At 60.0% G+C, this 57,671-nt stretch carries 51 protein-coding genes and 2 pseudogenes (1 of these 53 running past the window's edge); 34 read left to right on the forward strand and 19 right to left on the reverse strand.

The window, feature by feature from the left end:
* Window positions 1-581: 581 nt before the first annotated feature.
* The 8 genes from D3D01_RS14475 to D3D01_RS14510 all read left to right on the forward strand — a co-directional run bounded on the left by D3D01_RS14475 (window position 582) and on the right by D3D01_RS14510 (window position 11,022).
* Window positions 582-1,076 (forward strand): ubiD operon protein, encoded by a 495-nt coding sequence (locus D3D01_RS14475; protein WP_121512666.1) that lies wholly within the window; start codon window positions 582-584, stop codon window positions 1,074-1,076.
* A gap of 3 nt (window positions 1,077-1,079) precedes the next feature.
* Window positions 1,080-2,585 carry a UbiD family decarboxylase gene (locus D3D01_RS14480; protein WP_121512667.1) on the forward strand — a complete coding sequence of 502 codons (1,506 nt, stop codon included), beginning with the start codon at window positions 1,080-1,082 and terminating at the stop codon, window positions 2,583-2,585.
* The gene (locus D3D01_RS14485) at window positions 2,582-3,985 is read left to right on the forward strand and encodes a UbiD family decarboxylase domain-containing protein (RefSeq protein WP_121512668.1); all 1,404 of its coding nucleotides are present in this window, start codon (window positions 2,582-2,584) and stop codon (window positions 3,983-3,985) included. The genes D3D01_RS14480 and D3D01_RS14485 overlap by 4 nt, the downstream gene beginning before the upstream one ends.
* A gap of 169 nt (window positions 3,986-4,154) precedes the next feature.
* On the forward strand, window positions 4,155-5,837 hold the full coding sequence (locus tag D3D01_RS14490; RefSeq protein WP_121512669.1) for an acyl-CoA synthetase: 1,683 nt from the start codon (window positions 4,155-4,157) through the stop codon (window positions 5,835-5,837).
* 45 nt (window positions 5,838-5,882) lie between these two features.
* Window positions 5,883-7,049 carry an acyl-CoA dehydrogenase family protein gene (locus D3D01_RS14495; protein WP_121512670.1) on the forward strand — a complete coding sequence of 389 codons (1,167 nt, stop codon included), beginning with the start codon at window positions 5,883-5,885 and terminating at the stop codon, window positions 7,047-7,049.
* Window positions 7,049-8,833: an acetyl-CoA carboxylase biotin carboxylase subunit gene (locus tag D3D01_RS14500; protein ID WP_121512671.1), complete on the forward strand. Its 1,785-nt coding sequence runs from the start codon at window positions 7,049-7,051 to the stop codon at window positions 8,831-8,833. Before D3D01_RS14495 ends, D3D01_RS14500 begins: the two co-directional genes overlap by 1 nt.
* 2 nt (window positions 8,834-8,835) lie before the next feature.
* Complete coding sequence (locus D3D01_RS14505) at window positions 8,836-10,554, forward strand: acyl-CoA carboxylase subunit beta (RefSeq protein ID WP_121512672.1); 1,719 nt, start codon at window positions 8,836-8,838, stop codon at window positions 10,552-10,554.
* A gap of 3 nt (window positions 10,555-10,557) precedes the next feature.
* Window positions 10,558-11,022, forward strand: coding sequence for a MaoC family dehydratase (locus D3D01_RS14510; protein ID WP_101351526.1), 465 nt, complete (start codon window positions 10,558-10,560; stop codon window positions 11,020-11,022).
* A 41-nt stretch (window positions 11,023-11,063) separates the two neighbouring features.
* Here the strand turns inward: D3D01_RS14510 and D3D01_RS14515 are convergent, their stop codons facing one another.
* Together D3D01_RS14515 and D3D01_RS14520 are read right to left on the reverse strand one after the other, a co-directional pair.
* Window positions 11,064-11,786, reverse strand: coding sequence for a class I SAM-dependent methyltransferase (locus D3D01_RS14515; RefSeq protein ID WP_101351525.1), 723 nt, complete (start codon window positions 11,784-11,786; stop codon window positions 11,064-11,066).
* Window positions 11,787-11,828: 42 nt separating this feature from the next.
* On the reverse strand, window positions 11,829-12,662 hold the full coding sequence (locus D3D01_RS14520) for a CoA ester lyase (RefSeq protein WP_101351524.1): 834 nt from the start codon (window positions 12,660-12,662) through the stop codon (window positions 11,829-11,831).
* A 214-nt stretch (window positions 12,663-12,876) separates the two neighbouring features.
* Here D3D01_RS14520 and D3D01_RS14525 point away from each other — a divergent pair, with 214 nt between their 5' ends.
* Window positions 12,877-13,752, forward strand: a complete 876-nt coding sequence (locus D3D01_RS14525; protein WP_101351523.1) for an amidohydrolase family protein — start codon at window positions 12,877-12,879, stop codon at window positions 13,750-13,752.
* Here the strand turns inward: D3D01_RS14525 and D3D01_RS14530 are convergent.
* Window positions 13,749-14,510 carry an enoyl-CoA hydratase/isomerase family protein gene (locus D3D01_RS14530; protein ID WP_101351919.1) on the reverse strand — a complete coding sequence of 254 codons (762 nt, stop codon included), beginning with the start codon at window positions 14,508-14,510 and terminating at the stop codon, window positions 13,749-13,751. The genes D3D01_RS14525 and D3D01_RS14530 overlap by 4 nt on opposite strands.
* Before the next feature lie 25 nt (window positions 14,511-14,535).
* Window positions 14,536-15,192 (reverse strand): helix-turn-helix domain-containing protein, encoded by a 657-nt coding sequence (locus D3D01_RS14535; RefSeq protein ID WP_101351918.1) that lies wholly within the window; start codon window positions 15,190-15,192, stop codon window positions 14,536-14,538.
* A 106-nt stretch (window positions 15,193-15,298) separates the two neighbouring features.
* Here D3D01_RS14535 and paaA point away from each other — a divergent pair, with 106 nt between their 5' ends.
* The 6 genes and pseudogenes from paaA to paaE all read left to right on the forward strand — a co-directional run bounded on the left by paaA (window position 15,299) and on the right by paaE (window position 18,197).
* Window positions 15,299-16,240 carry a 1,2-phenylacetyl-CoA epoxidase subunit PaaA gene (gene paaA, locus D3D01_RS14540; protein WP_101351522.1) on the forward strand — a complete coding sequence of 314 codons (942 nt, stop codon included), beginning with the start codon at window positions 15,299-15,301 and terminating at the stop codon, window positions 16,238-16,240.
* A 5-nt stretch (window positions 16,241-16,245) separates the two neighbouring features.
* A pseudogene (locus D3D01_RS25005) lies at window positions 16,246-16,419 on the forward strand (PacF protein); the annotation flags it as partial.
* A gap of 6 nt (window positions 16,420-16,425) precedes the next feature.
* The gene (locus D3D01_RS14545; RefSeq protein WP_394337673.1) at window positions 16,426-16,773 is read left to right on the forward strand and encodes a phenylacetic acid degradation protein PaaB; all 348 of its coding nucleotides are present in this window, start codon (window positions 16,426-16,428) and stop codon (window positions 16,771-16,773) included.
* On the forward strand, window positions 16,773-17,606 hold the full coding sequence (paaC, locus tag D3D01_RS14550) for a 1,2-phenylacetyl-CoA epoxidase subunit PaaC (protein WP_101351520.1): 834 nt from the start codon (window positions 16,773-16,775) through the stop codon (window positions 17,604-17,606). The genes D3D01_RS14545 and paaC overlap by 1 nt, the downstream gene beginning before the upstream one ends.
* The gene (gene paaD, locus D3D01_RS14555; RefSeq protein ID WP_014030898.1) at window positions 17,599-18,033 is read left to right on the forward strand and encodes a 1,2-phenylacetyl-CoA epoxidase subunit PaaD; all 435 of its coding nucleotides are present in this window, start codon (window positions 17,599-17,601) and stop codon (window positions 18,031-18,033) included. The genes paaC and paaD overlap by 8 nt, the downstream gene beginning before the upstream one ends.
* Window positions 18,030-18,197, forward strand: a complete 168-nt coding sequence (paaE, locus tag D3D01_RS24910) for a 1,2-phenylacetyl-CoA epoxidase subunit PaaE (RefSeq protein WP_304999832.1) — start codon at window positions 18,030-18,032, stop codon at window positions 18,195-18,197. The genes paaD and paaE overlap by 4 nt, the downstream gene beginning before the upstream one ends.
* Window positions 18,198-18,298: 101 nt before the next feature.
* Here the strand turns inward: paaE and D3D01_RS14560 are convergent, their stop codons facing one another.
* Both D3D01_RS14560 and D3D01_RS14565 read right to left on the reverse strand, forming a co-directional pair.
* A complete protein-coding gene (locus tag D3D01_RS14560; protein ID WP_101351519.1) occupies window positions 18,299-19,750 on the reverse strand; it encodes an aldehyde dehydrogenase in 1,452 nt (483 codons plus the stop codon).
* A 145-nt stretch (window positions 19,751-19,895) separates the two neighbouring features.
* Window positions 19,896-20,354, reverse strand: a complete 459-nt coding sequence (locus tag D3D01_RS14565) for a MaoC/PaaZ C-terminal domain-containing protein (RefSeq protein WP_053967752.1) — start codon at window positions 20,352-20,354, stop codon at window positions 19,896-19,898.
* A 101-nt stretch (window positions 20,355-20,455) separates the two neighbouring features.
* Between D3D01_RS14565 and paaI the strand changes: the two genes are divergently transcribed.
* On the forward strand, window positions 20,456-20,851 hold the full coding sequence (paaI, locus tag D3D01_RS14570) for a hydroxyphenylacetyl-CoA thioesterase PaaI (RefSeq protein WP_101351518.1): 396 nt from the start codon (window positions 20,456-20,458) through the stop codon (window positions 20,849-20,851).
* A gap of 3 nt (window positions 20,852-20,854) precedes the next feature.
* On the opposite strand, the gene paaK is transcribed toward paaI, so the two are convergent.
* A complete protein-coding gene (gene paaK / locus D3D01_RS14575) occupies window positions 20,855-22,144 on the reverse strand; it encodes a phenylacetate--CoA ligase PaaK (protein ID WP_121512674.1) in 1,290 nt (429 codons plus the stop codon).
* 132 nt (window positions 22,145-22,276) lie between these two features.
* Between paaK and D3D01_RS14580 the strand changes: the two genes are divergently transcribed.
* A complete protein-coding gene (locus D3D01_RS14580; protein WP_101351516.1) occupies window positions 22,277-23,449 on the forward strand; it encodes a thiolase domain-containing protein in 1,173 nt (390 codons plus the stop codon).
* Window positions 23,446-24,882 carry a zinc ribbon domain-containing protein gene (locus D3D01_RS14585; protein ID WP_121512675.1) on the forward strand — a complete coding sequence of 479 codons (1,437 nt, stop codon included), beginning with the start codon at window positions 23,446-23,448 and terminating at the stop codon, window positions 24,880-24,882. Before D3D01_RS14580 ends, D3D01_RS14585 begins: the two co-directional genes overlap by 4 nt.
* A gap of 9 nt (window positions 24,883-24,891) precedes the next feature.
* Here the strand turns inward: D3D01_RS14585 and D3D01_RS14590 are convergent, their stop codons facing one another.
* A complete protein-coding gene (locus D3D01_RS14590; protein ID WP_121512676.1) occupies window positions 24,892-26,034 on the reverse strand; it encodes a thiolase family protein in 1,143 nt (380 codons plus the stop codon).
* A gap of 98 nt (window positions 26,035-26,132) precedes the next feature.
* Here D3D01_RS14590 and D3D01_RS14595 point away from each other — a divergent pair, with 98 nt between their 5' ends.
* On the forward strand, window positions 26,133-27,017 hold the full coding sequence (locus D3D01_RS14595) for a 3-hydroxyacyl-CoA dehydrogenase family protein (RefSeq protein WP_101351917.1): 885 nt from the start codon (window positions 26,133-26,135) through the stop codon (window positions 27,015-27,017).
* Window positions 27,014-27,826 carry an enoyl-CoA hydratase/isomerase family protein gene (locus D3D01_RS14600; protein ID WP_121512677.1) on the forward strand — a complete coding sequence of 271 codons (813 nt, stop codon included), beginning with the start codon at window positions 27,014-27,016 and terminating at the stop codon, window positions 27,824-27,826. The genes D3D01_RS14595 and D3D01_RS14600 overlap by 4 nt, the downstream gene beginning before the upstream one ends.
* Window positions 27,827-27,931: 105 nt before the next feature.
* On the opposite strand, the gene D3D01_RS14605 is transcribed toward D3D01_RS14600, so the two are convergent.
* On the reverse strand, window positions 27,932-28,702 hold the full coding sequence (locus D3D01_RS14605; RefSeq protein WP_121512678.1) for an IclR family transcriptional regulator: 771 nt from the start codon (window positions 28,700-28,702) through the stop codon (window positions 27,932-27,934).
* Window positions 28,703-28,878: 176 nt separating this feature from the next.
* On the opposite strand from D3D01_RS14605, the gene D3D01_RS14610 reads away from it, so the two are divergent.
* The gene (locus D3D01_RS14610; RefSeq protein ID WP_233563381.1) at window positions 28,879-29,127 is read left to right on the forward strand and encodes an EthD family reductase; all 249 of its coding nucleotides are present in this window, start codon (window positions 28,879-28,881) and stop codon (window positions 29,125-29,127) included.
* 60 nt (window positions 29,128-29,187) lie between these two features.
* Here the strand turns inward: D3D01_RS14610 and D3D01_RS14615 are convergent, their stop codons facing one another.
* Window positions 29,188-29,658 carry a VOC family protein gene (locus D3D01_RS14615; RefSeq protein ID WP_121512679.1) on the reverse strand — a complete coding sequence of 157 codons (471 nt, stop codon included), beginning with the start codon at window positions 29,656-29,658 and terminating at the stop codon, window positions 29,188-29,190.
* A gap of 191 nt (window positions 29,659-29,849) precedes the next feature.
* Here D3D01_RS14615 and D3D01_RS14620 point away from each other — a divergent pair, with 191 nt between their 5' ends.
* From D3D01_RS14620 to D3D01_RS14640, 5 genes are all read left to right on the forward strand, one after another.
* Entirely contained in the window at window positions 29,850-32,699 is a 2,850-nt protein-coding gene (locus D3D01_RS14620) for a penicillin acylase family protein (protein ID WP_121512680.1), read from the forward strand.
* 129 nt (window positions 32,700-32,828) lie between these two features.
* Window positions 32,829-34,076 (forward strand): ABC transporter substrate-binding protein, encoded by a 1,248-nt coding sequence (locus tag D3D01_RS14625; protein WP_101351508.1) that lies wholly within the window; start codon window positions 32,829-32,831, stop codon window positions 34,074-34,076.
* Between the two features lie 8 nt (window positions 34,077-34,084).
* Window positions 34,085-36,109 carry an ABC transporter permease gene (locus D3D01_RS14630; RefSeq protein ID WP_121512681.1) on the forward strand — a complete coding sequence of 675 codons (2,025 nt, stop codon included), beginning with the start codon at window positions 34,085-34,087 and terminating at the stop codon, window positions 36,107-36,109.
* The gene (locus tag D3D01_RS14635; protein WP_101351506.1) at window positions 36,102-36,866 is read left to right on the forward strand and encodes an ABC transporter ATP-binding protein; all 765 of its coding nucleotides are present in this window, start codon (window positions 36,102-36,104) and stop codon (window positions 36,864-36,866) included. The genes D3D01_RS14630 and D3D01_RS14635 overlap by 8 nt, the downstream gene beginning before the upstream one ends.
* Window positions 36,863-37,585 (forward strand): ABC transporter ATP-binding protein, encoded by a 723-nt coding sequence (locus tag D3D01_RS14640; RefSeq protein ID WP_014030882.1) that lies wholly within the window; start codon window positions 36,863-36,865, stop codon window positions 37,583-37,585. The genes D3D01_RS14635 and D3D01_RS14640 overlap by 4 nt, the downstream gene beginning before the upstream one ends.
* 257 nt (window positions 37,586-37,842) lie before the next feature.
* Here the strand turns inward: D3D01_RS14640 and D3D01_RS14645 are convergent, their stop codons facing one another.
* Together D3D01_RS14645 and D3D01_RS14650 are read right to left on the reverse strand one after the other, a co-directional pair.
* Complete coding sequence (locus D3D01_RS14645) at window positions 37,843-38,595, reverse strand: IclR family transcriptional regulator (protein ID WP_121512682.1); 753 nt, start codon at window positions 38,593-38,595, stop codon at window positions 37,843-37,845.
* 1,096 nt (window positions 38,596-39,691) lie between these two features.
* The gene (locus D3D01_RS14650) at window positions 39,692-40,216 is read right to left on the reverse strand and encodes a TOBE domain-containing protein (protein ID WP_342764841.1); all 525 of its coding nucleotides are present in this window, start codon (window positions 40,214-40,216) and stop codon (window positions 39,692-39,694) included.
* Between the two features lie 37 nt (window positions 40,217-40,253).
* Between D3D01_RS14650 and D3D01_RS14655 the strand changes: the two are divergent.
* Window positions 40,254-41,036, forward strand: a pseudogene (locus D3D01_RS14655) (glucose dehydrogenase); the annotation flags it as partial.
* A gap of 290 nt (window positions 41,037-41,326) precedes the next feature.
* Here D3D01_RS14655 and D3D01_RS14660 read toward each other — a convergent pair.
* Together D3D01_RS14660 and D3D01_RS14665 are read right to left on the reverse strand one after the other, a co-directional pair.
* The gene (locus D3D01_RS14660; protein WP_121512683.1) at window positions 41,327-41,911 is read right to left on the reverse strand and encodes an HD domain-containing protein; all 585 of its coding nucleotides are present in this window, start codon (window positions 41,909-41,911) and stop codon (window positions 41,327-41,329) included.
* A 1-nt stretch (window position 41,912) separates the two neighbouring features.
* Window positions 41,913-42,632: an EthD family reductase gene (locus tag D3D01_RS14665; protein ID WP_198560261.1), complete on the reverse strand. Its 720-nt coding sequence runs from the start codon at window positions 42,630-42,632 to the stop codon at window positions 41,913-41,915.
* A gap of 104 nt (window positions 42,633-42,736) precedes the next feature.
* Here D3D01_RS14665 and D3D01_RS14670 point away from each other — a divergent pair, with 104 nt between their 5' ends.
* Window positions 42,737-44,098: an NAD-dependent succinate-semialdehyde dehydrogenase gene (locus D3D01_RS14670; protein WP_121512684.1), complete on the forward strand. Its 1,362-nt coding sequence runs from the start codon at window positions 42,737-42,739 to the stop codon at window positions 44,096-44,098.
* Window positions 44,099-44,310: 212 nt separating this feature from the next.
* The gene (npdG, locus tag D3D01_RS14675) at window positions 44,311-44,982 is read left to right on the forward strand and encodes an NADPH-dependent F420 reductase (protein ID WP_101351502.1); all 672 of its coding nucleotides are present in this window, start codon (window positions 44,311-44,313) and stop codon (window positions 44,980-44,982) included.
* Window positions 44,983-45,112: 130 nt separating this feature from the next.
* On the opposite strand, the gene D3D01_RS14680 is transcribed toward npdG, so the two are convergent.
* The 5 genes from D3D01_RS14680 to D3D01_RS14700 all read right to left on the reverse strand — a co-directional run bounded on the left by D3D01_RS14680 (window position 45,113) and on the right by D3D01_RS14700 (window position 50,856).
* On the reverse strand, window positions 45,113-45,496 hold the full coding sequence (locus D3D01_RS14680; RefSeq protein ID WP_121512685.1) for a PaaI family thioesterase: 384 nt from the start codon (window positions 45,494-45,496) through the stop codon (window positions 45,113-45,115).
* Between the two features lie 161 nt (window positions 45,497-45,657).
* Window positions 45,658-46,662, reverse strand: a complete 1,005-nt coding sequence (locus tag D3D01_RS14685; RefSeq protein ID WP_121512686.1) for an LLM class flavin-dependent oxidoreductase — start codon at window positions 46,660-46,662, stop codon at window positions 45,658-45,660.
* 84 nt (window positions 46,663-46,746) lie between these two features.
* On the reverse strand, window positions 46,747-48,015 hold the full coding sequence (locus tag D3D01_RS14690) for a M24 family peptidase (protein ID WP_121512687.1): 1,269 nt from the start codon (window positions 48,013-48,015) through the stop codon (window positions 46,747-46,749).
* A gap of 113 nt (window positions 48,016-48,128) precedes the next feature.
* Complete coding sequence (locus D3D01_RS14695) at window positions 48,129-49,091, reverse strand: NAD(P)-dependent oxidoreductase (RefSeq protein WP_101351498.1); 963 nt, start codon at window positions 49,089-49,091, stop codon at window positions 48,129-48,131.
* A gap of 61 nt (window positions 49,092-49,152) precedes the next feature.
* A complete protein-coding gene (locus D3D01_RS14700) occupies window positions 49,153-50,856 on the reverse strand; it encodes a thiamine pyrophosphate-binding protein (RefSeq protein ID WP_121512688.1) in 1,704 nt (567 codons plus the stop codon).
* A 1,165-nt stretch (window positions 50,857-52,021) separates the two neighbouring features.
* Here D3D01_RS14700 and D3D01_RS14705 point away from each other — a divergent pair.
* The 5 genes from D3D01_RS14705 to D3D01_RS14725 form a co-directional block, all read left to right on the forward strand.
* A complete protein-coding gene (locus tag D3D01_RS14705; protein WP_121512790.1) occupies window positions 52,022-53,221 on the forward strand; it encodes an ABC transporter substrate-binding protein in 1,200 nt (399 codons plus the stop codon).
* A gap of 185 nt (window positions 53,222-53,406) precedes the next feature.
* Window positions 53,407-54,525, forward strand: a complete 1,119-nt coding sequence (locus D3D01_RS14710; RefSeq protein WP_121512689.1) for a pyridoxal phosphate-dependent aminotransferase — start codon at window positions 53,407-53,409, stop codon at window positions 54,523-54,525.
* 261 nt (window positions 54,526-54,786) lie between these two features.
* Window positions 54,787-55,884: a branched-chain amino acid ABC transporter permease gene (locus D3D01_RS14715; protein ID WP_121512690.1), complete on the forward strand. Its 1,098-nt coding sequence runs from the start codon at window positions 54,787-54,789 to the stop codon at window positions 55,882-55,884.
* Complete coding sequence (locus D3D01_RS14720; protein WP_121512691.1) at window positions 55,881-57,188, forward strand: branched-chain amino acid ABC transporter permease; 1,308 nt, start codon at window positions 55,881-55,883, stop codon at window positions 57,186-57,188. Before D3D01_RS14715 ends, D3D01_RS14720 begins: the two co-directional genes overlap by 4 nt.
* Window positions 57,181-57,671, forward strand: partial view of an ABC transporter ATP-binding protein gene (locus D3D01_RS14725; RefSeq protein WP_121512791.1) — the 5' portion only. Its footprint extends 337 nt past the window's final position; 491 of the gene's 828 nt are visible here — the first part of the coding sequence; the start codon lies at window positions 57,181-57,183; the stop codon falls past the right edge of the window. Before D3D01_RS14720 ends, D3D01_RS14725 begins: the two co-directional genes overlap by 8 nt.

Here is a 57,671-nt window from a genome sequence, read left to right on the forward strand (position 1 = left end):
GAACTGCCGGATTTGGACGAGCTGTTGCTGTGGGCATCACGAAATCCAAATCCACACAGAGATCGGTTACGTGAGCAGGTTGAACGAGGTGAGTTCGGCTTTGACCGCCACTAAACTAGAACGAATGGTTTTGCGGTGAATCAGCTGAACATTACAGGAGACGGGATAGCTTGAAATGGAACATACAGGCACCCCCACCCCACTACTTCCGCTGTTAGGACTGACAGCAGGAGGTGACCCGCCCTGATTACGTCTTCTAATATTTCTAGATCTAGTAGATAACTTCAAGTATATCGACAGAAAACTATAACTGTAGGACGTTATCACAAAATAGCAAAGCACCCCCTCCCATGGGGGTGGTGCCGTCTATTTTTCTCCTAACAGCGGAACCAGTGGGGTGGGGGTGTGGAGGTGTGGAGCACTTCCACCTGCAGATGTTGGGACCACGTCTCACTGTCTCACTGTCCTCCTATCGTGACCGGGGCGCATGAACTGGTCTACCAATGGTTCCACGACGGTAGATATTTGCCACTGGGACAAGAGATTGCTAAGAACATCAACAATCCAACTGAGGGCAGGTAATGTCGAGCCACTACATCACGTCAGCGGACCATCTTCCTGAGGAAGCACAGACCGAAACCACACTGCAGATTACGGATGCCCAGACGAAACGCATTTTCGAAGCGCGCGTTCGGATTGCCAGGGACCCTGCTGAACTCACTGACCCGGAACCTCTAACAATCGTCGCCGGACCACACGAGAGTGTCAGTGAGACCAGATACGTCGAATTGCTCGACGAGACTGACGAGACCGGTATTGACCACGAGCTAGTCGCTCATCTGGCGGCTGAACAGGAGACGGCGTCGAATATCCTCAATACTCGCTCTGATGACCTGAAAATACTCTTGCAGTATCTCGTTGAGACCGGCGAGTACAAGTCAACGTCCGATGCGCTTCGGGAAATGGTGTTCGACCACCTCGCCACGGAACGACCGGCACTCCTTGACGCTTACGCGGAGGTCCGTCGCGAATTTGATGACGACCCACTCAGGCGGGTCCTCGAAGACCAGGAGTGATAGATGGCCGTCAATTCCCTCCGTGAGTACCTCGATTTGCTCGACACGACCGGCTGGCTCTGTCCGTTCGACCAGCCAGTGTCGTGGGACCTTGAAGCGAGTGCAGCCACGATGCTTGCCAATATCCGTGACGGACCGATTCCTGTTTTCGAGTCCGTCACAGGGATTGAGACGGAGTCGAAACTGGTTGGGGACCCGTACCGCGGCCCGCAGACTCGCCCCTGGAATCACTTCGCACAAGCGCTGGGGCTCCCAGACGGTCTTTCGGGCCGTACGTACTACGACCGAGTGATTGAGCGCCTCAACGCGCCGAAAGCGCCTCGAACTGTCGCAAATCACCAAGCCCCTTGTAAAGAAACAGTGCGGACAGGGAACGAGGTTGACCTCCTGTCGTTCCCGTGGCCGTACATCCACGAGGGTGACGGGGGACGGTACTCGAATCACCACACCATCGTCGCACCGGACCCCGACACGGAGTGGGGGACTTGGTCGAGCCATCGCATGATGATCCACGACAGCTCCCGGGCCAGTCTGCTGTTACTGGCCGGCGAGCAGGTTCCTAACCGCTACTACTACGACTACGAGCCGCGTGGCGAACCGATGCCAGTCGCGGTCGTCATCGGTTCGGAACCCACCGTCGAGAGTACTGCAGATATGTGGATCCCGACTGGACGGAGTGAAGCGGCCTTCGCGGGCGGCCTAAAAGATGCGCCTGTCGATCTCGTCCAGTGCGAAACTAATGACCTGTACGTCCCGGCGACGGCCGAGCTAGTTCTCGAAGGGCACGTTCGACCCGACGACCGACTCGACGAGGGCCCGTTCGGAGACTATTTCGGCTACATGAACGGTCCGCGTCGCTCTATGCCGGTGTTCGAGGTCGATGCAATCACCCACCGGGACGAACCGCACATCCCGTTTTGCGTCGAGGGGAGCGGCGTCGGATACGGGCAGAACTCGACCAGCACGCTGCGACTCGTCGCAGCCGGACCCGACGCGACTGTCGGGCTCCGAGCCGCCGGATTCGATGTTTCGATGGCGGTCCCGTGGCGATTCACGTCCCGCACCGTCTGGGTCATCGCGACGGACCGACCGTATCCGGGGTATCTCCACGAACTGGCGAACTTTATTTTCACGACGTGGGGGATGCTTCACATCGACTTTTTCGTCTTTGTCGACGCTGCTGTCGACCCGCTTGACCCACGGGCAGTCTTGACAGCTATCGCACTTGAGGCAGACCCCGATGCCGACTTCCACCAGTTCGGCGTCGAGCGGATGCCGAAAGTCCCGCTCAACATCTACCAGACGCCCGACGAGAAGGGCAGTGCGGATGTGGGGACTTCGAAGGCGAAGACGGCCAAAGCCTACATCGACGCGACGACCGACGGTGACGCGACGGACACGACGGCGACCACAGAAACTCGTAAGCGAGCCCAGGAACGGCTGGCCGAAGCGGGACTGGACGCTGCGCGGTTCGACCGACTTGATGAACGGGAGGGGCAATCACAGTGATACCGTTCACACAGTACGTTCGTGGACTGGCTGGCGACGACGACCTCGTCCGACTCGACGGCCCATTCGAAATCCCGGTTGACGCGCTTGCGGCGGAGGCGCTCCGAGCGAGTGGGCCGGCACTTCGGTTCCAGCGGTCTACGGGTATCGACTTGGTTAGCGGTGTGTTCAGCGGTCCGGACCAGACACAGCACCGCGAGGCGCGGCCGTGGTCGCGGCTGTCGCTCGGCCTCGGACTTGACCCGGAGGCCGCGCTCGTTGACCTGCTAGAGACTATCGGCGATCTCGGCCCGGCCGGGGAAAATCCGGAGCCGACATACACAGGTCAGGCGGCCTCGGGGACAGATATCGACGGACAGGACCTGCAATTCCCGCAGGGAGAAACTGAGACGTGGCCAACAGTGACGCTCGGTGTCGCATCGATCTCGACCGCTGACGGCACACACTGGGCACCGGTTCACGGCTCGGTTGTGGGCGGCGATACGCTCAGAGTGCGCGTTCCGGACGCGCTGTCGTCGCTTGTTGCTGACGGGGCGACGATGACGATAGCGCTTGGCGTGCCGCCAGCGGCGATCGCGATGGCGTACCTGCTCGCAGTCACCGAGCAAACTGCCACGCCGATTCAGTCCTGTGGGGTGACCGGAACTGTCCCGCTCGTCCCGACCAACGGCGGCCTCGTCCCGAGTGCGACGGAGGTCGTCATCGAGACGACGGTTGCGGACCGCCAGCCTGACTTCCGCTCTGACCGTCGAGAAGGCTGGGAGTACGTCGTTGCGAGCGGGCCGCTCTCGTTGTCGGTCGAGAGCGTCCGCGCTACTGAAAGCCCTGTCATTCCTATCTCTCCGGTCGGTTGCCCGCTCGCGGATGATAGCCAGCTCACAGGGCTTGTGACCGCCGCAACGCTCTATCACCGGGTCAACAACTACTGGGGTATCTCGCCAGTGGAATGGGTTATGTTACCGGCAGAGGCCGAACTCGGCATCTGCTTCGTGGCCAGTGACATACTGTACGGCGGGTTCGAGTGGCAACTCGCGAACATCCTCTTTTCGTTCTCGTCGCTTTTCGACACGGTGGTTATCGTCGACGAAGACGTTCCGCCACAGGACTTCGGCCGCGTTCTGGCCGATGTCTGGCTGAAATCTCATCCGGCTCGCGACTGGACGTTCAGCGAGTCGGATGCGCCGGCGGCGACACGGCCGCATTATCGACAGAACAACGAAACCGGTTCGCGTCTGTATGTGAATGCGGCGTGGGACCCACGCTGGAAAGAAACGTACATCGCGCCGCGAGTCACGTTCGAGAACTCGTTCCCAAGCAGCGTCCGCGACGTGGCTCGTGTCCTGTGGGACGACTCAGATATCGCTTCCGGAGTGAGGACTGAAAACGAATCGTCCCACTGAACGTGTTTCCCGAGTGTGTATACATTTAAATATGTAGTAATCAGTTCTGTTTACGCAATACAGCAAGCGTATAATTCCTTTGCGGGAGCGAAAGTAAAATATATTCAATATATTATAAGTAAAAACTAACCGGTACAGTTATACCGAATACCGGTATCCCGAGCGGTGTATGGCGACCAGCCACAACCTCCCCGACTACGACACAGCACGGCAAGAGTTCACGTGGGACGATATCTACGCAGAAGCGGACTGGGACGCACCGGATAGCTTGAACATCGGGCACGAAGTCGCTGACCGACACGCGACAGACCGGGGCCAGGTCGCACTCTATCAGGTCGGGACCGACGGAGAGCTGTCGACAATGACGTTCTGGGAGCTTGCTGACCGCTCAAGCCAGTTTGCCAACGTCCTCGACGACCTCGGGGTTGCGCAGGGTGACCGGGTCTTCTCGTACATGCCCCGGATCCCGGAGCACTACGTGGCGCTGGTCGGCACGCTCAAACACGGCGCTGTCTGGGGAAGCGTCAACGAGCGGTTCGGTCCCGAGGGCATCTCGTACCGTCTTGACGACTGTGACGCGACGGTCGTCGTCACCACGACTGACAACCGGGACACGGTTGAAGACGCACTGGACGATGCGCCCGCAGTCGAACACGTCATTACCGTTGACCGCGGGAGTGGGGCACCTGCTGATGACGTGGTTTTCAATACTGCGCTGGACGGCGCGAGTACGGCCTACGAGGTCGCAGAGACCAGCGGGGAGGACGACGCACTGCTGTACTACACCTCAGGGACGACCGGGCTGGCCAAGGGTGTCCTCCACAAACAGCGCTGGATCGCCGGTGTCGCGGCGACACAGAAGTACGCCGTAGACCTCCAGGACGGTGACCTGTACTGGTCGACCGGCGACCTCGGCTGGCTAACGGGCGCGATCAACACGCTCGGTGCCTGGTTCTGGGGTGCGTCGCTGTTCACGTACGAGGGCGAGTTCGACACCGACGAGTGGGCAGACCTACTCGACGAATATCCGATCAGCGTTCTGTTCTCGGTCCCGACGGCGTACCGAATGCTCCGGGAGAACGAGGAAGTCCTCGCTGACGCCGACCTCGATTTACGTCACGCGCTCTCTATCGGCGAACCACTCAGTGCCGGCGTCGTCGAGTGGGGGGAAGACGAACTCGGCGTCACGATTCTGGATACGTACGGCCAGACCGAGACCGGGAACATGATTATCAACAACTACCCGACGATGGAACTCCGGCCCGGGTCGATGGGAAAACCACTCCCCGGAATCGAAGCCGATATCGTCGACCCGCAGAGCGGTGAAGTTCTGGCCCCCGGCGAGACGGGTGAGATAGCACAGCGGGGCGATTACCCGTGTTTCTTCGCCGAGTTCTGGAACAAGCCCGAGAAGACCCAGCGGGCGTTCATCGACGGTCCAGACGGGACGTGGTATCTCTCGGGCGATCTGGCGCACAAAGACGAGGACGGCTACTTCTGGTTCGAGGGGCGTGCAGACGACGTGATCCTTTCCTCCGGTTACCGGATCGGGCCATTCGAAGTCGAAAGTTCGCTGGGCGAACACGAAGCGGTCGCTGAGGCGGCTGTCGTCCCCAAACCACACGAAGCGCGGGGGAACATCGTCAAGGCCTACGTCGTGTCAAGCGAGGACGCTGAGCCGTCCGACCCCCTCAAAGAAGACATTCAGAGCTACGTGAAAGAAGAGCTCTCAGCACACGAATACCCGCGCGAAATCGAGTTTCGTGAGGAACTGCCCAAGACCGTGACCGGGAAGATCCGCCGAACCGAACTTCACGACGAGGCCGAAGCAGAAGCTGAAGTCGAACCCTGACACAGGGTATCAAGCAGTACGAGTGCCAACGCAGACACAACCACAATGAATTTCGAAGAAACAGAGGAACGCTCGATGATTCGGTCGACCGCAGCGGACGTGGCGGCCGAGTACGGACCGGAGTACTGGCGCGAAAAAGAAGAAGCAGGCGAGTTCGGACAGGAATTCTGGGACGAACTGGCCGCGGCCGGCTTCCACGGCCTACTGGTCCCACAGGAGTATGAAGGGGCCGGGATGGGGATACAAGAGATGGGACTGGTCATGGAGACGCTCTGTGCCGAAGGCTGTGGCATGGCGGGTACGTGGTATCTCGTACTTACCGCCGGCATGGCCGCTGTCGGTATCAGTGAGAACGGGACAGAAGCGCAGAAACAGACCTATCTACCCGACATCGCCAACGGGAAGCGAAACTTCTCTATCGGGATTACAGAGCCCGAAGCCGGAACGAACACGCTGAACGTCGCGACCCGCGCCGAGAAAGACGGCGACGAGTACGTGCTGAACGGGAACAAGGCGTGGATTACCTTCGCGGACCGGGCCGACAATATGATTCTCGTCACGCGAACGACTCCGCGTGACGAGGTCGACCACGGGACTGACGGCATAAGCCTCTTCATCGTCGATATGGACGACCCCGGCATCGACGTGTCGCCGATCCCCAAACACGGTATCAACTACTCGAAGTCCTGTGAGGTCTTCATCGAGGATGTTCGGGTCCCCGAGGAGAACTTGCTGGGCGAGGAAGACGACGGCTGGTGGACTCTCGTCGATATGCTGAACCCGGAACGAATCGGCTTCGCGGCCGCCGGGACCGGCATCGGCAAGCTAGCCGCCGACACTGCTGTTGAGTACGCGAGCGACCGGGAGGTGTTCGATGCGCCTATCGGGACCCATCAGGCGGTCTCGTTCCCCATCACCAAGGCGTATGCCCGCATGGAAACGGCCGCGCTCATGCGTGAGAAGGCGTCCTGGTTGTACGACCAGGGCGAGGAGTGTGGGTACGAGACAAACGTCGCGAAGGCGACGGCCGTCAGTGCTGGCATCGAAGCGGTCAAACAATCGATGCAGGCGTTCGGCGGCTGGGGCTACGCGAAGGAGTACGACATCGAGCGGTGGTGGCGCGAAATCAACCTGACGCGGCTGGCCCCGGTCTCTCAGCAGATGGCGTACAACCACATCGGGCAACACCTCGGCTTCCCACGATCCTACTAATGTTCGAGAAAGTCCTTGTCGCAAACCGTGGCGAAATCGCGGTTCGTGTGATGGCTGCGTGTGAAGAGCTGGGTATCGAGACGGTCGCCGTCTACAGCGACGCCGACCGCAACGCCGGCCACGTCGAGTACGCTGACGACGCATACAACGTCGGCCCGGCACCTGCAAGCGAGTCGTATCTCGACCAGACAGCGATACTCGATGTCGCTGAGCGGGCTGGAGCCGATGCAATCCATCCCGGCTACGGTTTCCTCGCGGAAAACGCCGAGTTCGCTAGCCGCGTCGAGGCTACCGACGGTCTCACGTGGGTCGGCCCGCCAAGTGACGCGATGGAGACACTGGGCGAAAAGACGAAAGCCCGAACAGTGATGCAGGAGGCTGGCGTCCCAGTCGTTCCCGGCACGACGGATCTGGTCGACGACCCAGACGAAGTACGGGCGCTGGGCGCAGAGTACGGCTACCCCATCGCGATCAAGGCTGAAGGCGGTGGCGGCGGTCGCGGCATGAAAATCGTCCGGAGCGAGGCTGAGGTTGCGGAGGCGCTCAAAAGCGCACAGCGCGAGGGCGAAGCCTACTTCGGCAATGACTCGGTGTACGTCGAAAAGTACCTCGAAGCCCCAAAACACGTCGAGGTGCAGGTGCTTGCGGACGAACACGGCAACGTCCGCCATCTGGGCGAGCGCGACTGCTCGCTGCAACGCCGCCACCAGAAGGTCATCGAGGAAGCACCGAGTCCGGCTCTCGATGCCGAACTCCGTACGGAGATCGGTGCGGCTGCCAGACGCGGTGTCAGCGAAGCCGGGTACACGAACGCCGGCACGGTGGAGTTCCTCGTCGAGGACGGGGAGTTCTACTTCATGGAGGTGAACACCCGCATTCAGGTCGAACACACCGTCACCGAAGCGGTGACTGGTATCGACATCGTTCGCTGGCAGCTCAGGGTCGCTGCGGGCGAGCAACTGGACTTTACACAGGAGGACGTGTCGATAGACGGCCACGCCGTTGAGTACCGAATCAACGCGGAGAACCCGGCCGAGGACTTCGCTCCGACGCCGGGGCCGCTGACGACGTACGCGCCGCCAAGCAGTATCGGTGTGCGGCTCGACCACGCGGTCTCGCAGGGCGACGATATCGGGGGCGATTACGACTCGATGATTGCAAAGCTCATCGTCGCTGGTGAGGACCGGGACCACTGTCTGGACCGGTCGAGGCGTGCCCTCGACCATTTCACCGTCGAGGGGGTCCACACGACTATCCCGTTCCATCGATTGATGCTGGACGACGACACGTTCCGTGGCGGGACGCACACGACGAAATACCTCGACCAGGAACTCGCCGACGATGCCCTTGACGCGGCCGTCGCGCGGTGGGGGACAGACGAGGTCGGTGGCGACGCCCAGTCGGCGTCGACGGATGAAATCACTGTCGAAGTCGATGGGAAGCGCTTCGATGTCGTTGTTACGGACGGACTGCCCCGCGTAGCCCGTGATGGCAACGCCAGTGCCGGCTCCGACACTGGCGCTTCGGGCGGCAATTCATCCGGTGGCGGCACGGTGGACGTGACCACGTCGGGTGCGATTACGGCCGAGATGCAGGGCACTATCCTCTCGACCGAAGTCGCGCCCGGTGACGATATCGCAGCGGGCGATGTCGTCTGCGTACTCGAGGCGATGAAAATGGAAAACGACGTGGTGGCATCCACGGGCGGAACTGTCGCGTCCGTCCCGATCACGGAGGGCGATTCCGTGGACATGGGTGACACCCTGGTTGTACTGGAGGAGTAAGTATGCAAGTCAGAATTTCAGACGACGCGACCGAATCGGAAGCACAGGCCATTGCAGAGGCGTTGGCGACACACTTCGAGGACGACATTACACTCGTCATTGACAGCGGCGAAACGGCCGCCAGTGCCACGTACGACGGCACTCGGGGGGACGAAGCCGCGGAACAGGTCGACGACGACCTCGGGCCGACCGAACGCGAGGAGAATCTGCGCAAGGAGATCGAAGAGATCCACGAAGGCGGGCCGGAAAAGTACAAGGAGCAGTTGCCTGAGGAGGGCAAGCTGTTCGTTCGTGACCGTATCGACCTGTGGTTCGGCGACGATTTCCTCTTCGAGGACGGGACGTTTGCGGAGTTTGACGCCGACGACCAGCTCCCGGCTGACGGACTCATCACGGGGGCCGCGGAGTTCGAGGGCCGTGACCTGCATTTCATGGCCAACGATTACACGGTCAAACGTGGAAGCATGGCCGCAAAAGGTGTCGAGAAGTTCCTCCGGATGCAACAACGGGCACTGAAAACCGGGCGACCGGTGCTGTATCTGATGGACTCCTCGGGCGGCCGTATAGACCAGCAGACGGGCTTTTTCGCCAACCGCGAGGGAATCGGGAAGTTCTACTACAACCACTCGATGCTCTCGGGGCGGGTCCCCCAGATCTGTGTGCTGTACGGTCCCTGTATCGCCGGTGCGGCCTACACGCCAGTCTTCGCAGACTTCACCGTCATGGTTCGGGACATGAGCGCAATGGCCATTGCCAGCCCCCGGATGGTCGAAATGGTCACTGGCGAGGAAATCAGCCTCGAAGACCTCGGCGGCCCCGACGTACACGCACAGCACTCCGGAAGCGCAGATCTCATCGCCGACGACGAGGAACACGCCCGCGAACTCGTCGCGCAACTCATCGGTTATCTGCCAGACAACGCCGACGAAGACCCACCACAGACCAGTGGGACGGCCCCGAAGTGCTCGCCAGAGGGTATCGACGCCGTCGTCCCGGACAAGCCCAACAAAGGCTACGATATGTTCGACGTGATCGAGCGGGTCGTCGACGCCGGGTCGCCCCTCGAACTCCGGCCCGAGTACGGGAAAGAGATTATCACGTCGTTTGCTCGGATCGATGGTCGGCCAGTCGGAGTCATCGCCAATCAGCCAGCCCAGCGTGCGGGAGCCATCTTCCCGGACGCGGCGGAGAAAGCCGCCCAGTTCATCTGGACCTGCGACGCTTACAATATTCCGCTATTGTACCTCTGTGATACGCCGGGGTTCATGGCTGGGTCAGGCGTCGAGAAGGAGGGCATCCTCGAACAGGGCAAGAAGATGATCTACGCCACGTCTTCGGCGACAGTGCCCAAGCAGTCCGTCGTGGTGCGGAAAGCATACGGTGCGGGCATCTACGCGATGTCCGGCCCCGCGTACGACCCCGAGTCGACAATCGGCCTTCCAAGCGGCGAAATCGCGATTATGGGGCCGGAAGCGGCTATCAATGCCGTCTACGCCCGGAAGCTCTCCGAGATCGAGGACGAGGACGAACGACAGCAAAAGGAGCAGGAACTCCGCGAGGCCTACCGCGAGGATATCGACATTCATCGAATGGCTAGCGAAGTTGTCGTCGACGACATCGTCCCACCCAGCGATCTCAGAACGGAACTGACGAACCGGTTTGCGTTCTACGAGACCGTCGAGAAAGACCTCCCGGACAAGAAACACGGGACCATCCTCTGAGCTATGACAGGACGCTACTACGAAGAGTTCGAGGTCGGCGAGACCATCGAACACGAGAAGCGCCGTACCGTCAGCGAGCGCGACAATCAGCAGTTCTGCGATATGACGATGAACCAGCAGCCGCTCCATCTCGACGCCGAGTTCGCGGCCGAGACGGAGTTCGGCGAGCGACTGGTCAACGGCCTCTACACGATGAGCCTAGCGGTCGGACTGACCATTCCAGAGACGACTGACGGCACCATCGTCGCGAACCTGTCCTACGACAGCGTCGAGCATCCGAACCCCGTGTTTCACGGCGACACGATCCGCGTGCAATCGACTGTGACCGACAAACGCGAGACCAGCGACGGTGACCGCGGCGTCGTCACGATGCATGTCGAGGTGTTCAAACTCACAGATTCGGACGATGTCCTCGTCTGTGAGTTCGACCGCACCGTGCTGTCGCTGAAGCGGGACCACGCCGAGTGACGCTGTGACTGCCCGACTGACGAACCGCAGATTCAAGTCACCTATTCGGGCACGCCGATGACCCACCGCCATCGTTGCTCGAACGTCCCGTCCAGAGCGCCGAGGAGTTCGTGGGCCTGTCGTACCCGCTGTTCTGTGTCGAGTTTCGGATAGAGCCGTGCGGCCATCGCGGGAATCGCGTGGAACAGCCGGATGTTTTCGGCAGTCGTCGAAAACCGCCATGTGCCTGTCGTCGTCGAGAAGTCACTCGCCAGGGCGTCTTGGAGAGTTGATGTGTCGGACGGGGAGCGTGACTCGCGCTCGAACTGTTCGAACACGTCCGTGCCGTCGGGACAGAACCACCCCAGCGGTGCGACAGCGCCAACCACGCCGTCCGGGCGGAGGACTCTGGCGGCTTCCCGTACTGCAGTCGCTGGGTCAGGGACCAGAAAGAGTGAGGCGGTAAAAGCCACGCCGTCGACCGACTGGTCACTGAGCGGAAGGTGGTCGAAATCGGCCTGCAACCGGGCAGCGGAGTCGATTTCGCGTAGCATCTCGCGACTGATATCGAGCGCAATAGTATCCGCTGCCGTCTCGGCGAACACGCGCGTGCTTACGCCTGTTCCAGCGCCCGCATCGAGCACTGTCCCGAGTCGCCCGTCAGGACGAGTGCTCATCTCGGCGGCGAGCAGCCGAGCGAGCGACGTGAAACGATTGGTCCGCCGCTCGTAGGTCGTGTAGGCGTCGACGCTGGCATCGAAATTTCGCCGGACGACGTTTTTCATACACGACAGCACAGTAAGGTCTCGGATAGGTGTTGCCGTTGGTTACCGCTGCCCGGCCTCGCGAGCGCGTTCGAGGACGCGCTCTGCTTGCGCGATAAGCGGTGCGTCAATCATCTCTCCGTCGACCTCGAAAACCCCGGCATCTGTCTCGTCGTCGGCTGCAACAACGCGTTCAGCCCATGCTATTTCCTCGTCATCGGGGGAGAACGCGTCGTTGATGACCGCGACCTGATCCGGATGGATCGCCATCTTCCCATCGTATCCGAGCTGGGCCGCGAACTCCGTCGCTTCGCGGAGGCCATCTAGATCGCCGTAGTCGGGGTATATCGTATCTATCGCATCGATTCCAGCGGCGCTGGCCGCAACGACGACTCGCTGGCGTGCATAGAGCACCTCTCGTCCGTCGCTGGTCCGACTCGCACCGATGTCGGCCGCGAGGTCTTCGGCTCCGAACAGGAGGGCATCTGTTGGGTCGGCGGCTGCGATCTCCGCCGCGTTGAGGACGCCAGCGGCCGATTCGACCAGCGAAAGCACTGGGAGGTCCACACTGTGCTCCCCGAGGAGCCGTTCCAGGACCGATATGTCGTCGGCAGAACTGGCCTTCGGGAGCATCACACTGTCGGGACTGGTATCCGTCAGTATTGCCGCAAGGTCGGCTGTAGCGCTGACTCCCACGGGATTGATGCGAACGCAGATGTGGCTATCTGAACTGACAGTTGATAGGACCGATTGAACAGATTCACGGGCCTGTTCTTTGTCAGCCGGTGCAACCGCATCTTCGAGGTCGAAAACGACCACGTCAGCGTCGCCACCGGCCGCCTTTCGCATCAACTCTGTGTTGTCACCCGGTGCAAACAGGACACTGCGACGAACCATGGCCGCCCCTTCACCTCCCAGCAGTAAGATGGTAGGGGATAGACACCCGGCTATGCACGGGGTGACCGTGCGCTGTGGACTCGTCGCCTGCCGCAGGTATGACCACCGCCGCTCCAATTAGCTACCGGTGGCACGACTGCCGTGACACTTCAGCGTGGCCGCTGGACAGCAGAAACAGCATGGATTTTTATGACACTGGGTAAAATCTCTCTCTGTGACAACCGACCTCCCTGGTGTCGACGACAGGCAACTGTTCGACACGCACGCCCACCAACCGACCAGTGAGTTCCTCCACGACGCCGGCGGCGAAATGATGCAAGACGCCGCCGACCGCTTTGGCACTGATCTGGAGACGTGGGACTACGACGAAATGCTCGCGGAGTACCACGAGGCGGGTGTCGGTGGCGCTGTCCTGCTTGGCTGGGACGCGGAGACGAACACCGGAAACCCACCCGTCCCCAACGACTATGTCGCCGAAGTCCGGGACGAGTACCCCGACTTCTTCGTTGGGTTCGGAAGCGTCGATCCACTGAAAGATGACTGCGTACAGGAGGCGATCCGGTGCGTCGAGGATCTGGACCTCTCGGGGTTCAAGTTCCAGCAGATCGCACAGGGCTTTGACCCCTCGGACGAACGCCACGACCACCTGTGGAGTACCATCGAAGACCTCGGGGTCCCCGTTGTCTTCCACGGCGGGAACTCGACACTGGGGGCCTGTAGCGCCGGCGGTCGCGGCCTGAAAATCAAGTACGGTAACCCGATGCTTATCGACGACGTGGCTGCTGCACATCCGGATCTCGACATCCTCATCGCTCACCCCGCCTTCCCGTGGGAGAAAGAGCAACTGGCGATATGCCAGCAAAAAGGCAACGTGTACATGGATCTCTCCGGCTGGGTGCCGAAGTACATCGATGAGCAGGTGCTCCATTACGCCGGGACAGTGCTCAAAGACAAGGTGATGTTCGGCACTGATTATCCGATGATCGACCCCGAAACGTGGCTCGAATCGTTCGCCCGTGACACGGACTTTGACACGGATGTCCAGCGGAAGATTCTGTTCGAAAACGCCCGGGAATTTTTCGACCGCTAGTCGAAATCCGGGGTCCGCCCGTCCAGAAACGCCTCGACTCCGCGTGAGTGTGCCGGCGTATCGTACGCCAGCGACTGGATGCGTGCTTCCCGACGCAGCCCGGTTCGCAGAGACTGGCCGAGATTATCGTGGATCGCCTCCTTCGCCAGCCCGAGGTTCGCTGTCGGCTGTGCCTGAAGTGTTTCGAGCAGGTCGGCCGTCCGCGCATCAAGCTTGGCTGGTTCGACAGCCTCGTTGATCAGATCCATGTCGGCGGCGCTTTCGGCGTCGATTAGTTTCCCGGTGAACGCGAGTTCTTTAGTTTTCCTGAGCCCGATAAGCCGAGGTAGTATGGCGGTTGCGCCCATGTCTGGGACGAGGCCGACGCTGATGAACGACGCACCGAACCGCGCGGACGTGGCGGCGTAGGCGAAATCGGCGACGGCCACGAGCGACAGTCCGGCACCGACCGCGTCCCCGTTGACCTTTGCGACGACAGGCACCGGCGCTTCGAGGATATTGCTGGCCACCCGACCCAGCGTTTTCCGGACTCGTTCGTAGGCTTCCGTTGCCGATTCCTCACGCTCGCTCATCGCCTCAATATCCCCGCCGGCACTGAACGAATCACCGTCACCGGTGAGGAGAACGGCGTCGTGCGTCGCCGGGTCGAGATCAGCGAGCGCATCAGCGAGCTCAGTCGCGACCGCCCCGGTCATCGCGTTTTTGACACCGGGACGGTCGAATACGATTCGTCGAACAGCACCGTCTTCAACGCGCATGGTCGTATTCAGGTGCCCGGGCACTTTACTGTCCGTCGTCGCCCGGATGGCCGCCGTCGGTGTCACCGAACAGCTGCGTGAACAACGAGTGCTGTGCGCGGTGGAGTCGTTCGAGGAACGCGGACTTGCTGATACCGAGTTCGGCAGCGACTTCACTAGCTGTCGTCTGTCGTGGGACGAGAAAATACCCCATCTCAACTGCGTACCGGAGACTCTCAGTCTGTGCCGGGGTCAGGTCCCACTGCTGTGCGATAGACGCGTCCTCTGTTGCACGCAGTGCGTACACCCGCTGTAGTTTCACGCCGACAGTTTCACCGGCCGTCTCCATGACGGTTTGGAGAATCTCGTGGCCCACCACAGCGCCAGTTAAAATCGCGTTGCCGTTCCGATACGTCAGCGATTCAACCATGAAGCCCGCACTGATGAGTTTATGTACAACACATTGCTGGAGCGATAGACATCGGTAATTATACCGACCATCGGTAACTGACTGGTAGAGATAGCGGATCCGGTCGTCCTCATCGAGATAGTCGATAAGCTTGTCACTCGCCTGCGCACTGAACCGCAGCAATACGTTACGGTCATCCCGGAGGAGCGGCGGGGCCGCTTCAATGGATGTCCCCGTGGCACTGCTTGCATCTGCCAGCGGGCAGTCGTCGCCCTCGATGCGAAACTCGACCATGAGACACTCCTCTATCATCACCTCATACATGTGCGGAATTACACATAAAACCCGTCTATATAGGGGCAAATTAGTAAGAATATTCCTCACGATTTTTGGGATAGATATGAACGTTGACGAAGTCAAAGACCGCGCTGGACCCCGAGAATTCAGCCCGAAAGACGACCTTCCCGAAGAGTATCGGAAGGCAGCCACGCGGATGCTCGAGTTCCACGCAAACAGCGAGATTATGGGGGCGTACCTCGAACGGCCCTTCATCAGAAAAGCACCGAGTATTGAGCGAAAGATGGCCTTCAGCGCGAAGGTGCAGGACGAAATCGGCCACGGCCAGATGCTCTACCGAGCGGCGGAGTCACTCGGTGTCAAGACCCGCGACGAGATGCTTGCAGACCTGGCGAACGGGGACGGAAAGTTCCTGAACTGCTTCCATTATCCGATGGAGAGCTACGTCGAGACGCCGATGATCGCATTCTTCGTCGACGGGGCCGCGATGCGCCGCCAAGCGACCCTGAAAAAGTCCAGTTGGGAACCGTACGCCCACGCGATGGACAAGATCTGCTTCGAGGAGGGGATGCACGTCAAACACGGCGAGTCGATCCTCCGCGAACTGATGAACGGCTCCCGGAAGGAACAGCGCATGGTGCAGGAAGCCTTCGAAGAGTGGTGGCCGCGAATCTTGCAGTTCTTCGGCCCGACCGACGACCAGAGCACCCATCACGACTTCGCCGCGGAAGTCGGGCTGAAGACGTGTACGAACGACGAACTTCGAAACGCGTTCCTCAATACGTACATCCCGAAAGCCAAGAAATACGGGCTGGAGATGCCCGATGAGCCACGCATCCGGGATAACGGTGACGGGACATACGAGGTCGTCGAGGACGACCTCGACTGGGACGAGTTCTTCACTGTCTCACAGAACGATTACGACGGCAGTATCGAGCAGATCACGGGTCGCCGACAGGCTCAGGAAGCGGTTCAGTGGGTCCGTGACATGATGGACGACCAGACGACGACGAACAGCGGCCCGCAGTCACAGGCGGCTGACTGAGAACAATGATCTGGGAAGTATTCCGACAACAGAGTCCGGACGCGGCGTTCGTTCACTGCCGAGATGTCCACGCACCCGACCGAGAGATGGCAAAGCAGTTTGCCGTCATCCAGCACGGACGCCGGAAACCAACCCACGCGCTCTGGGTTGCCCCGCAGGAGAAAATCACGCAGGTCGACTCTGGGGTGGAGAGCCATGGCGAGACCGAGGACAGCGCCGAGAAACCGTGGGCCGTCTTCCGGCAGGACAAGCCTGGTGGGTATCACACGCACTGTGGTGATGTCGAAGCTGCCAGCGCCGCCGACGCAGAACAGGCGGCGATTGCGGCGTTCACTGACGACGACCCGAACAGTCTCTGGGTCGTCCAGCACCAGTACATCGGCGAAGTCACCGAGGACGACGTGAGCTTCGGCGGGACGACCAACAAGTCCTACCGGTTCGCACAGACGTACAACGTCGATCCGGCCGCTGAGGAGGTCGAAGCCTCCGAGACTGAGCAGATAGAAGCGGAGAAACAGCGAGGTGAGATCTAATGGCAACAACGGAATCCGACCTCGGCGGTCCAGCTGACCTGTCCGAGGACGAACAGCGTGCAGTCGAGGCACAGCTACTCCGGCTTGCTGACGACGAGCTGATTCAGGCCGAACGCTACACGTTCTGGCAGGTGCGTGCGCCGACACTGGAATCGGACCTCTCGATTTCGAACAACGCGCAGGACGAACTGGGTCACGCACGACTGTGGTATGATGCAGTGCAGCAACTCGGCTACTCCGAGGAATCGCTCATTTACGAGAGCGACCCCAGCGACTTCCAGCACAGTACGCTCGTCGAGCTGCCGTTTGCGGAAGGCGACTGGGCCGGCGCCATCGTCAGAGCGTACCTCTACGATGCGGCCGAGGATATCCGCCTCTCTGCGCTTGAGGACTCATCGTACGAGACAATCCGGAACCGAACGAGCCGCATTCAGGGCGAGGAAGGCTATCATCTCGAACACGCCGAAAGCTGGCTGAACCGGATGGCACTGGACGAGGAAGCCAGCGAACGCGTTCAGGCGGCTATCGATGACCTCTATCCGTACGCCCTCACGCTGTTCGAACCCGTCGGTGACGTGGAAGCCGACATCGAACGGCTGGGCATCCGAACGATGACTCTCGACGAGATGCGCACCGAGTGGGAGACCCGCGTCGAACCGTTCCTGACCGAACTCGGGTTCGACGTGCCGACCGATGCCGACCCCGCAACGCCGACGGGCCGGGACAACGAACACACTGACCACTGGCACGACCTGCACGAACAGATGACATCCAGCTACCGGAATCTGGGACGCGACAAAGCGACGCTGATAATGGCGGCCGACGATGAGTAGCGACTACGACCGGCCACGCGCGGACGCTGACGCCACCGCGTGTTCGTACACCGACTACGAGACCAAAGACCACGCAGCGGACGACGTGCCGGCCACAGGCGAGGACGCCGACGGCATCGAACGCGACGTGTGGGCGGCCCTGTATCAGGTCGAGGACCCGGAGATGCCGGTCAGCATCGTCGATCTGGGCCTCATATATGGGCTTGACGTGTCCGATGGTGCTGTCACGGTCGACATGACACTCACATACAGCGGCTGTCCGGCACGCGAGATCATCCTTGATGAGGTCGAAGAAGCCGCCGAGAGTGTCGACGGAATCGAGACCGCGTCGGTCCGACTGGTCTGGGCCCCGGACTGGTCGATTGACTTGGTCACCGAACAGGGCAAAGAAGCGCTTCGGGACTTCGGAATGAGTTTCGACGGATGAGCGAGCCCGACCCCAGCGTCACGACCAGCGGCGAACAGACGGGCGCTGAGTGCCCGTACTGCAGCTCAACTGACACTGAGCGAAAACATCCACGCGGACCGTCTCGCTGTCAGTCGATTCATTACTGTAACGAGTGCCTCCAGCAGTTCAAGAAGTTCGAGTAAGCCGCTATTACTTGCGAGTATTACCTTCGTAGTTTGACACTGCGAAACAGAACGGTGGTGCCAATGATGACGGTGGCTGGAGTCTGCCGCCGACTTGACCCTCAGCCGAGGTTGATGTGGACGTTTTTCACCTCGGTGTAGGCCTCGATGGCCTGCTCGCCCTGTGCGCGGCCGTGGCCACTCTGTTTCGTGCCGCCGAAGGGCGTCTGTGGCCACGTGTTGGGTGTCTCGTTGACCATCACCATCCCGTAGTCCAGTCTGTCTGTGACGGTGTGAGCGCGAGTCAGGTCGTTCGTCCAGACACAGGCGGTGAGGCCAAACGGTGAGTCGTTTGCGACCGCAATCGCTTCTTCCTCGTCGCTCACTTCGATTGCGGTAAGCACGGGACCGAAGATTTCCTCCCGTGCAATCGTCATCTCGTTGTCCACGTCGGCAAAGACTGTCGGCTCGACGAAGTGACCGGTGTCTCTGTCAGCAGGGACGCCACCGCCGGCCGCGACAGTCGCCCCCTCTTCTTTCCCGGTCTCGATATAGTCGAGGATCTCCTGTTGCTGGCCCGCGCTGACGACTGGTCCCATCTGTCCATCGTCGTCGATACCGCCGCCGAGCGGGATGTTTTCGGCGATCTCAGCCATCCGGGAGACCATCTCGTCGTAGACGTCTTCGTGGACGACAATACGTGAGTTCGCCCAGCACATCTGTCCGGCGTTCATGAAGATTCCGTACTGGATGCCGCGGGCGGCGGTATCGAGGTCAGCGTCGGGGAACACGACTGCCGGACCCTTTCCGCCGAGTTCGAGCGTCACATCGGCGACCGCATCCGCAGCAGTACGCTGGACCGTCTTGCCGACGCCAGTACTCCCGGTGAAGGTAACGTGATCGACGCCCTCGTGCCCGGTGAGGGCGTCGCCGGCCTCGGACCCCTTCCCTGGAACGACGTTGACGACGCCGTCAGGCAGGCCCGCTTTTTCGGCGGCTTTCGCGTAGTACAGCGCCGAAAGCGGCGTCATAGCAGATGGCTTGAGGATAACGCTGTTTCCCGCCGCCAGCGCCGGTGCTAGTCCGCGGCCGGCGAGCTGGAAGGGATAGTTCCACGGCGCGATGTGTGCCGTCACGCCGACTGGTTCACGGGTAGTGTAGTTGAGCCGGCCGTTCTCGACGGGAATCTCGTCGCCGCGTATCTTGTCCGTCCACCCAGCGTAATGGCGGAACGTATCGACGACCATGTCGATTTCCAGCCCGGCTTCGAAGGGGGTTTTCCCGTTGTCGTGGGATTCAACCATCGACAGTTCGTCTTTCATCGCCTCGATGGCGTCGGCCATCGCATGGAGCTTCTCCCGACGCGTTCCCGGGTCCATCGTCGCCCACTCGGAACCGTCTGCGACGGCTGCCCGTGCCGCCTGTACTGCATCGTCGATATCGGCCGCCTCGGCCTGCTGTACCGATGCGTAGGTCTGTTCAGTTGCTGGGTCCTCCGTCTCAATCTTGTCGCCGTTGGTCGCTTCTCGCCATTCGCCACCGATATACAGGTCTGTCGGACCGGTGTACTCCATTGCAATAAGAGTGGGAGTGCGCGGCGTCTTAGTTGTTATTATTGATTATTAATGTTTGGCTGACGAGAGCGCAGTTTGCGGCTTTCAAGCCGCAACATTGCGGTGCTATCCGCTACAGCTGCAGCTTTCGGACGCGTCAGTGGATTTACTCGCGTTTCTTTATCAGGAACTTCATATCGCCCTCGAAGACGACGGTTCCGTCCTGATTTTCCATTTCAGTGTCGAGAACGACTAACCCGGCGTCGTCGCGCCCGACCTCCTTTGTGTTGTCAACGACAATCTCCAGTTGGAGTGTATCGCCGATATGGACCGGGTTCGGGAGGTCCATGTAGTTCATTCCGAGAAACGCGAACGCGGTCCGTTCGACGATGCCCGTCCGGTAGACGAAGCCAGTCGCCTGCACGAACGTCATCGGACCGTGTGCGATCCGCTCACCGAACTCCTGTTGTTCCGCGTATTCCTTGTTCGTATGCAGTTCAGTCCAGTCTCCTGACAGGGCAGAGTGCATGACGAAATCGGACTCGGTAACCGTCCGGCCGACACTGATAAACTCCTGCCCCTCTTCGAAGTCCTCGAAGTGGTGTGGCTCGTAGCTGTACGCCATAGTTTGTCATCTGATAGCAGCCATTTATATTTTTACGCTCCGCTGACAGCACCAGCAGTGACCGGTATATATTTGTTATTCCTGATGGAACCACAGGCTGTATGTCCGGCGTCGCTGACGAAGTCAGAGAGCGTATCGAATCGGACGCGTACTGTGAAACCCTTGGCATCGACCTGGTCGAACTCGATTCAGGGTTCGCCCGGACTGAGTTGACGATTACTGAGGACTTGCTGAACTTTCATGGGACACCCCACGGCGGGGCGATTTACTCACTCGCCGATGCAGCGTTCGCTGCGGCGTCGAACTCTCACGGCGAGGTTGCGGTTGCCCTGGAGACGAACATCTCGTATTTAGACGCCATCGACACCGGTGAGACGCTGTCTGCGGTCGCTGAAGAGACACATCTTGCGGACAGCACCGCGGAGTACGAGGTGACGGTGACCGCACAGGATGGCGAGCGTATCGCGACGTTTCGCGGCCGAGTCTACCGGCCCTGACAGTCAGTCACGGTGGTCGTAAACGCGTTTCACCTTCCCGACCTGCGTTCGTTCGATGCTACCGGGCGCGACAAGTTCGAGTTCGTCCGGGGTGAACGCGAGCACGTTTTCCAGACGTTCGATGATTTCATCTTCCAGCGCTTTGTCGCCCGGCCCCTGCTCCGCAGTCCGTTCGATGGTGAGTTCAAGCACGTCGAGGTTGTCCTCCTCGTAGAGGTCGATTCGGTAGTGCGGGGCGACGCCGTCGATATCTAGTACTGCGTGTTCGATTTCGCTAGGGTAGAGGTTGACGCCACGGATGATGAGGAGGTCATCGGTCCGGCCAGTGACGTTGTCCATCCGTACCATCGTCCGGCCGCACGCACACTCGTCGTAGTTCAGCGTCGTGAGGTCACCGGTCCGGTACCGGAAGACCGGCAACGCCTCCTTGGTGAGCGTTGTGAGAACGAGTTCCCCCTCTTCGCCTTCCTCGACCGGCTCTTTCGTGTGTGGGTCGATGACCTCCGGGTAGAAATGGTCCTCCCAGATGTGAAGCCCGTCCTGCGCTTCGTGGCATTCACACGAGACGCCGGGACCGATGATCTCGGACAGTCCATAAATATCGATGCCATCGACGCCCAGCCGCGCCTCGATTTCCTCCCGCATCGGGTCTGTACACGGTTCCGCTCCGAAGATAATCGTCGAGATCGGTAGCTCTCTGGGGTCGTGACCCATCTCTTCGGCCGTCTCGGCGAGATAGAGGGCATACGACGGGGTGCAGGCGAACACATCGCTCTCCAGGTCGGTCATCAACTCGACCTGTCGCTGTGTCTGGCCGCTCCCGATCGGAATAACCGAGGCCCCCAGTTCCTCAGTTCCGTAGTGGAGCCCCAGTCCGCCGGTGAACAATCCGTAGCCGTAGGCGTTCTGGACGGTGTCCCCTGCTTCGGTCCCGCTCGCAGCCAACGACCGTGCGACGACTTCGCTCCAGGTGTCGAGGTCGTCGTCCGTGTACGAGACGATTTTGGGTTTGCCGGTCGTCCCGGACGACGCGTGGATACGGGCAACGTCCGCGTCGTCTACGGCGAAGAGCCCGTCGGGGTACTCGTCGCGGAAATCCTCTTTCGTCGTCATCGGCAACTTCGTGATGTCGTCGATACTCTGGATGTCTTCGGGCGAGACGCCCGCCTCATCGAGCTTTTCCCGGTAAAACGGGACGTTTTCATAGCCGTGTGTGACAGTCTCTTTCAATCGGTCAGTTTGCAACGCACGCAGCTCTGTACGGTCAGACGCCTCCAGTGGCTTGTACACCATCTTCAGTGACAGAATGGGGTAAGAGTGATAAAATGGTTTGGGATTGGTCACTCCGCTGCCAATAGCGTGCGTGGTGTGTGACTCTCGACGAGTGATGCAAAGCTATTTTTCAGTACCCTCAGAGTTCCATGTATGCGGGACGCGTATCTCATCGGCGCAGGGCAAACGCCGTTTGGCTCGATGCCCGAAGAGAGCTACAGATCACTGTTCGACCACGCAGTCAGCGAAGCCATCGACAGTGTCGACCACGGTATCGACACGGATGCAATAGACGAAGCGGTCGTCGGCTCACTCGGCGTGGGCGGTCGACAACTCGGTCTCTCTGGCCCGGCAGCAACCGAACACGCTGGGCTGCACGGCGTCCCCAGCGTACGCGTTGAAAACGCCTGTGCCGCGTCGGGCTATGCCGTCCGACAGGCAATTCAGGCGGTCAAAAGTGGGATGGCCGACGTGGCGCTGGCTGGCGGCGTCGAAGTCATGACGGATATGAGTAGCGACGTGACGAAGTACTGGCTCGGCGTTTCCGGCGAAACAGAGTGGGAACGGCTGACCGGGACGACGTTCTCCGGCGTCTACGCACAGATGGCAAGCGCGTATCTACGAGAGTACGGGGCCAGCGAGGAACACCTCTCAATGGTGGCAGTCAAGAATCACCGGAACGGCGCGAAGAACCCGAAGGCCCACCTTGGCTTCGAGTGTTCCCTCGAAGACGCCGTCGACGCCCCGGTTGTTGCAGACCCGCTGAACCTCTATCACTGCTGTCCGACCTCTGACGGCGCAGCGGTCGCGCTCGTCGCCAGTGAGGATGTCGTCGAGCAGTACACTGACAAGCCGGTCCGGGTCGCTGGAGTCGGGGCGGCCAGCGACCGGGTCGGTCTCTTCCAGCGAGACAGCTACACCGGCATTTCCGCGTCGAAGAAGGCCGCGGACACAGCATACAACCGTGCCGGAGTCAGCCCTGCGGACCTCGATTTCGCGGAGGTCCACGACTGCTTTACAATCGCAGAGCTGCTTGCATACGAGGACCTCGGGTTCTGTGACCGTGGCGAGGCACCGCAGTTGCTCGACGCGGGAACGACCGACGCTGACGGAGCGATACCGGTCAATCTCTCCGGCGGTCTGAAATCGAAGGGCCACCCTATCGGCGCAACCGGTGCCGGACAGGTCGTCGAGGCGTTCAAACAGCTCACCGGCAGCGCCGCAGACCGGCAGCTAGCTGCCCCGAAGTACGGGCTGACTCATAACGTGGGTGGAAGCGGGGGCAGCGCAGTTGTCCATATCCTCGAACGGGAGGCTGCACGATGACTGTCTCAGGGCTCGCGGCCATCGGCGCGTACGCACCTCGGCTACGGATCGACGCCGCGGAGTTCGAAGCCGCCTGGGGCCGATTCGATGCAACGGGGATCGACGAGAAGGCGGTTCCCGACGCCGACGAGGATGCGGTCACGATGGGTGTCGAAGCAGCCCGCCGTGCGCTCACTGCCGCCGACGCGTCCGGCACGGACGTCGCGCACTTGGCCTTCGCGACAACGACACCGCCGATGGCGGAAGAGGACCTCGCGGCGCGACTCTGCAGTATTCTCACCGTCCCAGACAGCGCAAAGACGCAGACCATGACCGGCTCCACGCACGCCGGTGCGCAGGCGCTGGACGCAACCATGGACGGCGGGCCGTTCGGGGACGGTATCGGCCTCGTCATCATCAGCGACTGTCCGCAGGGCGACCCTGACAGCGAGGTCGAACACGCCGCCGGTGCCGGCAGTGTTGCGCTCGTTGTTGACGAGGACGGTCCCGGAAGCGTCATTGAGCGAGCGTCACATACGGCGGCTTATCCCGGAACGCGCTTCAGAACGGGTGGGGATGACCGGACGACCGGCCTGGGTGTGACGCAGTACGACCGCGAGGCGTTCACGACCACGCTTTCCAGTGCGGCGAATAGACTGGACGTGTCGATGGATACAGTTGATGCAGCAGCGGTCCAGTCTCCGGACGGCAAACTCCCCTATCGGGCGACTGGTGCGCTCGGGGTCGACGCAGAGACAATCGCCGCCGCGGACACAGTCAGTACGCTCGGGGACACCGGCGCGGCAAGTGCGTTTCTCGGGGCCGCAACAGCATTTGCGGACGACGCCGAGCGCGTGCTGATTGCCGCGTACGGAAGCGGCGCGAGCGCGACGCTGTTCGCCGTTGCTGGTCCCGTTCCGGTCGAAACTGCACTGGATGGGACTGCTTCCCTGTCCTACGCCGAGTACCTCCGGCGGCGCGGCGAGATTACACGCGACGAACCCGAGGGCGGCGGAGCCTACGTTAGCGTCCCGTCCTGGCAACGGACGATCCCACAACGCCACCGACTCGTCGCCGGCCGGTGTTCTGCGTGTGGTGCGTTGAACTTCCCGCCGACCGGGGCCTGTACGGACTGTCACGAGCGCACCGGTGATTTCGAGGCTGTCGAACTGCCCGGAACAGGGACAGTCGAGGCAGTAACGACCATCGAACAGGGCGGTGCCCCGCCGGAGTTCGTCGCTCAGCAGTCCAAGAGCGGCCAGTTCGATAGCGCTATCGTCGCGCTCGACAGCCCGTCGGGTGCACAGACCGTGAGTGTCCCTGCACAGGTGCTTCAGGCGGGGGCGGAAGTCACAATCGGCACCCCTGTCGTGCTGACGACGCGGCGCATCTACACCCAGGAAGGCGTCATCAGATACGGCTTCAAGGCACAGGTCGCCAGTCAGCGCCGATAGCCGCCAGTATCAGGGACGCTCGAACACAACCGCGACACCCTGACCAAACCCGACACACATCGTCGCCAGTCCGTGCGTCGCGTCTTGCCGTTGCATCTCATGCAGTAACGTCGTCGTGATTCGTGCCCCCGAACAGCCAAGCGGATGCCCTAACGCGATAGCCCCGCCGTTGACGTTGAGCCGTTCGGTCGGAATCCCCAGTTCGCGTTTGCAGTGGAGGCTCTGGGCTGCAAACGCCTCGTTGAGTTCCACAAGGTCGATATCGTCGATTGTCAGGTCGGCGTCGTCCAGTGCAGCACGGGTCGCCGGAATCGGCCCCCGTCCCATGACTAGCGGGTCGACACCGGCGACGGCCCGCGTCTCGACCCGGGCGAGGACATCGAGATCGTGCTGGTCTGCGTACGCTGCCGAGGTGACGAGCATCCCAGCGGCCCCGTCGGTCAGCGGTGACGCGTTCCCCGGCGTAACCGTCGCCGCCTCGTCGTCGCGAAACACAGTCGGGAGTTCGCTCAACTGCTCGACTGACGTGTCTGCCCGTGGTGTCTTGTCGGCCTCTATCGCTGTCTCGTCGGTGTGGACGGGCACGGTCTCTGCATCGAATCGGCCGCCGTTCATCGCAGCGATCGCCCGCTCGTGTGACCGCAGCGCAAACTCGTCCTGAGATTTTCGGCTGATATCGTGGTTTCGTGCGATGGTTTCGGCCGTCTGTCCCATCGGCAGCCTGTCGGGGTCGTACCGCCGCTCGATAGCGGGATGCAGCCAGTCAGAGAAGGGGACGGTGCTCATGTGTTCGACGCCGGCGACTGGATACACCGCACCGTCGCCCGCCTCGATGGCACGAGCGGCGTCGACGAGCGTTGTCAGTGACGAGCCACACAGGCGGGTCGTTGTCGCTCCGGGCACTGTTTCCGGAAACCCGCCGGCGAGTATCGACTGCCGGGCGAGGTTTCGTCCCTGCTCTCCCTCCTGATTTGCACACCCGAGTCGGAAGTCGTCCCACTCGACAGCCGGAACACCGGTCCGGTCGACGAGTGCAGCAAGCACGGTGGTGACGAGGTCTTCGGGGTGTGTCCCGGCCAGCGCGCCATCCTTCGGCACCTGTGGCGTTCGTACAGCATCGACTACGACGGCTTGCGAGTCGGAACCAGTCATCCTCACCGACTCTTACCGTGGCCGCTATATTAAATGCAGGCCACACTGCGGCGGGACGCAGGCAACGTTTTTACCCCTCGCTACTGTGCTGAGAAATGATGCACGTAGCTATTCTAGGCGCCGGTACCATGGGCCACGGTATCGCTCAAGTGTCGGCAATGGCTAGTCACGACGTCTTTCTCCGCGATATCGAGGCAGATATCGTCGATGACGGCCTGGCCGCCATCGAGTCGAATCTCGAAGAGGGTATCGCCCGGGAGAAAGTGTCAGAGCCGACGGCCGAAGCAGCACTGGACCGTCTCACGGGGACAACATCGCTCGAGGAGGCTGTGACCGGAGCAGACCTCGTCGTGGAAGCAGTCCCCGAAGACATGGATATCAAACACGAGACGCTCACCGAGGTCGAATCCCATGTCGACCCGGCGACGCTTATCGCGTCAAACACCTCCTCGCTGTCACTGACTGAGATAGCGAGTGTCCTCGACTATCCGGAACGAGCTATCGGCCTCCACTTCTTCAACCCTGTACATATCATGGCACTCGTCGAGATCGTCGTCGCGGAACAGACGAGCGCCGAGACCGTTTCGCGTGCCCGGGAGTTCGTGAACGGGATCGACAAGACACCGGTGGAGGTGGCTGACGCACCGGGCTTTGCCTCCTCTCGGCTTGGTGTCTCGCTGGGCGTCGAAGCGATGCGGATGGTGCAGGAGGGCGTTGCAACACCGCGGGACATCGACACCGCGATGGAACTCGGCTACAATCACCCGATGGGACCGATCGAACTCGGCGATGTCGTCGGTCTCGACGTCCGGCTCGACATCCTCGAATACCTGCGTGCGGAACTCGGCGAACGGTTCCGCCCGCCACAGATCCTGAAACGGAAGGTCCGGGCCGGAAAACTCGGCAAGAAATCCGGCGAGGGGTTCTACGTCTGGGAGGACGGTGACGTCGTCGGTACCAGCGGCGACTGGGGGGACGCATGACGGACCTCGCTGACGCCGCGGCGGACTGTGAAACGGTTTCGGTGAGCGTCGGTGACCGCGTCGAGAATGTCGCCACCGTCGAGTTACGCCGGCCGGAGGCCCGAAACGCGCTCAATACCCAGTTGCGGTCGGAGTTCAAACAGGTCTTCGACGCAATCCCGGACAGCGATGTCCGTGCTGTCGTGTTGACTGGCGCGGCAGACACCGGCGCATTCGTTGCGGGTGCGGACGTGACGGAACTCCGCGAGCGGGATATGCTAGAGCAACGGGAGGCGAGCAAGCGACCCCGGGTCTACGAATACGTCGACGAATGCCCGATGCCGGTCATCGCCCGCATCAACGGGCACGCGCTCGGCGGCGGCTGTGAGCTGATTCAGGCTGCTGATATCCGGATTGCGCATACGGACGCGAAGTTCGGCCAGCCGGAAATCAACCTCGGCATCATGCCCGGCGGCGGCGGGACACAGCGACTGCCGCGTCTGGTTGGCGAAGGCCACGCTATGCGGCTTATCCTTACCGGCGACCTCATCGACGCAACAGAGGCCGCCGACATCGGCCTCGTCGACGAGGTCCACGACGACGACGTCTTCGATGAGCGGGTCTACGAGATAGCGGCGTCGATTGCAGAGAAAAGCCCCGCGGCGCTCGAACTGGCGAAGAAAGCCGTCCGTGCCAGTTCCCGAATGGATCTCGAAGCCGGCATCGAGTACGAAGCCGAACTGTTCGCACAGCTGTTCGCAACTGGCGACAAGGACGAGGGGATCGACGCGTTCCTCGAAGACAGAGAGCCGGAGTGGGCCAGCGAGTGAGCCCGCGCTGTCCCGGGAACGGGGACGCCCGCACAGTCACAGCCATACCCAGCGACACACAATGCCAACCCCTCCCGTTGCTCCGTTCGAACCCTGCTGCTGACCTCACGGATGGGCCATATTGATCCCGATCTCGTTGACGACGCCCAGTAGCAGCGTCGGCAGTTCGTCCCGGAGAATGGCCCCCTCAAGCCGGCTTGCCGGGCCGGAAACACTGATCGCCCCGATGGCAATGTCGTTTTCATCCGTAATCGGGGCCCCGACCGCGTGCAGTCCCTCCACCGATTCCTGAAAGTTGAACGCGTATCCGCGGTCACGGATGGTCTCGATTTCCGCCCAGAGTTCGTCCCGGTCGGTGATGGTCTGTGGCGTCCGGCCGGGCAACCCATGCCTGTCGATGGTCTCTGTGATCTGGCTATCCGGAAGGTGTGCCAGTATGGCTTTCCCCGCAGCGTGCTGGTGGAGATAGTTCCGATGGCCAACCCGGGCGTACGTCTGTACCGAGTGTTTGCCCTGAGCGCCGTAGATGTGGACGCTGCGGCCGTGCTCTTCGACTGCACACCAGATTTTCTCCTCGGTCTCCTCCGCGAGTTCGTCGACTCTCGGCTTTGCCTCGTCGTAGAGACGGTACTTGTTCCGTGCCACTTCGCCGTAGTCCAGAAAGCGGATGCCGAGCTGATACTCGTTGTCGTCCTCGACGAGGAGGCTATTGGCCGCGAGTGTCTTCATGTATCTGTGCGTCGTACTCTTCGCACAGCCGAGGTGCTCTGTCATCTCCGACACCGTGGCCGTGTCGTGTCTCTTGAGATACTCCATGATCTCGATTGCTCGCTCGATTGTTCCGACCGGCCTGTTGACAGCGGGTGGGATTGACATACGTACACACATGTCTAATTGGCTTACAAGTGTTGTGTTCGAGTAGCTTGAACTAATACAGCCAGATCGGATCGGTAGCTAAAAGCCAATCCCTGACGACTTGGCGCACGCATGACAAAAATTGTCGACTTACTCGTCCGGAGAGATGGGTACACTCACGAGGAGTTCGCCGACCGATGGCAAGGCGACCACTCGGAGTTAGCAAAGGACCTGCCAGGGCTACGTCTGTCCCAACGGACCCAGAGCGTGCAGCCTACGACGGCGTGCTGGAGCTGTATTTCGAGGACATGGACGCACTCAGCGCTGCGTTCGATTCAGACCTTGCCGAGACGGTTCAGGCTGACGCGGCCGAGTTTATCGATCTGGACGCAGGCCCACGGCTTATCGTCGAGGAAACGGTCCAGCTCGACGAAAGAGACGACTGATAGCGTCGCTCCTGCTGTTCCCGCTTGACTCAGCTTCCCGAGAGCGAACCGTCGCAGATGTCAGCCATCGAGTCGGCTCCCATCGACGTAGAGCTTCTCGGCAGGTGGCCGGTCAGCGTCGTAACTATCGTGATACTCGAACAGCTGAACGAGCGCTCCGGTCGGGTTCGATGGTGGCACAAACGCCTCGGTCCAGTCCTGATATTCATGGTATTCGACGACACTGTATCCGTTGCGCTCCAGTACTGCTTTCACCGCGTCAACAGCAGCCACTTCAAGCGTGACGTGGTGGAGTCCCGGACCGTGGTCGTCGAGATACGACGTGAGGAACGTGTCCGGTGCCTCCGGTGCGATGAGTTCGAGCCGCGACGCGTCTTGATTGAAGTCGTACTGCGCCCAGCGAAACCGCCCTTCGACGGACTCTTCGACGAGTTTCCGGCAGCCGAGTGCGAACAGGAACGGCTCAGCGTCGGCGATATGCTCGACAGCGATCCCGATGTGGTCGACACGGATCGGCGGGTCCACAGACATGGCGAGGACTGCGACAGGCTCCCAATTATATGCTTGGGCCGTGAGTGCGGGCGGCCGTTGAACTCAGTGCGGGTGCTGGGCGAATTGGCCGGGACAGACCGACCCTGATACCGCATCTGGAAAGGCATCTCATTGACACGCCAAGAAATGTCCCCAAATATTTATTAAATATCCGGGCTGTCGACTACGGGATGCTAGCACAGCACCAGCACTCGTGGCAGCACCTCTCGCGACGAACGCTTCTGAAGACAGGCGCTGCGGTTACCGGCATGGCCGGAATCGGTGCCATCGAGACGAAGCTAGCCTACGCGCAAGAAGACGATGCCACGGTCACGATACGACGAGACGACTATGGCGTCCCGCATGTTTACGCCCGCGACGCCGACAGCCGCGCACCGGCGTTCTACGGATTCGGATACGCAACGGCGGCAGACCGGCTTTATCAGCTCGAACTGTACCGGCGGTACTATCACGGGACTGTCGCGGCAGTCCTCGGTGCGGGCGACGAGGACACCGACTGGGTCCAGTTCGATATCGAGGCGCGGCGCAACACCGCCGGCGAGCCGTCACTGGACGAGCAGGCCGCTGAACAGTTGACGGCGGACCAGCGAGCGGTCCTGCAGGCGTTTACAGATGGTATCAACCGATATATTACCGAAGTCCGTGAAAGCGAGGAACTGCAATTCCATCAGGCCTTTCAGGAGCACGGGTTCGAGCCCGAGGAGTTTACCACGACGGACGCTGCCGGGATGTTCGTCGCCAGTATGGCGTATTTCAGCGGCTTCCAGCTCGAGACGCTCGGTGCGACAGTTCTCGACGCGCTCACCCAAGAAACCGGGAGCGAACAGCGTGCGATGGAGCTATTCGAGGACCTGCAGTGGGGCGACGACCCCGGTTGCCCGACCTCGACGGTCCAGCCATCGGATATCTACTCTCCTCCCTATACCGACGTGGGTGCGGAGCCAACACCCAACGTGACTGAGGGACAGGAGACAGACAGGGTGACACGTGGGGCAAGCGGTTCGTCTGTGCTGCCGAGCAATCTGGTGACTGGTGGGGAGTACACGCCGCCAGCTGACCCCGAAGGGATGCACGAAGGCGAAATGGAGCGGATGCGAACGATTGCGTCCGGACTCGACAGGCTTGGCCTCCCGATCAAGTACGGCAGCAACGCTCTCGCTGTCCAGGGTGACATCACGGCCAGCGGCGATGCGCTACTGATGGGCGGGCCACAGATGGGGTTCAACACGCCCTCGATAATGTACGAGGCGAGCCTGCACGGCCCGGACTTCGACATCGCCGGTGTCACTGTTGCGGGGTATCCCTTCATCATGTTCGGACACAACCGCAACGGGGCACTGACCTCGACTGCCGGAATCGATAATTGCATCCAGATGTTCACGGAGTCGATCACGACCAACTCGTCGGGGCCGGACACGTACTCCTTTCAGGGCGAGGAGTACGAGGTCGAAACGGCCGAACAGACAATCACCGTCGCTGACGGCGAGGACGTGACGTATACTGAACGGTTCACTCGCCACGGTGTCGTGACCCAGTGGGACCCTGACAACGGGGAAGCACTGGCACAGACGAAGTCATACGCCGGCCGGCATATGAACTGCTGGCGGGCCTTCTATGAGTGTCAGTTCGCGACGGACGCCGAGGAGTTCCGGGAATCAGCCCAGCGGTGTGACTATGCGTTGAACTTCATGTGGGCCGACAAAGACGGTGACATCGCGTATGTCCATCTCGGTCGGTACCCGGACAGCGAAGCGGTCGACTGGGACACTCGGTTGCCAGCCGATGGAACACAGTACGAACTCACGGCGTCGGACTACCTGCGCGCGGCTGACGGTGATGTGCCCTACGCAATCAACCCCGAGCCGGGGTACTCGGCACAGTGGAACAACAAACCCGCGCCTGCGTGGAACAACGGCGACCTGAGCTATTCGTGGTCGACCGACCACCGTGTGCAACGGATCATCAATCTAGTTGAGCAGCGGTTAGCACAGGAGGGAACAGTTGATTACGACTTCCTGAAGACTGTCGTCTACGATATCTCCTTTACCGACCTGCGTTCGATTCGGTACAAAGACCATCTGCTGGATGCGCTTGCGGACGTAGACCTTTCCGACACCGAACAGCAAGCACGCGACGAACTGGCCTCGTGGGACCACTTCGCACAGGCCGACGGCGAAGACAACGAGGGACGCCACTCTCCCGGGTACACCATCTGGGATGCGACGTTCCCGTACATTCTGGACGAGGTTTTCAGCGAGACGTTCGGGAGTGCCTACGGCCCGGCATCGTTCTTCCTCGGCTACGACTACGGTCGCGGCACCCTGATGCGGGTCCTCAACCCGGCGGAGACAGCACTGACGACGCAGGCAGAGTACGCGGATGGAGATATTACCGACGCGCTGGTCAGCGCGTTCCGGACGGCCGTGGGCGAACTCGCCGAGCAATACGACGGGGCCCCAAAGACCTGGCGTCGTGAGGCAGCACTCCATGAGTTCGACAATCTCGCGCTGTTCGGGATGCCTATCGGTGCCACATCCGCGGGGAACACGGCGCTGATGAACCGCGGAACTGAGAACCACGTCGTCCGGCTCAGTGACGACCCGGAGGCAGAGAACATCCTCCCGCCCGGGAACGACGGCTACGTCGCACCAGACGGCACCACTGGCGAGCATTATGCCGACCAGCTGGCGATGTTCGAGAATTTCGAGTACAAACAGCTGTTGTTCGCCGACGCAGCTATTGAGTCCGCCACAACCGAGTCCCGAACGCTGGCGCTGCCGGCAAACTCAACTGGCGCTGCTATCGGTAACACGCCGACGCCGGACGGCACCGAGACAGACGAGGGTACTGCGGCGAGCGGCGCAACGACTACCGATGAGACGGAGAGCGCGGACACAGCAACGGGGACGCCTCCCGTGACGGACGCCAGTGGACCCGGCTTCACGACACTGACTGGGGCGACAGCGGTACTCGGGACGACGCTGGCGTGGCTGTACAGACAAACCGACACCACCAGATAGTCACCACCGCAGTGGGAAGCAGGAGTCACGAGCCGGGACACCACAGCTACTGACCCGCTTGAACGGCGCGATACGCGCTGACAGGGGCAAGGCTTTAATACGATTTGCTTAACAATAGATAATAAACCTATGTCGAGCGAAGGTACTTCACCAGACCGTACTGTAGGAATCGCCCGGTCACGGAGACAGTTCCTCGCCGCCGCCGGCGCGGTCGGCGCGCTTGGCCTCGCCGGTTGTCAGGGTGGCTCAACAGGTGGTGACGCGGCAGTGACCGTTGCGAGCCTGAACCCGATGACTGGCCCGTTCAGTTCTCTCGGACCGGGCCAGCGCACTGGGGCTGAACTCGCTGTAACGGAGATAAACAACAACGACGATTACGACTTCGAGTTCGAGTTGGTGACGGGCGATACAGAAACCGAGGCCGGGGCTGCACAGTCCGAGGCACAGCGCGTCGTTCAAGAAGAGGGAGCAGAGTTTGTGTTCGGTGCGATATCAAGCTCCGTTGCACTCGGGCTGAACGACTTTGCCGCTCAGTCGGAGCATATCTACTTCCCCGGCGGCGCAGCCGTCCCGATCACCGGGTCTGCCTGCAACGAATGGGTGTTCCGATTCGAAACGAACACCGCACAGATTGCTGAGGCCATTTCAGCGTACTCAGTCAACAATCTGGGGACCAACGTCTGGTTCCACTACGCGGACTACGCGTACGGCGACTCGGTGTACAACCGTACCAGCAGGCGCATGGCGGCCGCCAGCGACGACTACACCGAGGTCGGGACATCAACGTCCGAGCTGGGTGCTAGCAACTACGGCTCGTTCATCACGCAGATCAGCAACTCTGACGCCGACGTGGTCGTTCTAGGGATGACCGGTGGTGATCTGGTGAACTTCACCAACCAGGCCGCGGATCAGGGCCTCACTGACCAGATCGCTGTTGTCGGTCCGACCCAGACGTTCCAAAGTGTCCGTGCCGGGACCGGGTCGAACAGCGTCGGCACATTCGGCGGCGCTCGGTACGACCCTTCGCTCGACACCGGTGACAATCAGGCGTTCGTTGAGGCCTACGCCAGCGAGAACGACCGTGAGCCAGGCAACTTCGCCCGCGTTGGCTACGACTCGCTGCGGTTGATGGCCAAAGGAATGGCCGAGGCCGGAAGCACTGAACCGGCGGATGTCCGAGACGCCCTCGAAGGTGGCACGTTCACGACAGTACTGGGAGACATTACCCTTCGAGAGAGCGACCATCAGGCCACGAACCCGACGTGGATGGCGAAACTCACCGAGGGCGACGGTGACACAGCGGATGTTGAACTCCTCGACCAGGTCCCAGGGTCGGAGACGCTGCCACCAGCCAGTGACCTCGGCTGTGAGATGTAGGTAGTACAATGGTCGCTGCCGACTTCATCGAACAACTGCTGAATGGCCTCACCCTTGGGATGGTTTACGTCCTGCTAGCCGCCGGACTGTCAGTCATTTTCGGCGTGATGGACGTGATCAACTTCTCCCATGGCGAACTGTTCGCACTCGGTGCGTATTTCGCGCTGACCATCATTGCGCCGTTCGGAGCGGGGACTGGATTCTGGGTCGCGATAGTGGTTGCCCCGGTCGTCGTCGGTCTCATCGGTGCCGCTATCGAGCGAACGACTGTCCGGCCGTTATACGGTCGGGACCCGCTGTATCACATTCTCCTGACGTTCGGGCTGGTGCTCGTGATCAACGACGGCATCCGTCTTATCTGGGGGACACAGCAACGACAGCTAGCTGTCCCGGCGTACCTGAGTCGCCCGGTGTCTATACTGGGCGTTCAGGTGTCCGTGTATAACTATTTCATGATCGTCTTTGCGGCGTTGCTCGCGGTTGTGACGTGGTATCTGCTGAACCGGACAAAGTACGGGATGATTATCCGTGCCGGGTCACAGGACCGTGAGATGGTTCGTAACGTCGGGATTGATATCGACCAGTACTACACGCTGGTCTTTGGCGTCGGTGCGGCGCTCGCTGCCGTCGCCGGGATTGTCCTTGGCGGCTACCAGAACGTAAACACCGGCATGGGCAACAGCGTCATCATTCCGGCGTTCGTTGTTGTCGTCCTCGGTGGCCTCGGTAGTTTCAGAGGGGCTGTCTTCGGCGGATTGCTCGTCGGGGTCGTCCAGACACTGATGCGGGCCTACAGCGGGACTGTCCTCGCCACGTTCGGTGAGACGACGCTGAGCGTTCCCAATCTCGAAGGGCTGACCGTGTACCTGCTTATGATCGCGGTGTTGCTCGTCAAACCGCAGGGACTGTTCGGAACCCGAGGTGAAGAGTCAGAAAGCGAAGGCGAACTTCTCGTCGGCGGGTATGGCGGGGTACTGGCAGACAGTACTCGGGTCCGACTCGGCGGTATCGCCGTCGCCGCACTCGCAGTCGCGCCAGTGGCGATTCTGCTCATGGGCGATCAGTACTACCTTGTCGTCCTCAACGAGATCCTCATCTGGGCTATCTTCGCACTGAGTCTCGATATCGTGATGGGCTATGCTGGACTGGTGCCGCTCGGCCACACGATGTTCTACGGCGTCGGCGCTTACACCGCCGCGCTCGTGATGTTGCACTACTCGCAGTCGGTTTTTGTCGTGTTACTCGGGGCGATCCTCCTCTGTGCCCTCTTGGCCTGGATCGTTGGCAGCCTCTCTATTCGAGTTTCCGGCGTGTATTTCGCGATGATTACGCTGGCGTTTGCGGAGTTACTCTACAGCGCTGTGTTCAAGTTCGACTTCACCGGTGGGAGCGACGGTCTGCTCGGTTTTGAGGCCTTCCTCGGACTCGGTAGTGTCGGGGCGTCGCTCTCGAACATTGAGTTCGGGCTCCTCGGGTACGAAGTCGGACAGCAGGTCGTGTTCTACTATCTCGCCCTGCTACTTGCTGTGCTCTCGTTCCTGTTCGCTCGGCGAATGATGAACGCACCGTTTGGCAGTGTTCTGCAGTCGATCCGGGAAAGCGAAGAGCGGGCGGAGTTCATCGGGTACGACGTCAACAGATACAAGCGCCGAGCGTTTGTCATCAGCGGCGGTATGGCTGGACTGGCCGGCGGGCTCCTCGCCGCCAGTCCGTCAACTGTCATCATCTCACCGGACCAGACACTCAACTGGATCCACTCAGGGGAGGTCATCGTTATTGCGCTGTTTGGCGGAATGGGGACACTGTACGGTCCCATGATCGGCTCCGGTGTCTTCTTCGGTGCCGAGGAGTTCCTCTCGTCGTACACCGACCAGTGGCGGCTTATCATCGGGACGATGTTTATCCTGTTCGTGCTGTTCGTCCCACGCGGTATCGTATCGATTCCGTCTCTCGTCGCACAACGGCTGGAGACGGCCAACAACGCGGACGGTCCTGTCGACATGGATGAGCCGGAAGTGAGAAGCGATGACTGAGACTGTACTCGAAACGGACGGACTGACGAAGCGGTTCGGCAAGCTCACCGCCGTTGACGACGTGTCGCTGTCGGTTGCCGACGGTGAGTTCAGGAGCGTTATCGGGCCAAACGGGGCCGGGAAGACAACGACGTTTAATCTCATCACTGGGGCGCTATCGCCGTCAGCGGGCGTCGTGCGGTTCAAAGGTGAGGACATCACTGACGTCGCGCCACACGAACGGGTTGGCCGCGGACTGGGCCGGTCGTTCCAGATTACGAACGTTTTCGGCGGCCTCACCGTGCGAGAAAACGTGCGGCTGGCAGCACAGTCCGTCCACAGTGACGAGATCAATCCCAGCGAAGCGCTGTTCCGTGACAAGAACGGCTTCGACGAGATCACGGAGCAAACCGGGACGGTGCTGGAACAGATCGGGCTCCAAGACAGGGCTGACGAGCACGCTGAGGCTCTGGCGTACGGCGACCAGCGTCGCCTCGAACTGGGTCTCGTACTGGCGACAGACCCGGATCTTGTCATGCTTGACGAACCAACTGCTGGCATGAGTAGCGAGGAAACACAGGCCACAATGAATCTTATCGATGAAGTCCTTTCAGACCGGTCGCTGATGCTTATCGAACACGATATCGACCTTGTGATGCGTGTCTCGGACCGGATTACTGTTCTGACGCGCGGCGAAGAACTCGCAAGCGGGACGCCCGAAGAGATCGCAAACAACGACGACGTCCGCGATGCGTACCTCGGTGGTGTTCGCGAATGACCGACCCGCTACTCTCCCTCGAAGACGTCCGGGCTGGATACGGGATGACTGAGGTACTACAGGGCGTCTCGATGGATGTCGAACGCGGAAGCGTCGTGTCGCTGGTCGGGCGCAACGGCGTCGGCAAGACAACGACGCTACGGTCGATTGTCGGTAACATCACCCCGACAGGTGGGTCAATAACGTTCAACGGCGAGGACATCACGACACGCAACTCCGAGGCGACGATCCGGAGCGGCATCGGGTTCGTTCCCGAAGAGCGACGGATCTTCCCCGAGTTGACCGTCCGAGAGAACATCAGAATGGGTGAAATCGGTGCCGAGTCGCCTGACGGGCCGTCAGTCGACGACGTACTGGATATGTTCGAGAACCTCGCGGAGCGAGAACACAAGGACGGATCGGTCCTTTCCGGTGGCGAACAGCAGATGCTTGCGGTCGGCCGCGCTCTGACTGCCGACCCGGATCTGTTGTTGCTTGACGAACCGACGGAAGGGCTCGCACCCTATGTCGTCCGGCAGATAGAGGACCTTATCCTCGAACTGAACGAACAGGGTATCACGGTGCTGGTCGTCGAGCAGAACATCCCGGTCGCATTGGCGGTCTCGGAGTACACGTACATTCTCGAAAAGGGCGAGATCGTCCACGAGGGGACTGCGGCGGAGATCCAGAACAACGAGGACGTACTCGACAGACACCTCGGCGTCGGTGTCACTGACTGACTATGGCGACAATCGCCGGGCACGACCCGATCCCCGGTCACTAGCCGTATAGCGCAGGGCCCCGTTCGAGACGGGGCTTACCGACCATAGTTCGAGCCCCATGCACCGAGCGGTAACGACCACTAGAGTGTCAACACATCACACAGTCAGTTCTATTCTATTGAATCGGCTTCTATTGTGCTATAGCGTTGTTCCGAAGGGATTCGAACGGTCTCACAGGTGTCTTGCCCAGATCAGTGGTGTTCGAGTCAATAGAACTACTGATACGAGAGATTCACCTGTAGCTCGCCGGAGATCCCACGGATAAGGTCGGTCAGTTCGTTTTCGATGCGTTCCGAGTCCAGCCGGTTTGCCGGTCCTGAGACACTGATGGCACCGTACGTGTTGCCGGCGTTGTCTACCAGCGGGGCACCGACGCCGGCTACGCCTTCGAGGAACTGGTCGATTCCGTAGGCGACGCCGCGGTCCTGAATCTCGTCGAGTTCTGCTACGAGTTCCTGCCGATCCCGACCGTCGGGGAGGGGGTAGTCGTAGCTTTCGAGGATTGTCTCCCGCCGGTGTTTCGGCAACACTGAGAGGATTGCCATGCCTCCAGCGAGCCTGTACAGTTCGGTGTACTGGCCGATCTGTGAGTTTGTCTGAATCGCCCGACTGCCGAGCGCTTTGGCCAGGAAGACCGCCTTTCCGTTCTCTTTGACGATCCACCACGCTTTCTCGTCGGTTTCGTCGGCTATCTCGTTCAGTTTCGGGGCGACCTCCTGGTACATTTCCTGTCGCTCGCGGACTTTCATCCCGATATCCAGAAACCGCAAGCTCAGCCGATACGCCTTGTTCTGGTCCTGGACGACGTAGCCTCGGCTCTGGAGTGTCGAGAGATGAACGTGGACTGTGCTCTTGGGCATCTCCACCCGCTCTGCCAGCTCAGTGACGCCGAGTGCCTGTTCCGTTTTCAGTGCTTCAACAATGTCTAGCACCCTTCCGGCGGACTCGATCGGGTCTTGTCCTGTCATACCAGTATATTTGGCTAAATGATTATAAAATCATTCAATCAGTTTGAACTCTATGTCCGGAGACTGTGTTATCAGGTGTATTCCCAGTGGCATCGCGACGACTGCAGCATGATATACCTACCCAAAACTCGGCAATCCAGCGACTCTCCTAAATTCCGTCCGTCCGTTTACGTACCTACTGACCACTATATTGCCACTGAGAAACGGAGTAAGGCGGCGTCGTCGCGGTGCTCTAATGCCGGCCGATGCAGATGTCGGACGGTGGCACTTGCTGTACACCAAGATGTTCAATCAGCTTGAACTCGGCCGCAGCATACGAAATACAAATGAGAACATAGCGAGGATAGCAGCGTTACCGGGACTAGTCCTGTCACGGTCTCCCAGTCCGTTTCGATTCGCCCTATTCGTGCTCAGCACTCTCCTTGCACCACCGCAATCACTTCTCGTATCGCCTCGGTACTGGTCTGCACTCCAACGCCGACACTATCACCTACGGCCGGTAACTTTCAGGCTGATTCTGAAATAGATAATAGATGTACGCCTGTTATCCTATGGCTGTATCTCTGAGGTATGCGCGCTCCAGAGCGCAGTGCAACCATCCGGCCTACAGTGAGGGTTGTTCACAGGTGTTGAATCTCAGTCAGGGTTACATCTGTCTCTCCACTGCTCCCGACGCCTAATGAGACGTGTAGAGCAGTCGACGACTCCGATAATATTTGTCCGCCTGTTATCTGATGGCCATGTGGATGTCGTATTACGAAACACAGTGCCGTTGCGGTACTGACCCTCTACAACGACAACAGTTCATATAGCAAGTGACTGCGCCTCGCTAGCTACTTCTGGTGACTGCGTGAATGAATTTCACATTACGAAACTAACTCCCACACCCGCTCGCAGAGCGGAAATATTGAATACTGAGCAAGCACGTCTCAGACCATCTCGTCAGCAAGCCCTGCTCACAGAGCCGTCAAAATGGGTCGGTTCCGCGCTGGTCCTCCCAGTGGCTCCTTTGGTATTCTTCCGGCTGTCACTGCCACTGGTACCCTTCTCGGGTATTCTCAAGCCACGTTCTATCGGGCGTCGCGGAATGAGAAAATCAGGCTGCAACCGGACTCTCTTCGTCGATTTCCGTTTCACTGTTCTTGATCGCAGTGCCGGAGTCCGCATCAAACAGATGGATGACCTCCTCTGGGAACCGCAATCCGACCGTGACGCCATTCCCGAGGTTTGCTCCATCCTCGACGGTGACCGTATACTGCTGCCCGTCGATCGTCACGTATACATGAAACAGGTCCCCAGGTGACTCGACGACGTAGACGGTCGCGGTAACGGTCTGCTCCGGGCCAGTCGCGGGGCTGAGCTGAATATCTTCAGGCCGGACACCGACGATGACTTCCTCGTACCCGTCGAGCTGGGCGGCGGTCTCAGCGGACAGCTCGTAGGTAAACTCCTGGTGCACTAGCGACCCGTCCTCGACAGCGGCAGGAATGAAGTTCATCGAGGCCGACCCGATGAACCCGGCGACAAACCGATTGGCTGGACGGTGATAACACTCCAGTGGCGTTCCAACCTGCTGTAACACGCCATCGTCCAGAATAGCGATACGGTCGCCCATCGTCATTGCCTCCGTCTGGTCGTGAGTAACGTAGATCGTTGTCACGTCGAGTCGGTTCTTCGAGAACAACGAGCCCGATATGGCTCCACCAGGTGAGTATGTCGAAAGGGGGATTGAGAGGGCGCACGGCTACATGGCCGAGTACTTCACCACACCCGCATCGTTTCTCGTCCCGGTCCCGGAATCGCTGGCGGATGTCGGATTTCTGGTCGAACCGATCAGCAATGTCGAAAAGGCACTTGAGCTGGCACAGCGTTCCAGGTCGACCTTCGAGTGGCAGGATTCTGCCGGACTCGTCCTCGGAAACGGACCGCTAGAACTGCTCACATTGGCGATGCTTGTAGACCGGTGTGAGCGGACGTACTGTCTCGGCCGTCGTGAACGGCCGGACCCGACCATCGACATTATCGAGGAACTGGGTGCCACCTACATCAATTCTCGATAGACGGCCATCGACGAGATACCCGATGTCCACGAGCCGATGGATCTGGTGTTCGAGGCGACGGGGCACGCAAAACACGCGTTTTCGACGGTCGAGGCACTCGGTGCGAACGGAGTCGGCGTCCTCCTCGGCATCCCTGAGGACTGGGAATTTACTGTCAACGGTGGGGCGCTTCACAGGCAGTTGGTCCTCCAGAACAAAGCGTTGCTCGGGAGCGTGAACTCCAACGTCCGGCATTACAAACGCGCTCGCAACACACTCGGCGAATATCCGGACTGGTTCCTTGCGTCTATCATGACGACCCAGTGCTCGGTGTCGGGGTTTGCAGACGCATTCGAAAAGTCGCCGGATACCATCAAATCGTACATCGAATTCAGCGCATAAGCCGCAGCATACCCTCGATATGTGTATATACACTCGAAAGAGTGGTATTTCTCCGCACTTCATCATAGATAATTGTCTTAATCATTTTTTGATGAAGATTTTCGAAATCAGGCTCCTTTAGAGATATTTATGGCAAGAAATTATTGATATATGGGGGCATCTTTGGTATACTTAGACGTAAATGCTGGTTGGAGACGTAGAAATCTATTGAAAATTAAAAATGAAAGCCCCCGTAGGGACTAGTTTCGTCGGTCGACGCTGTGGCAGAGTGCTATCGTTCGCGCCAGTGGCTACGTCTGGGAATACTCATCGACCCACTCCTGCAGCGTGATGCCCATCGTTGACTGGGTAATCGCGTTCGAGGACGCGGAGTTCGCACTCTTGACGAGTTCGGCTTCCAGTGTCCGCGTCGGGATCTCGCCGATAAAGTGCGGAATCGCTCGTTGGACCGCCAGCGGACAGCCGACCTCGTGTGCGAGTGCATAGCCCGACAGGGAGTGTGGGACCTCTTCGGTTGCGTATTTCGGGTCCGGGTCGAGTAGCTTCTCGTCCTCGACGAAGTCGACGTATTCGTAGCACTTTCCGACGTCGTGGAGTAGTGTGGCTGCCACGATGACGTCCATATCGGGGTCGGCGCCGTGGAACTCCTGCTGCTCGATAGCGGATCCCCGTGCGATTCTGGTGACACCGCGGACGTGCCTGACGTTGGTTACTTCGTGGATGTTCCAGGCGTAGGGGATATCCGTAATGTCGCGCCAGCCACCTCGGTTGAGCGCGAGTGCCCACGCCTCGATGACGTTGCTGCGGAGGCTGTCCGACGAGATGTAGTCGAGTTCCGGGAACGCCTCCGTGACTTGCTCCTCGTAGTCGGGCATACTACCCCTCGTCCTTGACGAGCTGTTCCTGGCCGATAAACCGGGGCCGCTCGTCGATAGCCAAGAAGTTATCCACGTCCTCGCGGGCCGCTTTCGCTTTCCCTCTGTCAGGCGCGTAATCCCGCGACCCTTCGCTGCCGAGCGCGTCGTATAGCTTCTCGAGGTCGTCAAAGTAGAGTTCGGCGACGCCGTCGAACTCGGCGTTCTCGGGGTCAGTGGGGATGACCGTATTGTACCTAACGACGCCCTCTATTTCGCGCGCGATCGGCGTATGGTTGGTCTGCCAGTAGTCGACGAACTCATCGTGTGTCATGTCGTCCTGCCGGACGAGAAACGCCGAGTGCTTGTAGAGGCCGTCGGTGTCGCCGTCGACCTCGTCTTTCTGGACGATCTCTTCGCCGATAATACGCGGCCGCTCCTCGACAGCGAGGAAGTTATTCACGTCCTCGCGGGCCTTCGCGGCGATTTCCTTTGTTGGGTCGTAATCTCGGGACCCAGGACTGCCCAGCGCCTCGTGCAGGTCGTCGAGCGTCTCAAAGTACAGTTCCGCTACGCCGTCAAACTCGGCGTGTGCTGGTTCTGTTGGAAGAACTTGCTGGTAGCGAACCACGCCTTCGATGTCTTTCGCGATTGGCGTGTGGTTGGTCTGCCAGTAGTCGACGAACTCCTTGTGAGACATGCCCTCCTGTCTGACTAGCAGGGCTACATGCTTGTACATCATCAGCACATTTCTGACCTATGAGTATAAAAACTACCGCTGTCACCTGTCAGGAAATTTGGGTCAGTAAAGATTAATGTATCCGTGACGCCGAACACTGAACCAATATGGAGGCAGTCAACCCCGCTACGGGCGAGCGCCTAGACGTGTACGACCCTGATGATGACGACACAGTCGAGCGAAAGCTAGACCACGCCACGTCGACGTTCGAGGACTGGCGTGAGGTCCCGCTGCGCGAACGGGAGGAGTTGCTTGAAAACGCCAGCGATGTTCTACGGGAGAACAAACAGCGGTACGCTGAACTGATGACCCGGGAGATGGGAAAACCAATCACGCAGGCCATCGCTGAAGTTGAAAAGTGTGCGTGGGCGTGTGACCATTACGCCGAATACGCACACAAGTATCTCTCCGATGAACACCACCCCAGTCCGCCGGGAACGGAGGTAAAGACGGTCCATGATCCGCTCGGGCCCGTGCTAGCAGTGATGCCCTGGAACTATCCGTTCTGGCAGGTCATTCGCTTTGCCGCGCCCTATCTCACTGCCGGTAACGTGGGCCTGCTTAAACACGCCTCAAACGTCCCCGGGTGTGCGCTCGCGCTCGAAGAAGTGTTTGCCGAAGCCGGTTATCCTGACGGCGCTTTTCAAACGCTGTTGGTTGGATCCAGTAACGTCGACAGCATTCTCGCAGACGACCGTGTCCGCGCGGCGACGCTGACCGGAAGTGGTCCCGCCGGGCGTGCCGTCGCCGAAACCGCCGGCAAGCACCTGAAAAAGACTGTGCTGGAACTCGGCGGGTCTGACCCGTTTATCGTCCTCGACGATGCAGACCTCGATGCGGCCCTCAAGACTGGAGTGCAGGCACGGACACTAAACGGCGGCCAGTCCTGCATCGCCGCCAAGCGATTTATCGTTCACACAGATGTCTATGACGAATACGTTGATCGGCTCGTCGCTGCCTTCGAAGACCTCACTGTCGGCGATCCGATGTCCGAAGAAACCGATATCGGCCCGCAGGCCGACCCTGACCTCATGGCCGAACTGCACGACCAGGTACAGGAAAGCGTCGACGCTGGTGCGACGCTGTTGACCGGGGGCGAGCCGCTTGCCCGGACCGGAGCGTTCTACCCGCCGACAGTACTGACTGCTGTCCCGTCTGGGTGCCCCGCCGACACAGAGGAGATGTTCGGACCAGTAGCGACCGTGTATGAGGTTGCCGATGCGGATGAAGCGATTACGGTCGCAAACGACACCCGTTTCGGGCTGGGTGCAAGTCTCTGGACTTCGGACCGAGAACGCGGCCAGCGTCTGGCACGAGATATTTCCGCGGGCTGCGTCTACATCAACGAGATGACTAAATCGGACCCGCGGGTCCCGTTCGGCGGCATCAAAGACGCCGGCTACGGCCGTGAACTCTCGGAGATTGGTATCAAAGAGTTTGTCAACAAAAAGACGGTCTGGGTCGAATAACTGCCGGGGTTTGCGACTGGGTCATACTTCTCTTGCTGGCGTGCCCGGTTTTACGGCTGTAGTAGCCATTGACAGTCAATGTACACCCGAGCGCACGGCTGCAGTGTGCTCGGTATTAATTGTTTCAATTGTTACTGCAGTATCAGGGACGGTCGTCAGCGATTTGTGTGACAGGACAAAGCTTCTTGTTTCAAGGGGCGTTATGCGGGCGCATGGAGTTAGCCATACTTGGCGGTACTGGTGATATCGGTGAGGGACTTGCGATGCGCTTTGCCTCCGACACAGACCACACGATTACCGTCGGCTCGCGGGACGCTGCAAAAGCCAGCGAGCGAGCCAGAGCGTACGAAAAGCGATTGTCCGCTCACGATGTTGAGACTGAAATCAGCGGAACTGACAACAGCAGTGCCGCGGCTAGCGCAGACGTGGTTATCCTGGCCATTCCGCCACATCACGTCGGCGATACAGTCGAAGAACTAACTGAAGATAACGTGCTTTCGGATCAACTACTCATCAGCCCTGCTGTCGGGATGAGCGGCGACGGAGATGGACTTCACTACCGACCGCCGTCGACGGGAAGCGTTACCGAATTTGTCGCACAGCGGGCCCCTGAATCGGTTCCAGTGGCGGGCGCATTCCACAATCTTGCGGCGGACCGGCTGGCGGATCTAGAGGCCACGCTCGATGTGGATACGCTGGTCGTCGCGGACGATCCGGCGGTCAGTGACCGCGTCGTGACGCTAACTGCTGACCTCGCGGGCGTCCGACCGATCCCTGCTGGCCCGCTTTCGAACGCCGCGGAAGTCGAGAGTCTGACGCCGCTGCTCATCAACATCGCTCGATACAACGAGGGGATGCACGATGTCGGTGTGACTTTCAATTAGACGCCGGCAACGTTCTGTCCTCCGCCACGGCTCAGATAGTAGCGCCGCGCGGTCGATTGCACTCTTGCTTTCGACGTCTCTGCAAACCGCCACACTCAGACATGGGCCTGTTCACTTGCCGCAGCTGAGCTTAGCCTGTCTTGTAGACGCCGCGTGCAGTCGCGACCTGTGCACCGTCTTCGGCGTACACCTCGACACTGACGACGCCAACGTCTCCACCGTGCCGAATCACGTCCGCCTCCGCTCGGAGGTCCCCTGTCCCGGCTTCGAGGTAATCGATGCGCATATCGATGGTCGGCACCGGCTGTTCGACGAGGGACACAAGGGCGGCCCCACCAACAGTGTCGGCGAGGGTGAATGTAACGCCGCCGTGGGCCATTATCTGCTCCTCGTTCCAGGACAGTTCCTCGCGCATCTCGATGTGGCCTTCGGCGTGCCCGTTATCGACGGTTGTTATCTCGATATCGAGCAGGTCGGCAAACGGCATGTTCTGGAAGAATGCTTCGATATCCATACTCATCAATTATGTTCCCCACCTGGGGAAATAAGTATTGGTGTTCACCGGGTCCAAAACCCACGGGCGATACGCGGATAACTGCTGGTGCGCGCTGTCACAACCCTCTCCGCCGGACTGTGTCTGTCCTCTCTGCAGCCACCGACACGGTCTGGCAGTCTCTAGCTGACCTTCGGTCGCACCTCTTCACCCAGCCGCCGGATGCACTCGGCCATTTCCTGCGTTCCGGTTCCGGGGTGGTACGTCCGGAAAATGAAATGGATGTCATCCCCCAGCGCCTCCCGGTACGTTTCCAGTTCGGCCGCGACTTGGTCGGGTGTCCCGAAGAGAGCCTGTTCTTTGAGTTCCTGTTTGCGGTCGTCGTCCAGTTCCGGAACCGCCTCGCCTGAGAATATCTCCTCGTACCGGCGCTGGATGTAGAGGTAGCCGTCGCGCATCTGCTCCCATGCGTCTTCGCGGGAGTCACCGACGAACCCGTGCTGGAGGACATACACTTGAAAGTCGCCCTCGATTTCCTCGTCGTCACGGACGTGCCTGATATCCTCGACACGCTTCCGGACGCCATCGACTGACAGCGACGACGGGGCACACCATGCGTCAGCGGTCCGGGCGGCCCGCCGGACGGCAGGTCGCGACGCCCCACCGAGCATGAGAGGAACATCGTGTGCTGGCTTCGGTGTCACAGTGACATCCGATGAGATGTCGTGGAACTCCGGCTCGTAGTCGAGCGGTCCGTCAGACCAAGCACCGCGAAGCGTATCGACCGTATCGGCCAGCCGGTCAGCCCGCTCGTCGTCGGGAATCCCGAAGGCATCAAACTCGGAGACGTTTGACCCGATTGCCAGCCCGAGGGTAGTTCGGCCACCGGAGATCTGATCCACCGTTGCGATATCCTCGGCGAGCCGGATTGAGTCATACAGCGGCGCGAGTGCGATACAAGAGCCGATTTCGATATTATCGGTGACTGCAGCTAACGCCCCGAGTGCCGGTGTGACGCCCGATAGATAGTCGTCATCGAGGAAGTGATGCTCTGAGACCCAGGCGCTATCGAGACCTGCGGTGTCGATAACTGCCCCCAGTTCGAGCATTTCGTCGTAAATGTCACTGGTTTCGCGGTCGTCGTCCGGGCGCTGCTGACAGGTAAACAGGCCTGTTCCCAGTTGCATACCTCTCAATTACGACGCGACCGACTTAATGGTAGTGACGCGCTGGCAATCGGACAGTGCGTGAGACCGGCTGGATACTGCCAGTCAGTAGTCGATTCGAGTAATCTCCGAAACGGGCCACTCACTGAGGATCTCAACGCCGTTCTCGCGGACAACAACCATCTCTTCGACGCGGACGCCCTGCCGTTCCGCGGGTTGCATCGTCTCGACAGCCATCGTCATGCCCTCCTCGATTTCAATCGGATGGTCCGGTGAGAGCCCGCGCCAGATGAGCGGCGTCTCGTAGAGCTGTAGCCCCAGCCCATGCGCCCAGTGGTTGGTCGTCATCTGCCAGAACTCGTCGGCGTCGTACCAGTCCATATGCTCGCCGTCTCTGTCGGGGAAGCCCTTGCAGATCTCGTCGGTCGTGGCCCCCGGCTCGATCCGTTCGAGGACGTCATAGAGGTCGTCACGGGCCTTCTCGTAGGCGTCTTTCTGTGCCTGCGTCGGTTCGCCCATGCTGAACGTGCGGTAGTAACAGGAGCGGTAGCCCAGATAGCCGATGTTGTAGAAATCAGCGTACACGAGGTCGTTCGGTCGAATCACCCGGTCGGTCGTGTTCGCCTGATGTTTCGGCCAGGTGTTCGGGCCAGAGGTCACGTAGCCACCCTGGGCCATTGCGCCGTGCCGCCAGAGTTCGCCGACTGCATCACCCCAGACTTCAGATTCCCGCTTGCCCGGTTTTGCACTCTCAGTAATCCTCTGGAAGCCTGCCTCACAGATGGCAGCGACCTGTCGCAGACACTCGACCTCGTCGCGGGTTTTGGTCTTCCGCGCGTCGAGCATAATGTCAGTCGCCGCGCTGGTGTCGACATCGACGCCACGGTCCTCGAACTTCTCGATGAGCGCCCCGTTGCCCACGTCGATGCCCATCGGCTCCCGGTCGACACCGTACTCTTCCATGGCGGTGTACACCGTCTCGGCCATCTTGTCTTTGAGCCAGTCGCGCGCGGCAGCGCTGCCCGACGCCCGAGGAACGTTGCCGAGTCCCGGACAGGCATATCGGATGTCGTCGAGCCAGGGACAGTTGAACCGCTGGTTCGATGCGTGGTCCGCAGTGTCCCAGTGGACGACATCGCCGTCTTCGGTCAGGAGCGTGTAGTGGTCCGCCCCGCTCCCGCCGGTCATCGCCAGCCCGGTGACGTACCGGACGTTCGGGTCGTTGATCAGCAGCATCGACCCGAGTTCGGAATCCCGCAGTCGGTCGAGAGCTCGTTCTTTGCGTTCGCGTCGCATCCGCTTGACGTCGATCCGTTCTTCCCAGTCGACGGCCATGGTGCCACGCGTTCCTTCCATGAAGTCGCGCTCGTACATCACGTAGGCGTACAGGCAGGTCCCTAATCAAACACTGGGGTCACTCTGGAGCACTGAGCGAAACGCGGGCGAACCCACGGGGTGCAGTACGCTTCGACGGCGGGACTGGCGTTTCAGAGCGGTTCGAGGCCGTTCTCCTCCCGGAGCGTGTTGATGTACGACCGGAACCCGGATTCGAGGCCGTACTCGACCTCGTAGCTGAAGTCTTGCTGCGCAGCGGTCATATCGAGATTCTGGGTCCAGGGGAGTTCGCCCTCATCAGAGACCGACAGGTCGGCATCCGGGACGATTTCCCGGACCGTGTTGGCGGCTTCGCGGATCGTCGCGAGGACGCCGCGGACGTTGTAGATGCGCTGGCTGAGATTGTCCTCGTCGACGAACGTCGCTTTCCGGAACGCCTGTGCGATATCGCGGGCGTGTTGCCAGTCGATTACCTGATCACCGTACTCGACGCTGAACGGTTCGCCGAGTGCCGGCTTCTCGATGATGTTTGCGAGGAACGCCGACCCTCCGGTTTCGCGGTAGGGGCCGTACGCCACAGTCGGGCGGAGTCCAACGTGGTCAACATCGTAATCCTCGTGGTAGACACGGGCCTGATGTTCGTTGTACTCTTTTGTCGCGCCGTAGAGCGTATCAGGATAGACGAGTTCGTTCTCATCGACGTAGTCGGCGGCGTAATTATGTGGCGGCGCGTACACCGCCGCGCTGGAAGCCCATGTGACGCGCTCGATCTGGTCGTCGAGGGTGCGTGCAGCCTCGAAGATGTTGTTGGTCCCCTTGATGTTGACATCGAGGCCAGCCCGCGGGTTGTCCCGTGCCGTGTTCGTCAGCAGTGCCGCGAGGTGCACAATATGCGTCGTCTCCGTCTCTTTGACGGCACGAATCACGTCCGTCGCCTCGGAGACATCACCGCGCCGGATAGTCACATCGTCGGCGACACCCAGCTTCGAGAGGATGTGGTCGTCCGTCGAGAGGTCGTAGGCGACGACGTCGTGACCGTGTTCGATGAGGTCCTCGACGACATACGAGCCGAGGAAGCCGGTTCCGCCGGTGACGAGTACTGTTGTATCTGTCATTGTTGTATCAATGTGTGTTCCGTAGTTGATTTATATTCTTTGCTAAACCATGCTCGGGACTTCATTCGTGCAGCCCGCCGACTTCCTTGTAGAACGACGACTGGAGGGACTCGACCATCTCTTCGTCGCGGTCGATGCGAACGTCGATGACGAACGGGACATCGGCGCTGGTTCCTTCTTCGAGTGCAGCCGACAGTTCAGCGGGCGTTACTGCCCGCGTCGCATCAGCGCCGAACGCCTCGGCTGCCTTCACGAAGTCAGTGTCGTGGAACTCGACACCAGCGATGTCGCCCGCCTCGTGTTGCATCTGACGGACCATGCCCAGGCTGGTGTCGTTGAGGACGACGAACGTGGGCGCGACGCCGTTCTCGACGGCTGTCTCCACGCTGGTCATCGTCATCGTGAAGCCACCGTCTCCCGCGACGGCGATGACATCTTTCCCCGTTGTGATGGCGGCGGACACCGCGGCCGGCGTTGCCCATCCCATCGCGCCGACGCCACCGCTGCCGTAGTAGGTCCCGGTGTCCGGTGTCTGAAGATAATTGAGCAACCAGAATCGGTTGTTGCCCGAGTCGGCGGTCACGATGGTCTCCGAATCAACCACTGCCTCGATCTCCTTGACCGCCCGCTGTGGCTTGATTGGCGACGCGTCCGACTCACATCTGGGGGCGTAAAACGACTCCTGCGCCGCGGCCGCACGGTCGTGCGCCCAGTCGTTTCCAGCGCTTTCGGGGAGGTTCGCCGCCAGGTCGTCGAGACTGTGTGCCGCATCACCGATGAGTGCGACATCTGCGGGGTAGACCCAGCCGGCGTTGCGCGTGTCGATGTCTGCGTGAATAATAGTTTGCTCGTCAGGCCGGATGAACTCCGGGGACTGCCAGTTCGTGTCCATCGGGTTCATGCGACAACCCACGACGAGGAGGACGTCTGCCTCGCTGACGACCTGATTTGCGCCCTCGTGCCCGAAGGAGCCGATAACGCCCGCAGCCAGGTCGTGGGTTTCGGGGAACGTCGACTTGCCCAGATAGGAGGTAGTGACGACGGCATCAGTCGCCTCTGCGACAGTTTCGAGCTGGTCGTAGGCGTCGGCGGCGTGAACGCCGTTGCCGGAAATGATGACCGGGCGGTCAGCTTCGCTCAGGGCTGTTATCGCTGTCTGGACGTCCTCGTGGGCCGGTCGCGAGTCCCAGTTTTGCACCTGATCGTGGCCGTCCCAGACCGGTGGAATCGGGTCGTCGGGCATCTCCTCGGTGACGGCGTCGCCGTCGAGGATTATTGCCGTTGGCCCGGGCCGGCCGGCAGTCGCGTGTTTGAACGCGAGCTGGAGGCTTCGTACCGTCTCTGTCGGTGAGCGCGGGAACCAGTTTTCCTTGGTGTAGGCATCGAGCGCTGACGGGAGGTCCAGCCCACCGTAGTCACCGCGAGCCTGCTGATACGGCGCGAGCGTCGAATAGTCGCCCCGCTCGCTGGCCTCGGTAATGACGACCATCGGTGACGAAGCCAGTTTTCCTTCCATCTGGCCGATTGCGCCGAGGCTCCCGATCCAGGGACCTTGTCCCGCGAGGACCCCGGGGTCCCCGGTGAGTCGTCCGTGCATCTCGGCCATGACGCTGGCTTCCCGCTCATCGCGTGGCCGGACCATCTCCACATCGGCATCCGGGACGTGGTCAAGAATCTCGATGGCGCGACCACCGGGATATCCGAAGACGTACTCGACGCCTTGCTCGTCCAGTTCTTCGACAAGGCGCTTTCCTGTGTCAGTCATACGTAGTAAATTTGGCTGTCATTATCGATCGTTGCGTTACGTCTCACTGTGGGTCACTCCCAAGATATAGAGTTTGGGGTGCAAAGGTACAGCAGCTATGGCTGCATGGGGGGCTCGGGTCCCTGCGAAACCAACTGACTTGCTGTGCTGTTCAAGTAATTCGATCATGAGATAGCACTGGAATCTGGGAGCATCACTCACTTTGGATGCCTGTAACCTCTGTTTCTCTCAATAGAACTGTTCTACTGATTCGAATAGGGCTGCTCCCATCATATGAATAGTAGAATATTCAGAAAAAACGAGAGAAACTGGACGAATTGTCGGAAAACCCTCTCTATTCGCCTGTACCTCTTGTGTAGACAACCTGTACTCCATAGCGTTGGATACGGCCGCTGACTGATTACAGTGGTACTGCTGTAACAGTTCCTGCGCCACAATCGGAGCTGCTGTTACAAACATATGAATGTAATAGTAGTGCGAACGTAGGCCCGTTTTATACCATTCAGCTAGTTTAGGTATATCCCTCAATGAATTGGCTTTCGGCGGCGTAGACATACCCACTCTTCGAGGTCACAGTGTGCGTGGGCCCTAGCTGTTCGAGTAGCTCGAACTGGCATCACACTACAGCCGGTTTATATACTAACGTCGTCCGGATAGTTGGCTGTCCAGTTGGAGCGTGACCACTGCGCGCCGAACCTGAGACTATCCACCGATGCGAGAACTGTCATGCATGCTGAATATCGACAGTCAACCGCGGGTGAGCGATTGGACACACGAATCCGCGGTGTGTCGAATACGTGCCTGTGAGGGTCGAGATTGCACTGTACCGGTCGGAAGGTGTTGCGACGCCCTGCCGTCGACACCGTTCGGAAAGTTCGAACGGGTATCCACTCAGACGTGGCACGTACTGACAGTATGGCACGAGCAGTTCAGACGAGAGTGTTTCGACTCTCTGTGCGTCTGGTATCGGACAGGGATTGCCCGCAGCGAGGGACAATACAGTAGCGCAAGCGGAACAGTCGGGAGTGGCTGTGCCTGACTTAGACCCTCTCGAGGCCCCTTTCGTCCCTGTGCAGACTTGCTACGGTTCATAATAACGTTTATCACGAAAGATTGTGTCATGGCGAGTGTTGCGATGCACGATACAGTCAGCCGTCGAACTGTCATGAAGAGCATTGGTGCCGCAGGCGCTGTCGGACTCGCAGGCTGTTCGACAGACGGTGGGAGTAGTGGCAACACCATCAGCATGGGCATCCTAATGGGGGTAACGGGTGGGCTGTCCGAAGTAGGCCCCGCAATTCGAGATGCAGCAGAACTAGCTGTAAAGCAGGTCCGAGACGCGGACAACGGGTTCGCAGTCGATACGCAGTTCGAGAACACGGAGACCAAGCCGAGTCGGGGTGTGAGTGGTGCAGAAGCCCTCGTGAACGCCGGGTATCCGATGATCTGCGGGGGACTGGCGTCGTCAGTGACGCTGCAGGTCGCCGAGAACGTTGCCATCCCGAACCAGACGGTTATGTGTTCACCATCGGCGACGTCGCCTGATGTTTCCTCGCTCGAAGATAACGACTTTGTGTACCGGACACCGCCAACGGACAAGCTGCAGGGGTCGCTGCTGGCACAGATAGCGGCCGAACGGCTTGAGAAAGAGAGTTCAGCCATCCTCTTTCTCAATAACGCGTACGGGAACGGCCTGTCGAACGGCTTTACCAAGACGTTCGAGTCGGAGTACGGCGGTGAGGTGCTGAATCAGGTCTCGTACTCGGCGGGTCGGTCCTCCTACACCTCACAGTTGCAAAACGCTCTTGATGGCGACCCGGGAACGCTCGTGATCATTGGCTACCCCGAGAGCGGGAACAAAATCTTCCGGAACTTCTACGAGAACTTTGACAGAGCGGACATGGATATCCTGGTCCCAGACGGACTCAGGGCCGATGACTTGCCCGGGAACGTGGGACACGATATGACAAACGTCCGCGGAACCAATCCGTCCTCGGCCGGTCCGGGAATCGAGTACTTCAGGTCGGCATACGAGGAGGAGTACGGCTCTGCACCGGGGCCGTTCAATCAGCAATCGTTCGATGCTGCGGCAGTCCTCATGCTGGCACGCGCAGCAGCTGGTGAAGATGACGGGACTGCAGTCCGGGATCACATGCGGGCAGTCACAGACGCCGGTGGCGAAACGGTCGGCCCTGAAACCCTGGGAGAGGGCGTGTCGCTTGCGGCCGAAGGGACCGAAATCAATTATCAGGGAGTCTCAGGCCCAGTCGAGTTCGATGACAATGGTGACCTCGCCAGCGCCGTGTACAATTACTTCAGGTACACAGAGAACGGCACAGAAAACATCGAGCAGGTCGAAGTCTAACGGAAACGTCGCTGGGCTTTCTCACTCACAATTACCTGTGTTCCAGGGGCGGTCATCTCGGACGATGGTGTGACACAACCGTGACTCAGGTCGTCCTATACACGGTCTCTGTGGCAGGACTGGTGGGATAGTCATTGTCAGACAACCGAAAGACTATAATCAAATACCGTTATACTCATGAACTGATGTCTCAGTACGCAGCACGCGTCGAAGCGATGGATATCAGTGGCATCCGTGAAGTCTTCGAGGCGGCAGGCGAAGACGCAATAAATCTGGGTCTCGGCCAGCCTGATTTTCCCACTCCAGAGCACGCTCGGGAGGCAGCGGTGAGTGCGATTCAGGATGGGATGGGTGATTCATACACCTCCAACAAGGGGATTCCAGAACTCAGAGCGGCTATTAGTGACCGCTACGCCACCGACAACGGGCAGGACATCCCGCCCGAAAACATCATTGCTACTGCCGGGGCAAGTGAGGCAATTCACGTTGCAATCGAGGCCCATGTCCGGCCAGGCGACGAAGTGCTTTGCCCTGACCCCGGATTTCTGGCCTATGAACAATTGGTCTTACTCGCCGGCGGCGAACCAAAGCGGGTCGAACTCAGGGACGACCTGACACTCGACCCCGCCGCCGTTGAGGATGCCATCACGGAGAACACGTCGCTGTTTATCGTTAACAGTCCAGCGAACCCTACCGGCGCGGTGCAATCGAAGCGAGACATGGCAGAGTTCGCGCGGATCGCGGACGAACACGAGCTTATCTGCCTCTCCGATGAAGTCTACGAGAAGATTGTCTTCGACGGTGAACACCATTCGCCGGCTGAATTTGCCACCTCTGATAGGGTAATCCAGGCCAGCGCGTGCTCGAAAACGTACTCGATGACAGGCTGGCGGCTCGGTTGGGTAGCGGCCAGTGCAGAGCGAATCGAGCGGATGCTTCGAGTGCACCAGTACGTGCAGGCGTGTGCCAGCGCTCCCTCACAGTACGCTGCCGAAGCGGCGCTTACTGGTCCGCAGGAACCGGTTCGAGAGATGGTGTCTGCTTTCGAGGAACGACGAAACGTTCTCCTCGATGGGCTGGAGGATATCGGCCTCGACACGCCGGTGCCGAAGGGGGCGTTCTACGCGATGCCTCACGTCCCAGACGGGTGGACCCAGAAGATGCTGGACAACGATGTCATCGTGGTCCCTGGCGAGGCGTTTGGGCCGAGTGGACGGGGACAGGCGCGAATTTCGTATGCCACGAGTACAGCTGAACTGAAAGAGGCGTTGGAAGTGATGCGAACGGTCACGAATTCGCTGTAGGGTGCCGTTGGCACTCGTGCTCGACTGTCCCGTCCGACGAGCGGCGTCACATTTCTCGTCGCGGGCGTCTGCGTCCGTGTCGGTGTCTCTTTTGCTACGCCACCTGCAAGAGAACTCCGCTGGATAAAGAGAGAATGACCTCTCTTGCCATTCGTTGCCATGTGTAATGTTAGCAAGAATTTGGGGCACAGCTTCGGTTCCCTCGGATTCTATGACGATTTTACATCAAGATTTTTAACACTGGGTACAGAGCACAAACGTATGGCGGCCCGAGACTACTACAACCGTGGACAGAATATAGTGTACAACCGCCCAGTACTCGTTCTATTCGCGGTTATCGGCGTGTTTCTCGTCTTCGATATCTTTCGACAGTTAGAAACTGGCACGATTGCCGCCACAGATCTCATGAGCTATCTCTGGAACGGCCTGGTACTCGGGATGTCGCTTGGACTGGCTGGCGTCGGCCTCTCAATGACATACAGCATCCTCAATTTCGCAAACTTCGCCCACGGAGACTTGATTACGAGCGGTGCGTTCGCCGGATGGGCGACGGCGTTTCTGATTGCCGGGCTAGGTGAATTTTCCGTCGAAGCGCTCGTCCTCATCGGCGGCCCGATCGCAGTCGGCTCGAACGAACTTGGAATAAACGTCGTCAATACCCCACTGGCCCTGCTGGCTGGCTTACTCGTCGCTGCGGTCCTGACAGCTGCCCTTTCGCTCTTGCTGGACCGAATCGTGTTCAGGCCGATGCGTAGCGCCGACGGTGTGACGCTGATGATCGCCAGCGTCGGTGTCGCACTGTTTCTTCGTAATCTCATCACCTATTCGTTCCTGACTGATAGCCGCGGACTGACAGGCGGAAACGTCCCCCAGCTTACTCTGGCGGGTGTCACGTTTGGCGGACACCAGATTACGCTGGTCGTCGTCGCCGCACTCCTGATGCTTGCTACCCACGTTCTGCTTCAGTACACCAAAATCGGCACCGCGATGCGTGCAATGGCTGCGAGCAAAGACCTCGCGAAAGTCACAGGCATCCCGACAGAGCGCGTCGTCAAACTCACCTGGAGTATCGGCGGCGGGCTTACCGGGTGTGCAGGCTTTCTTATCGCGTTACAGCAGGGAACGCTCACAGTAACAATGGGATGGGACCTGCTGTTACTGGTGTTCGCAGCGGTCATCCTCGGCGGTGTCGGTTCGATTTACGGGGCAATGGTCGGCGGTGTCATCCTCGGAATCGTGAGCCGACTCGCACTCGTCTGGATTCCGGCCAGTTTCCTTCTGGTCGCGGCGTTCGTTATGATGATCGTCATGCTGCTCGTGCGCCCGTCGGGGCTGTTCAGCGGGAGGACGACGGCATGAGTACGGGTTCTATTCAGGCACGGGCTGAGGGGTGGCTTGGCAACAACGACGTGCGCTTGCTCATCGCCCTGGCCCTCGCTATCGGGGGCTTGTACGCGCTTTTCAGTGCTGTTCTCGGGTTCCAACTGAATGGCACGGTCAACACGCTCCGGCGCGTCGCCTTCCTTTCGGCGATTTATGCTATGTTAGCGCTCGCGCTGAACCTCCAGTGGGGATACGCAGGCCTGTTCAATCTCGGTGCGGCTGGATTCATGGCCATCGGCGTTTACACGATGGGGATACTGACCGCTCCAGTGACAGCCAGTCCGCCCGGCTTCGGGCTGCCACTTCCGGTCGCGATTCTGGGTGCGCTACTCGTGACCGGGGTCACTGGCGGCCTCGCAGCATTACCTGCGATCCGACTCCGTGCTGATTATCTTGCAATCGTGACTGTCGCGTTCTCGGAAATCGTGCGTCTCACATTCCGTGCGCCGGAGTTCGCGAACACCCGCATTGCCGGCGTTGCATTCGGAACGGGCGGTGCGACGGGCCTGTCCTTGCCATCGAACCCGATCCGGATTCTCTTTTACACGGACCCTGCCGCAACAGCCCCAGCACCCAATGCGCTGGGGACGGCGATATTCAGTGTCGTGGCACCGCTGGGAATCGAGGAGACGCTGGTTATCGGCTGGGCGTACGTGATTGTGTTATGCCTCTGTCTCGGCCTCTTGTACTGGCTGATGATCCGCCTCGGGAAGTCACCCTTCGGCCGGGTCCTCAAGAGCATCCGCGAGGACCAGCAGGTCACGCAAGCCCTGGGGAAGGACACGCGCCGATTCAAAATCAAGACATTCGCGCTCGGCTGTGCGCTCATGGGGCTCATCGCTATTCTCTGGCGTCTCTCTGGCGGGTATGCATCGCCACGGATGTTCAAGCCGATACAGACGTTCTACATCTTCATTGCGCTGTTTATCGGTGGGACCGGGTCGCCAACGGGAAGCATCGTCGGCGGTGCGCTGTTCGCCAGTCTGCTCTTCGAGGGCCCCTCGTTCATCCGGCGGGTTGTGGCGGAGTACCTCCAACTCAGCAACGCTCCCGATACGCTTGTTGGTGCTATCGCCGAGTTAGGAGCCCTTGATGTCACACCATTGCTGGCGTATTCCGTGCAGGACGTGAGCATCTCTGCGCTCCGGCTTATGCTGTTAGGTATTGTTCTGGTGTATCTCATGCAACGGCATCCGGAGGGTCTGCTGGGTCATCGAAAAGCAATCGCATCGAGTGTTGACCTCTCACGACAGGAGCCTCGCGAGGATGACAATGAGTAAGAACGCACAAGCAAGACAGAGCGGCCAGACCCAGAACGGACAGCAAGAACAGATACTCAAAGTGAAGAACCTGCGAAAGACGTTTGGCGGTATTACCGCCGTCGCTGATGTCTCATTCCACGTGGAGAAAGGGACTATCACTGGTCTGATTGGTCCGAATGGAGCGGGCAAGTCGACGACATTCGACCTCATTACCGGGGTGCAACGTCCAGACGGGGGTGCAGTCGAGTTCAACGACACGGAAATAACGGGGTATCGATCAGATCAGGTCGCAAATCAGGGCCTCGTCCGGACTTTCCAGATAGCCCGAGAGCTCTCGGAGATGACCGTGCTTGAAAACCTGATGCTGGCACCGCAGGGCCAGGCCGGCGAAGCAGTCTGGCGGGCGGTCCTCCCGCGAGCCAGAACACAGGTCATCGAGCAGGAAAAGATACTCCGAGAACAAGCATGGGAGATGCTCGAACTATTCGAGATCGAACACGT

The organism is Haloarcula sp. Atlit-7R (assembly GCF_003666065.1).
Lineage (GTDB): Archaea > Halobacteriota > Halobacteria > Halobacteriales > Haloarculaceae > Haloarcula > Haloarcula taiwanensis.

Coding starts and splice junctions, on each gene's coding strand:
- D3D01_RS14475 (WP_121512666.1), top strand. CDS start 582: ATGTCGAGCCACTACATCACGTCAGCGGACCATCTTCCTGAGGAAGCA.
- D3D01_RS14480 (WP_121512667.1), top strand. CDS start 1,080: ATGGCCGTCAATTCCCTCCGTGAGTACCTCGATTTGCTCGACACGACC.
- D3D01_RS14490 (WP_121512669.1), top strand. CDS start 4,155: ATGGCGACCAGCCACAACCTCCCCGACTACGACACAGCACGGCAAGAG.
- D3D01_RS14495 (WP_121512670.1), top strand. CDS start 5,883: ATGAATTTCGAAGAAACAGAGGAACGCTCGATGATTCGGTCGACCGCA.
- D3D01_RS14500 (WP_121512671.1), top strand. CDS start 7,049: ATGTTCGAGAAAGTCCTTGTCGCAAACCGTGGCGAAATCGCGGTTCGT.
- D3D01_RS14505 (WP_121512672.1), top strand. CDS start 8,836: ATGCAAGTCAGAATTTCAGACGACGCGACCGAATCGGAAGCACAGGCC.
- D3D01_RS14510 (WP_101351526.1), top strand. CDS start 10,558: ATGACAGGACGCTACTACGAAGAGTTCGAGGTCGGCGAGACCATCGAA.
- D3D01_RS14515 (WP_101351525.1), bottom strand. CDS start 11,786: ATGAAAAACGTCGTCCGGCGAAATTTCGATGCCAGCGTCGACGCCTAC.
- D3D01_RS14520 (WP_101351524.1), bottom strand. CDS start 12,662: ATGGTTCGTCGCAGTGTCCTGTTTGCACCGGGTGACAACACAGAGTTG.
- D3D01_RS14530 (WP_101351919.1), bottom strand. CDS start 14,510: ATGCGCGTTGAAGACGGTGCTGTTCGACGAATCGTATTCGACCGTCCC.
- D3D01_RS14535 (WP_101351918.1), bottom strand. CDS start 15,192: ATGGTCGAGTTTCGCATCGAGGGCGACGACTGCCCGCTGGCAGATGCA.
- paaA (WP_101351522.1), top strand. CDS start 15,299: ATGAACGTTGACGAAGTCAAAGACCGCGCTGGACCCCGAGAATTCAGC.
- paaC (WP_101351520.1), top strand. CDS start 16,773: ATGGCAACAACGGAATCCGACCTCGGCGGTCCAGCTGACCTGTCCGAG.
- paaD (WP_014030898.1), top strand. CDS start 17,599: ATGAGTAGCGACTACGACCGGCCACGCGCGGACGCTGACGCCACCGCG.
- paaE (WP_304999832.1), top strand. CDS start 18,030: ATGAGCGAGCCCGACCCCAGCGTCACGACCAGCGGCGAACAGACGGGC.
- D3D01_RS14560 (WP_101351519.1), bottom strand. CDS start 19,750: ATGGAGTACACCGGTCCGACAGACCTGTATATCGGTGGCGAATGGCGA.
- D3D01_RS14565 (WP_053967752.1), bottom strand. CDS start 20,354: ATGGCGTACAGCTACGAGCCACACCACTTCGAGGACTTCGAAGAGGGG.
- paaI (WP_101351518.1), top strand. CDS start 20,456: ATGTCCGGCGTCGCTGACGAAGTCAGAGAGCGTATCGAATCGGACGCG.
- paaK (WP_121512674.1), bottom strand. CDS start 22,144: ATGGTGTACAAGCCACTGGAGGCGTCTGACCGTACAGAGCTGCGTGCG.
- D3D01_RS14580 (WP_101351516.1), top strand. CDS start 22,277: ATGCGGGACGCGTATCTCATCGGCGCAGGGCAAACGCCGTTTGGCTCG.
- D3D01_RS14585 (WP_121512675.1), top strand. CDS start 23,446: ATGACTGTCTCAGGGCTCGCGGCCATCGGCGCGTACGCACCTCGGCTA.
- D3D01_RS14590 (WP_121512676.1), bottom strand. CDS start 26,034: ATGACTGGTTCCGACTCGCAAGCCGTCGTAGTCGATGCTGTACGAACG.
- D3D01_RS14595 (WP_101351917.1), top strand. CDS start 26,133: ATGCACGTAGCTATTCTAGGCGCCGGTACCATGGGCCACGGTATCGCT.
- D3D01_RS14600 (WP_121512677.1), top strand. CDS start 27,014: ATGACGGACCTCGCTGACGCCGCGGCGGACTGTGAAACGGTTTCGGTG.
- D3D01_RS14605 (WP_121512678.1), bottom strand. CDS start 28,702: ATGTCAATCCCACCCGCTGTCAACAGGCCGGTCGGAACAATCGAGCGA.
- D3D01_RS14610 (WP_233563381.1), top strand. CDS start 28,879: ATGGCAAGGCGACCACTCGGAGTTAGCAAAGGACCTGCCAGGGCTACG.
- D3D01_RS14615 (WP_121512679.1), bottom strand. CDS start 29,658: ATGTCTGTGGACCCGCCGATCCGTGTCGACCACATCGGGATCGCTGTC.
- D3D01_RS14620 (WP_121512680.1), top strand. CDS start 29,850: ATGCTAGCACAGCACCAGCACTCGTGGCAGCACCTCTCGCGACGAACG.
- D3D01_RS14625 (WP_101351508.1), top strand. CDS start 32,829: ATGTCGAGCGAAGGTACTTCACCAGACCGTACTGTAGGAATCGCCCGG.
- D3D01_RS14630 (WP_121512681.1), top strand. CDS start 34,085: ATGGTCGCTGCCGACTTCATCGAACAACTGCTGAATGGCCTCACCCTT.
- D3D01_RS14635 (WP_101351506.1), top strand. CDS start 36,102: ATGACTGAGACTGTACTCGAAACGGACGGACTGACGAAGCGGTTCGGC.
- D3D01_RS14640 (WP_014030882.1), top strand. CDS start 36,863: ATGACCGACCCGCTACTCTCCCTCGAAGACGTCCGGGCTGGATACGGG.
- D3D01_RS14645 (WP_121512682.1), bottom strand. CDS start 38,595: ATGACAGGACAAGACCCGATCGAGTCCGCCGGAAGGGTGCTAGACATT.
- D3D01_RS14650 (WP_342764841.1), bottom strand. CDS start 40,216: ATGACGATGGGCGACCGTATCGCTATTCTGGACGATGGCGTGTTACAG.
- D3D01_RS14660 (WP_121512683.1), bottom strand. CDS start 41,911: ATGCCCGACTACGAGGAGCAAGTCACGGAGGCGTTCCCGGAACTCGAC.
- D3D01_RS14665 (WP_198560261.1), bottom strand. CDS start 42,632: ATGATGTACAAGCATGTAGCCCTGCTAGTCAGACAGGAGGGCATGTCT.
- D3D01_RS14670 (WP_121512684.1), top strand. CDS start 42,737: ATGGAGGCAGTCAACCCCGCTACGGGCGAGCGCCTAGACGTGTACGAC.
- npdG (WP_101351502.1), top strand. CDS start 44,311: ATGGAGTTAGCCATACTTGGCGGTACTGGTGATATCGGTGAGGGACTT.
- D3D01_RS14680 (WP_121512685.1), bottom strand. CDS start 45,496: ATGGATATCGAAGCATTCTTCCAGAACATGCCGTTTGCCGACCTGCTC.
- D3D01_RS14685 (WP_121512686.1), bottom strand. CDS start 46,662: ATGCAACTGGGAACAGGCCTGTTTACCTGTCAGCAGCGCCCGGACGAC.
- D3D01_RS14690 (WP_121512687.1), bottom strand. CDS start 48,015: ATGTACGAGCGCGACTTCATGGAAGGAACGCGTGGCACCATGGCCGTC.
- D3D01_RS14695 (WP_101351498.1), bottom strand. CDS start 49,091: ATGACAGATACAACAGTACTCGTCACCGGCGGAACCGGCTTCCTCGGC.
- D3D01_RS14700 (WP_121512688.1), bottom strand. CDS start 50,856: ATGACTGACACAGGAAAGCGCCTTGTCGAAGAACTGGACGAGCAAGGC.
- D3D01_RS14705 (WP_121512790.1), top strand. CDS start 52,022: ATGAAGAGCATTGGTGCCGCAGGCGCTGTCGGACTCGCAGGCTGTTCG.
- D3D01_RS14710 (WP_121512689.1), top strand. CDS start 53,407: ATGTCTCAGTACGCAGCACGCGTCGAAGCGATGGATATCAGTGGCATC.
- D3D01_RS14715 (WP_121512690.1), top strand. CDS start 54,787: ATGGCGGCCCGAGACTACTACAACCGTGGACAGAATATAGTGTACAAC.
- D3D01_RS14720 (WP_121512691.1), top strand. CDS start 55,881: ATGAGTACGGGTTCTATTCAGGCACGGGCTGAGGGGTGGCTTGGCAAC.